Below are 54,570 nucleotides of genomic sequence, written 5' to 3'. Positions count from 1 at the left end.
GCCCGCACCGTGCGGTGCGGGCCCCTCGTCGCAGATCACACTGCCTCGGATCCCACTGTCGGGGTCTCATTCTCCGGCTGCGCGGGGGATGTAGTCGTCGGGTTCGTCGTACCCGTCGGCGTAGTAGTAGTCGTCGTAGCGGTCGAGGTGCTCGAACGCGGGGTCCTCGTCGTCGAGGTCGACGACCATCGCACCCGGGCGGTACAGCTCCACGCCGTCGCGGTACTCGTCGCGGCCCTCACGCCGCGACCGGTGCATCCGGGCGAGTCGGCGGCGGCGGATCTCCTGCTCGAGCCGCACCTGGCTGCGCAGGTAGAACAGATAGCCGACGAGGCCGACCGAGGCCAGTCCGCACAGCCACCACATGATCGGCGACACGATGAGCGCCAGCGCCGCGGTCATGATCGCGGCGATCAGCAGCCCGAGGACGGATCTCTGCCGGATCTCGTAGCGGGCGGCGCTCGCCTCGGCGTCCGCCTGCGGGTCGAATCCGCCGCGACCCCGGCGACGGGGCGGCAGCGCATCGGATTCGGGCGGGTACTCGTCGGATTCGATGCCGATGTCGGCTTCGGGATGATCGTCGATCTGTGTGCTCATACGGTCCTCCGCGTAGCGGTGCGTGCGTTCACGACTCGGACGCCAATGCGGGTCGGTACGGTGACCGGTCGCCGGCCCGCGCGGAGCGAGCGGCTCGTCGTCGCCGCGATGCAGAACCCTGGTGGCCAGCGCTGCGTCGGTCGTCTGCCGGATACGAGGGCGCTTCGTGACCAGCATCGGCACCAGGACGAACAGCCACACGGCTACGAGTCCGATCCACAGGAGTGAGTTCGGCATCCCGGTGGCCCTCCTCCCAGTTGTCGCCTACCAGTCGTCGACGCCACTGACCTTGTCAAGGCTAACGGCATCCACACTCTCATCACTACAGAAACGCCGACTCAGGCGATCACAACCGCCACACGAGTCACGCGAAACCATCTGACACATTCTTCACTTTAGTCACATCCATACGCAGGCGGCTGAGGATTGTTACTCAGATCCCCCAATGTTTCGGTAACTTTGGGTAACAGATACTAGCGGATGGTGTTCACGCCCAGGTCGCGCGGCCACTGCGGACCAGACGATCGGCCACCGACCCGGGCACCTCTTCGACCGTCATCGCGACCAGCAGATGGTCGCGGAACCGCCCGTCGACGTCGAGGTACCGCTCGAGCAGACCCTCGTCGCGGAAACCGACGTTGCGCAACACCGCGCGGCTCGCCTCGTTCTCGGGACGCACGGTGGCCTCCACCCGGTGCAACCCGACCGGGCCGAAACAGTGGTCGAGCCCCAGCGCGACCGCAGCGGTCGCGACGCCGCGACCGTTGACGTCCTTCTCCACCCAGTACCCGATCCACGCCGACCGCAGGGCACCGCGCACGATGTTGCCGACGGTCAACTGCCCGCAGAAACGCCCGTCCAGTTCGATGGCCATCGGGATCATCGCGCCGCGGTGGGCCTCCGCGCGCAGACTCCGATACAGGCCGGGCCACACGGAGATGTGGTGGCGCGCATCCCACGGCGACTCACCGGTGGGTTCCCACGGTTCGAGGTGCGCGCGGTCGCGGATCCGCAACCGGCTCCACGCCGCGGCATCACGCAGCTTCACCGACCGCACCGTCACCAGGCCCCCGGCGACGCGCAGCGGCCCCGCCGACACGGGCCATCCGGGGTGACGCGTCATCCACGCTGCCCGAGGAAGACGACGTCGACCCGGTCACCCGTCTGCACCTCCGACACCTCGGGATCGACGATGACCAGACAGTTCGCCTCGGCGAGCGTCGACAACAGGTGCGACGACGAACCGGTGCCGCCGAGCGCCTGCACGAGATAGTCACCGGACGTCTCGTCGCGCATCAACCGGCCGCGCAGGTACCCCTTGCGGCCGGGAACGGACGTGATCGCCGCGACGGTGCGCGCCGACACCACGCGGCGCATCGACTTGCGGCGACCGAGCGCGATGCGGATCAGCGGGCGCACCATGACCTCGAACACCACGAGCGCACTCACCGGGTTCGCGGGCAGCAGGAACGTCGGCACCTCGTCGCGACCGAGCCGACCGAAACCCTGCACGGACCCGGGGTGCATCGCGACCCGATCGACCTCGAGCTCCCCCAGGTCGGTGAGGGCTTCACGCACGTCGTCGAGGGCTCCACCGCCCACGGCACCGGCGATGACGACGATCTCGGAGCGGATGAGTTGCCCCTCGACGACCTCGCGGAGACGTCGCGGTTCGGTGTCGGCGATGCCCACACGGTTGACGTCGGCGCCGGCGTCGCGCGCCGCGGCGGCCAGGGCATAGGAGTTCACGTCGTACACCTGGCCGGGCCCGGGGGTGCGATCGACGTCGACGAGTTCGCCCCCGATGGAGATCACCGACAGGCGCGGTCGCGGGTGCACGAGCACCTTGTCGCGGCCGACCGCGGCGAGCAACCCGACCTGCGCGGCACCGATGATCGCGCCGGCCCGCACGGCGACGTCGCCGGGTTGCACGTCGTCGCCGGTGCGACGCACGTAGTCGCCCGAACGCACGGCTTCGAGGACCTTGATGCGGGCGGTGCCGCCGTCGGTGCATTCGAGCGGGAGCACCGCGTCGGCGAGTGTCGGCAGCGGCGCGCCGGTGTCGACGCGCACGGCCTGCCGCGGCTGGAGACGGATGGGCTGTCGCGACCCGGCGCGGACCTCCCCGACGACGGGCAGCGTCACATCGCCGGAGTCCTCGTCGCCCTCCGTGTCGTCGCCGTCGGTCTCGGCGCGACGGTTGTCCGCGCCCTGGACGTCGACGCTGCGCACCGCGTAGCCGTCGATGGCGGCCTGGTCGAATCCGGGCAACGGGCGTTCGGTGACCACTTCCTCGGCGCACAACAATCCCTGTGCCTCCGAGATCGCCACTCGGACGGGCCTGGGTGCGACGGCAGCCGCCGTCACCCTGGCCTGCTGCTCCTCAACCGACCGCATACCGCTTCTCGTCCTCCCGACCCGTTGTTCGTCGCATCACCGCGACCGAGGGTGTGTCTCTACTGCCCCAGGCGCTCGATCAGCCACTCGCGGAGCGAGGGGCCGTACTCCTCGGTGTTCAACGCAGAGTCAACCGCAGCGCGCAGGTAGCCACCGGGATTTCCGAGGTCGTGTCGAGTACCCCGGTGCACGACGACGTGGACGGGGTGGCCCTCGGCGATGAGCAGTGCGATCGCGTCGGTCAGCTGCAGTTCGCCGCCGGACCCCGGTTCGATGCGGCGCAGCGCGTCGAAGACTGCACGGTCGAGCAGGTAGCGACCGGCCGCCGCGAACGTCGACGGTGCGTCCTCGATGTCCGGCTTCTCGACCATGCCGACGACCTTGAGGACGTCCGGGTTGACGGCGTCGGGAACGATCTCGACGTCGAACACGCCGTACGCGCCCACCTGGTCCTTGGGGACGTCGATGGCGCACAGCACCGAGCCGCCACGCTTGGCGCGGACCCGCTGCATGGTCTCGAGCACCCCGACGGGCAGCACCAGATCGTCGGGCAACAGCACTGCGACGGCATCCTCGTCCGGGTCGAGCGCCACCTCGGCGCAGGCGACGGCGTGACCGAGCCCGAGGGGCTGCTCCTGCACGACGGACGACACCTCGAGCAGGCCGGGGGCCTTGCGGACCTTCTCCAGCAGCTCGTACTTACCCTTCGCCTCGAGCTTCGATTCGAGGACGAGATCTTCGACGAAGTGCGCGACGACGCCGTCCTTGCCGGGCGACGTGACGATCAGGAGACGCTCGGCTCCCGAGTCGGCCGCCTCCCCGGCGACCAGCTCGATACCGGGGGTGTCGACGACGGGCAGCAGTTCCTTGGGCACCGTCTTGGTGGCCGGCAGGAACCGCGTTCCCATTCCGGCCGCGGGGACGACCGCCGTCCTGAAATGGCGCGCGACCTCGGTCGGATTGTTCGTCATAAGCACTCACCCTAACTTTCGCCGTCCGGGAGCCGGAGAGGTGACCATAAGGTGACACCATGACCCCACCCGACAAGGCAGTGTGGCGCACGCGCATCCTGAATGCGAGACGCACCCTCCCCGGCGACGTGCGTCGCGTCCAGGATGCCGCTCTCGCGGCGTTCGCGGTGACGGTGACCCCACGGGGTGGGACGGTGTGCGCGTACGTTCCGGTGGGTTCCGAACCGGGCGCGGTGTCGCTGCTCGACGCGCTGGCCGAGGTGGCCGCGGAGGTGCTGGTGCCCGTCACCAGGCCCGGGGAACCGCTGTCGTGGGCCCGGTACACGGGCGCCCGAACGCTGGTGGCCGCGGGCTTCGGACTGCACGAACCGGACGGCGAGGTGCTGCCGCCCGAAACGGTGGCGCGCGCCGCGACCGTGCTGGTTCCGGCGTTGGCGGTGGATCGGCGCGGGGTGCGGCTGGGCCGCGGCGCCGGGTTCTACGACCGCACTCTGCCCCTGGCTTCGCCGGATGCGGCGCTGATGGCGGTGGTGCGCGACGACGAACTCGTCGACGAACTGCCCGAGGACCCGCACGACGTGCGCATGGGTTGGGCGTTGACACCCGGGCAGGGACCGGTCCGTCTGGGAGACCGCGGGGGTCGTGCGGAATAACACACTCCCTTCCCTTGTTGGCACTGTGGTCTGTAGAGTGCCAACTCTGACTCGATCGCGGAGGATTCACCGGTGCCCACTTACTCATATGCCTGCACGTCGTGCGACAACAGCTTCGACATCGTGCAGTCGTTCAGCGACGACTCCCTGACCGAATGCCCGCAGTGCCAGGGCAAGCTGCGCAAGCTCTTCAACTCGGTCGGCATCGTGTTCAAGGGCAGCGGCTTCTACCGCACCGACTCCCGCAGCGGCTCCACCGCCAGCGAATCCGCGAGCACGTCGAGTTCGTCGACGAGCACCAAGACCGAGTCGGCCCCTTCCGCATCGAGCTCATCGAGCACCGCCGCATCGAGCACCCCGGCCGCCGCCGCGAGCTGACCACCGCTCCCCCACCGTTCGCACACGAGTAGTCCACAACCCCCCGGTTCATCCACAGGGTGGGCGCAGACCCCGCGTGAAGGGCCGACGGGCCGTTCCGACCGCCTAGGTTCGGGACATGCCCGCCGGCCCTTCGCCACTGAACAGTCAGCCGTTCCGCCGTCAGCCGTTCCACCCTCCCCGGCCGCCCGCACCGGCACAACCGCCCCTGCGGCCCGCGTCCCTGCAGCCCGGCCCGCTCGACCGGTTCGGTGAGCTGCTGCGCCCCGGATGGTTCCGCACGCCCACCGCGCGCCGCGTCGCCGCGGGCCTCCTCGTCGTCGTCGCGGTACTGCTGATGTTCCGCGGCGATCCCGGCGCCGCCCGGACATCCGTGGTGGTCGCCGCGCGCGACCTGTCGCCCGGACACACCCTCACCCGCGACGACGTGACGGTCGCCGAGCGCGAGAGCAGCGCCGTCGTCGCCGGAACACTCACCGATGTCGCCGCCGCCGTCGGGCACACCGTCGCCGGGCCCGTCCCCACCGGGGAAGCCCTCGTCGACACCCGCGTGCTCGGCCCGCGGCTCGCGTCGGCCGCCGTCGGCCTCGACGACGCCCGGCTCGTCCCCATCCGGCTCGCCGATGCGGGCGTCGGCGAGCTGCTGCGGGAAGGCGATGTCGTGGACGTGCTGACGGTCGCGGCGGAGCCCGTCGGCGACGCCGCGGGACCACCCGGCGCCCACGTGCTCGCAACCGGCGCCGTCGTGGTGCTCGCGCGCCGCGACGCATCGTCGGGTACCGGCCGCGACCACGTGGTTCTCGTTGCGCTCGGCGCCGATCAGGCCACCGCGGTGGCCGCCGCATCGCTTGTGAGTGCGCTCACCGTCACCGTGCACTGACCACACGGACACCGGCGGGCGGTTTATCGTCCACCTGTCGGCATGTGACGCGGGACACCCCCGTCGACAGGCGATACGGGATTCCCCCGGTCGCGGGCGAGAGCCGACACCGCATCGCGCGGACCTGCCGAAAGGAACAGCAGCATGCTGAAGGGGTTCAAGGACTTCCTGCTCAGAGGAAACGTGCTCGACCTGGCGGTCGCGGTCGTCGTCGGCACCGCGTTCACCGCGATCGTCACGGCGTTCACCGAATACGTCATCAACCCGCTGATCGCCGCGCTGGGCGGCGACAACGAACTCGGCTGGGGTTTCCAGCTCGTCGCCGACAATCCGTCGACGTTCGTCAACATCGGCGCGGTGATCACCGCCGCGATCAACTTCGTCATCATCGCCGCGGTGGTGTACTTCGTGCTGATCGCGCCGGCGAACGCCGCGAAGAAGCGCTTCGCCACCGACCCGACCGACGACGAGGCCAGCGCGGAGGATCTGCTGATCCAGATCCGCGACATCCTCGAGGCACAGACCGGGCAGCCGGGGCAGGGTGGCGCGCACGCCAAGCCCGCTCCCGATCAGCTCTGAGTCTTCCCGCCACACGAAGAGACCCGACACGAAGAAACCGGTCCCGCTCGGAGGTTCCGAGCGGGACCGGTTCGTTCTACGACCGGGTCGGGCGTGCTACGCCGTCACCGTGCGTGGATCCGTATCAGACGGTCCAGGCCTGACCGTAGGTGGTGACGTTGTCGCCGTTCTCCGTGATGGCGCGCACGAACGGGCGGACCTGGATCGCGCCGACGACGCCGGACGCGGTGCCGTGGACGTTGGCGAACTGGACGGTCTTGAAGTCACCGTTGAATTCCTTCTCGGCAACGACGAGCTCCTCGATGCCCGGAGCCGGGGTCAGCTCGAGCTCGGCGTAGGCCTGGGGGAGGATGTCGGTGACAGCTGCGCCTACGCTCTGCTCAGCGCTCGGGCCGTCGCTATCCACGCCCACACTCGCACCTGCGCTGAGAGTGAGGTCCGGGGTCGAGTAGGTGACGCCGATGGCACCGTCGATGCTGGCGGCCCACGCGAACTGGTAGCCGAACTGGAACAGGGTGCCCTCAGCGTCGGCGGCGTCCTCACCGATCAGGTTGACGGTGCCGCGGCCGTTGTGGAAGAACTCGCGGTTGAACGGGCTGCCACCGAGAGCGGGAACACCGTGGATGTGGGTGTCCTCCTGGGTCACGACGACCTCGAGGCCGTCGGAGACGATGCGGTTCTGGTCGTTGACCTCGGCCGAAGCGGCACCCGAGGCGCCGACGACCATGCCGAGAACGGCGGCACCGGCCAGGACGCTGTTACGGGCGGCCTTGAAGCCACGCGACTTGATTCCCATGATTACTCCGTACTTGGTGGTGGGGATTTACTGCGGGATTGCTCGGTACCGGACTCAGAGAGTCCAGACCTGGCCGTAGGTGGTGACGTTGTCGCCGTTGTCGGTGATGACGCGGACGAACGGGCGGACCGAGACCGGGCCGATGACGCCGGTCGCGGCGCCGTGCACGTTGGCGATCTGCACTTCCTTGAAGTCGCCGTTGAACGCGCCTTCGGCGACGACGATCTCCTCGATTCCGGGGGCCGGCGTGAGCTCGACACCCGCGGTGACCTGGGGGAGAACGTTACTGACAGTCAGTGAGTCTTCGTCGACGACCTTGCTCAACGCGAAAGCCCGGATCGGCTGATCGTTGGCGTCGAGGATCGGGTTTCCTGCGTCGTCCTGGAGATACACGGGTTTGCCGTCGGCATCGACCGCAGGCAGGTACGTCTCGGTGCCCGCGGTGGTGGCCTCGAGCTGCGGGCTGGTCCAGCTGAACCCGATCGAACCGTCGATCGACGCCGACCACGCGACCTGGTAGCCGAACTGGAAGGTCGAGTTCTCGAAGTCGGCCGACTCGGGGCCGACGATGTGGGCGAGACCGCGGCCGTTGTGGAACCACTCGCGGCTCAGCGGGCTACCGCCGATCGGGGGCACACCGTTGATGAAGGTGTCCTCCTGGGTGACGATCACCTCGTGGCCATCGGACACGATCCGGTTCTGGTCGTTGACCTCGGCGCTCGCCGCGCCGGCCGATCCCAGAACCAGACCGGCCACGGCGGCGAACGCCACCGTGGCGTTGCGGGCGGTCCGGAAACCGCGTCGCGTCTGAATCTTCATGAATGCCTCATCCGTTCTTTATGTGCCGGGTCGCGCGCCCGCTCCGACAACGTGGTCGCCTCGCCCCCGCGACGCACATTCACACACACCGTCGCCGGGAGCTGCCGCCGATGGTGTTGTGATGAATCAACGTCCGCACGGTTGCGTAACCGATTCGTGATCAATTCCCAGCCTCGCGACCGTTCCTTGACCTGATCGAACCTGTGAGGAGATTAGACCGTGACCCAGAACCGGACAACACTTTGATCCACGTCGTGGAACAGCGACATTTCGGAGTTCACGGATCCGGCGGAGCGCAAGATTCCCGGTACCGAGATTCACACCACAGCGTGCTTCTCGGCCGCGACAGCGCCCGGCGCGCACCTCTCTACCCGAACATCTGCCCAGGTGACACACTGATTGTCCGGGAGCACAAGATCACCCGCCCGACCTGCGCTGTGACCAGAGACACGAGACCCCCCGGCGCGTCGTCCGCGCCGGGGGGAAAGGGAAGGTTAAGGGAAGGTTGCAGCACCGGCAATTCCGGGTCCCGTCGCGTCCGAAGTGACGCTAACCTAAGTGATCGATATCACAGTTTGCCGTGATGTGGGGGAACCTGCCGTCGCAACCAGTCGTCGGACTCGTCGGTTCGCGGCGCCTCGGACCCCCGTTCGTCGCGCGTCGTCTCGGGAAGGACGTCGCCGAAGATCCGATCGAGTCGCGCGCGCTCGGCCCGCGACAGCGATGTGCGTTCCCGCGCCGGCGGCGGGGCGTCGCCGGTGTCGTTGGTGTCCTTGCCGGAAATGGTGCTACTCCTCCACCCGAGACAACTCTTCGATGACGTACGACGCCAGCGGCAGCAGCGTCGCCATGCCGTCGCGGATCGCCGCGCGTGACGACGCCAGGTTGACGACCAGCGTCGACCCCGACACCCCGACCAGTCCGCGCGACACCCCGGCGTCGACGGCACCGGAGGCGAGCCCGGACGACCGCAGGGCCTCCGCGATCCCCAGGATCTCGTGGTCGAGGACTTCCGCGGTGGCCTCGGGAGCGACATCACGCGGGGTCACCCCGGTGGCGCCGACCGAGATGACCAGATCGACACCGCCGATGACGGCGGTGTTGAGAGCGTTGCGGATCTCCACCTCGTCGGCAGCGACCGACACGACCCCGTCGACCACGAATCCCGCTTCCGCGAGGAGCTCGGTGACCAGCGGACCCACCGAGTCGGGATTGTCGCCGTGCGACACGCGGTCGTCCACGACGACGACGAGGGCTCGGCCGATTCGGGGCGCTTCGAGTTCCATGAACTCCAAGGTAGTTCCCGGGGCGTCCGGACGCGCTGTATGTCCGGGAAACCGCAGTGTGAGTACGTTCTCGATCATCGTCCACCTGTCTGTGCGTCGGAACCTGTCTGTACGTCGACGGTCTGCGGGTTGCCGCCCCGCGCGTCGGTGTAGGTGATCTGCACGGTCGAGCCCGGAGCCTGGGAGCGGATCGCCGCGATCAGCGAATCGCCGTCCGTGATCACCCGATCGTCGACCTTCGTGATGACGGCGCCGCGCGGGATCCCGGCCGCCTCCGCGGGACCCCCCGCCACCACCTCGACGACCGTCGCCCCGTCCGCGTCGTCGCGGGTGGGTACCTGCACGCCGATGATCGCGTGGGTGGCGCTGCCGGTGTCGATGAGTTCCTGCGCGATGCGGCGGGCCTGCTCGACGGGGATCGCGAACCCGAGCCCGATCGACCCGGCCTCGCCGCCCGACGTGGCGATGGCGGTGTTGATGCCCACCAGCCTGCCGTCCATGTCGACGAGGGCTCCACCCGAGTTGCCGGGGTTGATGGCGGCGTCGGTCTGCACCGCGTCGATCACGGTGTTCTGGTTGCCGGTCTCGCCGCTGGTGGAGACCGGCCGGTTGAGCGCCGAGACGATGCCGGAGGTGACGGTGCTCTCGAGGCCGAGCGGCGACCCGACGGCGACGACGCTCTGCCCCACCTGCAGGGCATCGGAATCGCCGAGTTCGATGGGGGTCAGGTCGGTGCGTGCGTCGACCTTCACGACAGCGATGTCGGAGACGGGGTCGGTGCCGACGATGCTCGCGGGCGCGGAAGTGCCGTCGGAGAAATACACGGTCAGCTGTGCCGGCTGTCCGGCGCCGGACACGACGTGGTTGTTGGTGAGGATCAGGCCGTCCGACGACAGGACGACGCCCGAGCCCTCCCCCGACGCGGAACGCCCGACCACCTCGATGCGCACGACGCTCGGCACGACCTTCTGCGCGACGGCCTGCACCGATCCGGCCGGGGCGTTCGCGACGGTCGTGGTGTCGGCCTTCGGTGCGTCCAGCGCATTGGTCACCGCCGGGGTGTTCGCGTCGCGCACCGTCCACGCACCCACCGCACCGCCGATACCGCCGCTGACGAGGGCGAGCGCGACCGCACCGATCGCGAGCGCGGAACGCCCCGGCATCCGGCCCGCCGGCCGCGGCGCCGCCGGGTGCGGCTGCGGCACGTCCGGGTGCGGCTGCGGCACGTCCGGGTGCGGTGTGCCCGCGCCCGGGTACGGATGCTGCCCGGGTGCCTGCGGGTGGCCCTGCTGCGGTGTCGGCTGCGCCCCGTACGGGTGGGGCCGGTACGGGTTCGGGTTCGGCTGGTGCTCCGGTTGCCCGGCACCACGAGTGGAGTCGTCGGTCATCGGTGGATCGCCTTCCCAGCGGGTCGCGCGCTGTGCGCGGAGCACTGTCGCGCTCGCTCTGTCGTCTCGCTCTGTCCTCCAGGATGAACCGGGTAACTGAGAACCGCCTGAAAGTCGCCTCCCGGTTTTCCTGTCAAACACTCACGATTCCAGCTGCGACGTCCCCGGCAGGACGATCTTGATGAGTGCGCCGCCGCGTCGCGAACGCTCCACCCCGATCGTGCCGCCGTGCTTCATCACGATCTGCCGGACGATCGCGAGCCCCAACCCCGATCCGGGCATCGAGCGGGCAGTCGTCGCGCGGTAGAACCGTTCGAACACCAACTCCCGTTCCTCCTCGGGGATTCCCGGACCGGCGTCGTCGACGGTCAACTCCATCAGGCCCGCGTCGATCTGCCGCATCGCGACGATCACGTCCTGCCCGGCCGGGCTCCACTTCGCGGCGTTGTCGAGCACGTTGACGACCGCGCGGGTGAGGGTCGCGTGGTCGCCGAACACGAACCACGGTTCCGTCGTCGCGGTGAAATCGATGTCGGTGCGTCGGCGACGCGCCCGCTCCAGGCTGCGTTCCACGACGTCCGCGACGTCGACCGCCTCGAACACCGTCTCCGGGGCGTCCTCACGGGCCAGATCCACGAGGTCACCGACGAGCGTGGACAGTTCCTCGATCTGGCCGACGACGTCGGCGCGGAGCTCGGCCATGTCGTCGTCCGGCAGGCTCGGCGCACCCGGGCTGCTCGCGGCGATGAGCAGTTCCATGTTGGTTCGCAGCGACGTCAACGGGGTGCGCAGTTCGTGGCCGGCGTCCGCGACGAGACGCGACTGCCGCTCCCGGGACTCGGCGAGCGCCCGCAACATCATGTTGAAACTCTCGGTGAGCCGCGCGAGCTCGTCGTGCCCGGTGACGCTGATGGGTCGCAGGTCATCGGTCCGCGCGACACGTTCGGCGGCCGCCGTCAACCGCGCGACAGGTCGTAGACCGGTGCGGCCGACGGTCGCGCCCGTCGCACCGGCGAGGACGACACCGCACCCGCCGACGAGGAACAGCACGCTCGCGAGCCGGTTGAGCACCTCGACGGTGGGGCCGAGACGCTGCGCGATGACGACGGTGCTGCCGTCGGGAATGCGTTGGGCGAGCACCCGCTGCTGATCGACGGTCCGCAGCGACGAGTCGGCGGCGCCCGTCGCGACGGCGAGTTCGGGGTCGCCGATCGGCACCGACGATCCGGGGGGCACGTACTGCCCCAGATCCGGGTAGACGAGGGCGACGGAGATGTCGGAACTGTAGAGCTGGGCACCCCCGATGTAGCGCGGATCGTAGGTGATCAGGGTGCTGGACTCGACGAGCGCGTCGGCGCGGGCACGGAGCTGCTTGTCGACGTCGGCGTACAGGGCGCGGGCCACCACCATGTAGGCGGCGATGGACGTCACCGCGACCGCGATGGCCACGGCACCCGCCGCGAGCAACGTCACACGGACCCGCAGCGGCACCGAACTCGTCAACAGCATCGGTGGTCGCATCGGGCGGCTCACGGCGGGGTCTCGCGCAGAACGTAGCCGACGCCGCGCACCGTGTGGATCAGGCGCGATTCGCCGCCGGCCTCCGTCTTGCGCCGCAGATACCCCACATACACCTCGAGGGCGTTGCCGGACGTCGGGAAGTCGTAGCCCCACACCTCCTCGAGGATGCGGCTGCGGGTGAGCACTCGCCGCGGGTTCGCCATGAGCATCTCCATGAGGGAGAACTCGGTGCGGGTGAGGCTGATGGGCCGGTCGCCGCGGGTGACCTCGCGGGTCGCGGGGTCGAGGGTGAGATCTGCGAAGCGCAGGGTTTCCTCGGCGGCGCCGTCGGGGCCGATCGTCGTGCGCCGCAGCAGGGCCCGGAGTCGGGCGAGGAGTTCTTCGAGCGCGAACGGTTTCGGCAGGTAGTCGTCGGCACCGGCGTCGAGTCCGGCCACACGCTCGGACACCGAGTCGCGGGCGGTGAGCACGAGGATCGGCAGGTCGTCGCCGGTGCTGCGCAACCGGCGGCACACCTCCAGGCCGTCGACGCGCGGCATCATCACGTCCAGCACCATCGCGTCGGGACGGGCGGCCGCCACCTTCTCGAGCGCGTCCTGCCCGTCCGTCGCGAGTTCGACGGTGTACCCGTTGAAGCTGAGTGATCGGCGCAGGGATTCCCTCACCGCCCGGTCGTCGTCGACCACCAAGATGCGCATGGGCACCATTTTGGCCCCGGCCACTGAGAGTCGGCTGAGAACCGTCAGAGTGTGTCGGGGTCGATCACTCCGAGTTGGACGGCCTTCACCAGTCGGCGGGGAACGCGGTGCGTGACGCCGTGTACCGTCACCGGCACCAGATCAGGCGCCGCGGTGTTCCACTGCGCGCGGCGACTGCGCGTGTTCGAGCGGGACATGCGTCGTTTCGGAACTGCCATCGGTTTCTACCTCTCCTCTCCTGCGACCCGTGTGTACATCCGGTCACTCCGGCTACTGGGAGCGCACACGGCGGCCGTACTTGCGTTCGAACTTCTCGACGCGGCCGGCCGTGTCGAGGTTGCGGGCGGTACCCGTCCAGAACGGATGCGATTCGCTGGTGACATCGACGACCACCAGCGGGTAGGTGTTCCCGTCCGACCACTCGATCGTGCGGTCGGACACGACCGTCGAACGGGTCAGGAACGTCGACCCGGTGTTCGCGTCCTGAAAGACCACTGGATGGTAGTCGGGGTGGATATCTGATTTCACGTCGATCACCTCTCTGTATTCGGCTGTGCGTCGGCACGGGTGCCCGCATCGACGCCGTCGTCGGTGCAGGGGTCACGGTGGTGGTGGCCGAAGGGGTCGTCCCACATCGGCCACAACTCGGGATGGGCGAACTCGTCGTCGGTGAGCAATGCCTCACCCAACGCGCCGAGGATCGCCTCAGGGTCGGCATCGTGGACCAGCACGACGAGGGAGGTGTCGCGGTCGCCGTAGGTTTCGTCCCAGCGCAGCGCCGCCATCGCCAGCCGCGTGTCGGGCGCCTCGGCGAGCTGTTCGGGGGTCATCGACGCCAGCCACGGCCCGGCGTGCGCGACCCGCAGCCCGCCCCCGGCGGATTCGATGAGCAGCGCGGTATCGGGCTGGGTCGCCACCCACACGCGGCCGCGGGTGCGGATCACCCCGTCGAGCAGCACGTCGATTGCCTCGTGCAGCCGCTCCGGGTGGAAGGGACGCTGCGCGGCGAACTCGAGCAGTCGCACCCCGCAGTCGTCGTCGAGCGGTGGCTGGCCGCGCAGCAGCGGCGAATACGCGCCGCTGATCTCGCCGCGGCGCGCCGTCGGCGGGATGCGCAGCAGCAGGGCCTCGACATCGGGGGTCGCGGACCACACGACCGGCGCGTCGGGTGCCAGGCGGGTGAGCACGGCGTGCAGGCGGGCCTGCTGCCAGCCGTCGGCGCCCGGCCGGACGACGAGGGCGTCGGCGAACTCGACCTGCCCGACGACCACCTGCGCGACGGTGCGCTCGTCGTCGGGAGTGGTGGAGATCTCCTCGTCACCGCTCGCGTCGTCGAGCCAGGTGGCAGCGTCGAGACACGTGACCACGGCGTCGACCCGAACGTCACGGGCGGCGGGTCCGTCGATCTGCCCGACAACGTCGGCGACCACGACGTGCTCGATGGCCCAGCACACGGCTTCGGGTTCGAGTTGTGGGTCGAGGCGCAGCACGATCCGGTCGACGTTGCTACGCCGGTGCAGGCTCCGCAGCAGCGGCAGCAGGTCTTCACGCAGAGTGCAGGAGACGCAGCCGTGGGCAAGTTCGAGCGGTGTGTCGCGGCGGTCGTCGACGGTGGTCACGGTACGGCGCACGAGCCCTTGTGCGAGTTCCCGGAGGTCGTGGTGGACGACGATCGTGCCGGCCTTCAGTAGCGAGGCAGCGGCACCGGCGGTCCCCGGGTCGCGACCGGACACGACGATCAGCGGTGTCCTGGTGTCCACAGCACCCCTTTCGAAAATGGTTGTCATCAATGGTTCGAGAGCGTAACCTCATCGGAGCCGTTTGTCGAAAATGATTGTCGTTACGTGTTGTGCGTGCGACGAAGGAAGGACAACCCGTGTCTGCGCACTGCCAGCTCACCGGACGCTCCCCCGGATTCGGGAAATCCGTCTCCCACTCCCACGTCCGCACCAACCGCCGCTGGAACCCGAACATCCAGCGCAAGACGTACTACGTACCCTCGCTCGGGCGGCGCGTCACCCTGACGCTGTCCGCAAAGGGCATCAAGACCGTCGACCGCGACGGCATCGACGCTGTCGTCGCGCGTCTGCGTACCCGCGGGGAGAAGATCTGATGGCCCGCAACGAACTGCGCCCCATCGTCAAGCTGCGGTCGACCGCCGGAACCGGCCACACGTACGTCACCCGCAAGAACCGTCGCAACGACCCCGACCGGCTCGTCCTGCGCAAATACGATCCGACGCTGCGCCGACACGTCGACTTCCGCGAGGAGAAGTAGCCGTGGCCAAAAAATCGAAGATCGCCCGCAACCGGCAGCGAGAGGAGATCGTCGCCCGGTACGCCGAGCGTCGCGCGGAGCTGAAGGCGATCATCCGACGGCCGTCGAGCACACCCACCGACCGAGCCGCAGCTCAGGCCACCCTCCAGCGCCTGCCCCGTGACGCGAGTCCGGTACGATTGCGCAATCGAGATGCCGTGGACGGCCGCCCTCGCGGCCACCTGCGCAAGTTCGGCCTGTCGCGCGTGCGTGTGCGTGAGCTGGCCCACCGCGGGGAGCTCCCCGGCGTCCACAAGTCGAGCTGGTGAGGAGCGAGGTATGGCAGTCAAACGAGGATCGTCGAAGAAGTCACGCGCTGTCGAGGGCCGCAAGCCGAAGAAGAATCCGCTCTTCGCGGCGAAGATCGACCACGTCGACTACAAGGACGTGAACCTGCTCCGCACGTTCATCTCCGACCGCGGCAAGATCCGCAGCCGTCGCGTCACCGGTCTGACCCCGCAGCAGCAGCGTCAGGTGGCCATCGCCGTCAAGAACGCGCGCGAGATGGCTCTGCTGCCCTACGTCAGCGGCAAGTAACCTCTCTGCCCGAACGGCACCCGTTGGTGAGTGTGCAGTTGTCGGCGCCTCGAGGCCCGAAAACCACCGATAACTGCACACTCACACCGGCGCACCCGCGTCACGCAGATGTCTCCGGACCCGCTCGACGACCGTGCGCGGCGTGCGACGCAGCAACTCGGAGTTCACCCGGATCACCGCCCATCCGAGAGCCGCGAACTCCTCGTACCGTTCGATGTCGACGGTCCGCTGTCGCGGATCGGTCCAGTGGTGGGCACCCTCGTACTCGACGGCGACACGCCACCGCGGCCAGCCCAGGTCGGCGTGACCGATCACCCGGTGTCCGTCGACGATCGGCACCTGGGTCTGCGGCACCGGGAGTCCGGAACGGACGAAGAGCAGTCGGACGCGGGACTCCTGCGGCGACTCCGCACCCGGATCGACGAGCGCGAGCACATCGGTGAGCTTCGCCAGCCCCCGTTCTCCGGAGTGCCGCTCGGCCAGCGCAGCGATCTCGGCCGGTTGGAGCCGCGTGACGCGACACAGTTCGTCGAGCCTGGCGACCGCGTCGTCACGGGCCAGCCACCGGCCCAGGTCGAACCCGGTGCGGGCGGGTGTCGTCACGGGAAGTCCTCGCACGTCGCACACCTCGTCGCTGAGCAAGGTATCGCCGTGGACGAGCACACCCGTACAACCCCGACGGCTTCCGTGCCGGACGAGTTCGGCGGGTTCTCGCACATCGATCCACCTACTCCCGTGCATCGCTGCCGCGGACAGACCTGCCACGACGCCGACACGCCCCGACCACAACCATGCCGCGTGCGCACGATGCGCCGCGTCGAGCGGGACGGAAGCGTCGATGTACACGTTGCGGTACAGCCGCGTGAAGCGCCGCAACTGCCCCTGCCCGACCTTGCCCTGTGCTACCGCCTCCGACCCGAGGAAGGGCCTGTCGAATTCCCCCATTTCCGACACGATGCCGGACGGCACCCCGATCGGGAACCCCCTTGTCGCGCACCTGTGGACAACTCCGCCGAGTGTGCACATATCGACGTGTTCCACCCGGTGAACGGCCCGTAGCTGCACACTCGACAACCCACCCCGCTCAGATCGTTAGACTGGGCAATCGTGTCTGGCGTGATCTCGGGATTCACTGTGATCTTCGTGATCATCGCAATCGGGTTCGTACTCGGACGCCGAGGCACGCTCGGCGCCGACGCGCAGACGGTGCTCAGCAAGATCGTGTTCGTCGTCGCGACGCCCGCGTTGCTGTTCGATGCACTCGCGACCTCCGACCTGTCGTCGATCTTCTCCGAACACCTGTACGTCGGTGCCGCGACCGCGCTGGTCGTCGCGGCGGTCTACCTCCTCGTCGCGCGACTGTGGTTGCGCCGCGCCGTTCCCGAACTGGTGGTCGGTGCGCTCGCCTCGTCGTACGTGAACTCCGCGAACCTCGGAATCCCCATCGCCGTGTTCGTCCTCGGCGACGCCTCGTTCGTGGCGCCCCTGATGCTGTTCCAGATCATCGTGCTCTCCACCCTCGCGCTCACCGCACTCGACGTGTCGACCATGCGGGAGGGTGCGTCGCGGTGGGACACGGTCACCGCGCCGTTCAAGAACCCCATCGTCCTTGCGGGCGCCGCCGGGCTGATCGTCGCCGGCACCGGATGGACGGTACCGACTGCGCTGATGCAACCGATCCAACTGCTCGGCGGGGCGTCCGTTCCCGGCGCCCTCCTCGCATTCGGGCTGTCGCTGCAGGGCGTGCGGGTACTGCAACGCGGCACCAGCCCGCGCCGCGACGTCGCCGTCGCCTCGTTCCTCAAGATCGTCGTGCAACCGGTGCTGGCGTACGCGATGGGCCGCTACCTGCTGCACCTCGACGACGAAGGCCTGTTCGCGGTGGTCGTCGTGGCGATGCTCCCGACCGCGCAGAGCGTGTTCGTGTACGCCGCCGCGTACGGGCGGGGCACCGTCCTGGCCCGCGACGCCGCGCTCGTCACGACGCTCGCCGCGGTCCCCGCCATCGCCCTCGCGACCGTGCTCCTCACCTGATCTACGAACGCCCCCGACTCCACGCCGCCCACAACGTCGCGTACCGGCCGCCGCGCGCGACCAACTCGTCGTGTGACCCCTCCTCGACGATGCGACCGCCGTCCATGAGCACCACCCGGTCGGCGCGCGCCGCCTGACTGAGCCGGTGCGCGACGATCAGCGCGGATCGTCCCTTCAACGCCTCCTCCGCCGACGACTCGAGGCGGTCGGCGCCGGCCGATCCGGCGTCGGCGGTGGCCTCGTCGAGGATCACCAGCGCCGGATCCAGCAGGATCAGGCGGGCCAACGCGAGTTGCTGTTCCTGCATCGGTGTCAGGACGTGCCCGCCGGCACCGACCTCGGAGTCCAGGCCCGCCGGCAGCCGCGACACCCAGCCGTGCGCTCCGACCCGTTCGAGCACCCCGACGAGACGTTCGTCGGACGCGTCCGGGGCGGCCATCCGCAGATCGTCGCGGACCGAGCCGGAGAACACGTGCACCTCCTGGGTGACCAGAGCGATGTCCTTCGTGCGCCGGGCGTCGCCGAGATCACCGATGGGCACACCCCCGAACGTGACGGCACCGACGGTCGGCGGGTGCACCCCGGCGAGCACCGCCGCGAACGTCGTCTTCCCCGCCCCGGACGCCCCGACCAACGCGACGTGTTCGCCGTCGCGGATGGTCAGGTCGACGCCGTGCAGGATCTCGGGGCCGCCGTCGTACCCGAACCGCACACCGTGGGCGACGAGTTCACGTCCCGCCGGTGCCGGTGCGTCCCGCGGCGCGTCGCCGCCGATGTGCTCTTCGCATTCCTCGATCAGACCCGCGATGCGCGACAGCGACGACAGTCCGCTCTGCAGTTCGTCCATGACGACCAGCAGTTGCCCCATCGGACCGAACAGTCGGAGGAAGAACAGCATCGCGGTGGTGGTGACACCGACGGAGATCTCCCCGCTGTCCACCAACGCGAATCCGACGAGCAGGATCGACGACATGCCGAGGAACTCGGCGAGGTTGACCCGCCCGAACAGCCGGTTGACGACGATCCGCGCCCGCAGCTCCCACCGCGCGACCCACCACGAATGATGGTCGATGGGCCCGGCGAGCCGCGACCCCAGGTCGAAGGCGTGCACCGTCGGGAGGCCGCGGATGCCGCCGAGCACATGGTGGGCGCGTTCGCCCATCGCGATCCGCGACTCCCGGTAGATCGGTGGTGCGTCCCGCGTGTACATGCGGGCACCGAGATAGTGGATCGGCAGCACCACGACGAGCACGATCAGGAACCGCCAGTCGAGGGCGGCCAACCCGAACATGGTGAGCACGACGGTGAACAACGACCCGGACACGACGGGTGCGGTCGAACGGATGGCGTCGCTGACCTGCGCGACGTCGTCGGTTGCCCGCGACACCAGATCGCCGCTGCCCGCCGATTCGATGCGGGCGAGCGGCAGACGCATCGCGGCGTCGAGCATGCGTTCGCGCACCCGCGCCAGCGCCGTCTCGAACAGTCGCGAGGTCAGGACGAGTCCGAGCCCACCGAGCCCCGCGTACACGGCGGTGCCGACGACCATCGCCAGTCCCAGCCACGCGATGTCACCGAGGTCACCGCCGTCGAGGGCGACGTCCACCGACCGGCCCATCGCCCACGGGGTGACCAGCCCCGCCGTCGCCGCAGCGACGAGCACGACGAACACACCCACCACCGCGGCGCCACGACCGGAGAACGCGGCGATCGCCACACGGAGCGTGCCGCGCGCATCGGCGGTGCGGAACCGTTCACCGGCGTGCGCCGGAATGGGGGTGCTCATGCGTTTTCCTCGAGTCGTTCGGTGACGGACGGCACGACGATCACGTCGTCGGCCGCGGCCGTCAGCGCCGGGGATCGGGTGAACACGATCGTGGTGCGACCGCGACGCAGTTCCGGGAGCCGATCGGCGATGACCGCCTCGGTGACGGAGTCGACCGCCGTCGTCGGATCGACGAGGACCAGCGCCTCGCTGCCGGCGGCGAGCGCGCGGGCCAGCGACACTCGTTGACGCTGCCCTCCCGAGAGCATGCGTCCCGCTTCCCCGACGGGCGTGTCGAGGCCGGCGGGCAGAACGCGGGCGACGTCGTCGCAGGCCGCGGCGAACACGGCGCGGGTGACGCGGGCGTCGGCGTCGGGGGCTCCGTCGGGGATACCGGCGGCGATGTTGTCGAGGACGCTGCCCTCGAACAGGTGCGATGCGTGCGGCGCCACCCGAAGGTTGCGGCGCGCGGCGGCGTGGTCGAGGTCGAACAGGTCGACGTCGCCGATCAGGATCCGGCCCGCATCGGGGGTGCGCGACCGCGACAGCACGTCGACGAGATCGGCGACGGTCTCGGTGTCGGCGTGGACCACCGAGAACGTGCCGCGGCGCACCGTCAGGTCGAGGTCGCGGACGTCACCGACCGTCAGGGACTCGACGACGAGGTCGCCGCCGGTGGTGTCGGCGTCGCCCGTGGGGGCGGCGGGCGGGGCCTGCAGGATCCCGAGGACCCGCTCGGACGATGCGACGGCCGCAGCCCACACCGCACCGGCGTTGCTGCCGAGCGCGGCGAGCGGCGCCATGATGACCTGGGTGACACCGACGACGGTGATCAGTTGCCCCACGGTCAGGTGGCCGGTGACGGCCATCGCGCCGGCCGCGACCGCGACGCCCACGATGAGCAGGCCCGACACGAATTCCATGGTCGCGGTGTAGGCGCCCTCGGCCTTCGCCGAACCGAGCACCGCGTCGAGGGCGCGGCGACTCGCCGACCGGTAACGGCGGGACGCCTCGGCGTCGGCACCGATTCCCTTGACGACGCGGATGCCGGTGACGAGGTCGGTGGCGGTGCCCGCGGCGGCACCGGCGACCCGTTGCTCCTCGAAGCTGCGGCGACGCAGCGGACCGGAGCCCTTGTCGAGCAGCCACAGGATCAGTGGCGCCCCGACGAGGATCGCGACACCGAGCACCCAGGACGTGCCGAGCAGCACGATCGCGCCGAACAGCACGGCCACCATGTTCCCGATCGGGTAGACGGTGACGGCGATGCCGCGGGCGAGTTGCTCGACGTCGGACGTCGCGATGTTCAGGGCGACACCGGGCGCCCGCTGTTCACCGCCGAGTCCGCGGACGTCGAGGATGCGGTCGGTGACGCGGGTGCGCAGCCGATGCTGGACGGCGAGCATCCCGGCCTGCCCGATCCGGCCACCGAACCGCGCGGCGATCGTGAGCACGAGGAACAGCGCAGCCAGAACGAGCACCCACGTCCACAACGCCCCGATGTCGCGGGTGGCGACGGCCCGGTCGATGGCCTGACCCATGACGACGGGCACCAGCGTCTCGCACACCTGGTGCACCGTGACGAGCAGCGCCGCGGGGATCGTCCACCGGCGTGCGGCGACCATCGTGCGCACCGCGAATCGTCGCGGCGTGGTGTCGTCGTCCACGACGATCTCGGGTGTCGGCATCGCCTGCGGTGGCGGGTCGAAGAAGACGGGCAGTTTCATGTTCCTCCGGTATTCGGTCGCGGCGTACAGAGTGCCACGTCGAGCACCTACGGTGGGATCCGTGCGTCTCCTCACATTCGTGGCCTGTGCCCTGCTCGCGGTGGCGTGCGGATCGAGCGGTCCGGACGTCGAACCGCTGCCGGAGGTTCCTCATCCCGCCGACGCCGTGCCGTTCACCGCGCGTCCCGACATCGTCGACGCCGCGCCGTTGACGGTGCGGTCGTATTCGCGGGTGGCCGACGACCGCATCTCGCTGCAGTTCGAAACGGGCACACCCGAGTGCTTCGGGGTGGCACCGGCCGTCACCGAGAGCGACGACGTCGTCACCGTCGAACTGCTCGGTGGGCGCCTGCCGGAGACCCGGGACCGGATGTGCATCATGATCGCGGTGTCGGGGACGGTCGAGGTTCCGCTCGACGCACCGCTCGGCGAACGGGCGGTGACGGCCGCACCCTAGGGTTGACCCCATGCGTTCGCGGTCCACCCTGTCGCCGGTCACAACCCGCTCGGATCGGCTGCGGCCGGCATGAGTGAGGCGCCGCGCCACTGGCTGCTGTACCTGTGCACCGCGACCGCGCTGCTGCACGCCGCGTTCCAGTCGGTGCGCGTACTCGTCTCCTACCGGGTGCTCGCCCTCGGCGGCGACGCCGTCGTCATCGGTGTGATGACCGCGCTGTACGCGCTGGTGCCGCTGCTCGCGGCCGTGCGATTCGGGCGGGCCGTCGACCGCGGGCACGCCACCGCGATCCTGCGCGGCGGGGTGGTCGTGTCCACGGCCGGGGCGGCGCTCATCGCGTTCGGCGCCAACCTGCCGATCCTCGCGGTCGGCAACATCGTGCTGGGTCTCGGGCAACTGCTCGTCACCGTGTCCGGGCAGGCGTTCGTGTCGATCCTGTCGCCGCCGGGCGGCCTCGACCGCGGCTTCGCCGGGATCACCCTCGGCGTGTCGATCGGGCAGGCCGTCGGTGTGCCCGTCGCCGGACTCATCGCCGCCACCCACAGCGACGGCGGCACCGTCGAAACCACCGGCGCGCTGATCGTCATGACGGTGGTGACGGCGCTCGCGTTCCCGCTCGTCGTCGGCATCCGTGAACCAGCCGGGACCGGTCGCGGTGACGACGGACCACCACCGCAGTCGGTGCTGTCGATGCTGGGCACCCGCGGCATGAAACCGGCCATGTTGTCGTCGCTGGTGGTGCTCGCGTCCGTCGACATCGTCGTCGCGTACCTGCCGTTGCTCGGTGAACACTTCGGGTTCGGGGTGCTGCTGGTGTCGTTGCTGCTCACGGCGCGCACGGTCGCGTCGATCGTGTCGCGGGCGCTGCTGCCGTGGGCATTGCGCCGGATCCCGCGGCGGTGGCTGCTGCTGTCGGCGACCGCGGGCACCGTCGTGCCGGTCGCGCTGATCCCGCTGATCCCGAACCCCTGGGTGATCGCGCTGCTGCTCGCCGTGTGCGGCACGTTCTGGGGTGTCGGGCAGCCGCTGACGATGACGTGGGTGGTGGAACTGGTGTCGGTTTCCGACCGGGCATCCGCGCTCGCGGTGCGCCTCACCGGCAACCGGCTCGGCCAGGTGTCGGTGCCGCTGGTCGCGGGTGCGGTCGCGGGCGCAGCCGGTGTCGCGTCGGTGTTCTGGGTGACGGCGGCGCTGCTGACGGCGGCGGCGGTCACCACGGCCCGCGCACTCCGCCCCTGACCCGTGCGCACTTTTGGTAGTTGGAGCCACCAGAAAGGCGCACGGGTCAGGGGCGGCGCATCCGCACGTAGTCGCTCACGACCGCCGCACCCAGACCGTCGAGGTCGGGTGCCACGACCCGCCCGCCGACACGGTGCGCCATCCGGTCCACCACCCGCGCCAGACCCGGATCGTCGCCGAGCCGGAAGATCGTCACCTGCGCACCGAGCCGTGCCAGATGGTCGAGTTCGCGGACCGTCAACCCCAGGGTGCGGGCGCTCGGCGGGTAATCGAACGCCGCGAACCCGTCCGCTTCCAGATGCGCGGTCGGTTCACCGTCGGTGACGACCAACACCACCGGTTGGGCGTTCGGGTGCCGACGCAGATGACGGCCGGCGAGCAGCAGCGCGTGATGCAGGTTGGTGCCCTGCTCGTACACCCCGTCCAGACCGGCGAGTTCACTCGCCGTGACGACCCGCGCGTGCCGGCCGAACGCGATCAGCTGCAGCGCATCGCCGCGGAAGCGGGTGGACACCAGATGGTTCAATGCCAGCGCCGTGCGCTTCATCGGCACCCAGCGACCGTCCATCACCATCGAGAACGACGTGTCGACGAGCAACGCGACCGCCGCCTGCGCCCGCTGCTCCGTCTCCACCACCTCCACGTCCGACACCGCCATCCGCACCGGCACACCCGGATCCCGCAGCGTCGCGTTCGTCAGAGTGCGCACCACATCCCACGGTTCGGTGTCGCCGAACTCCCACGGACGTGACGCACCGGTCGGCTCCCCCATCGCCCCGGCGCGCCGCGTCTCCCGCTGCCCCGACCGCGAAGAGATCCGGTTCATCACGTCCCGCAGCGCCGTCTGCCCGAGTTGACGCATCGCTTTCGGCGACAACCGCCACTGCCCGTCGGCGCCCCGATCGAAGAACCCCTGCCGCTGCAGCTCCCGTTCCAGAGCGGCGAGGGTCCGCGCATCGGCGACCGCCTCCGGCCCGAGATGCTTCTCCAGTGCGTCGAGATCGATGTCGTCGAGGGCGGCCCCCGCGTACTGCTGCGACAGTTGCTCGGCGAGCCGGTCGAGTTCCGCGATCTCCTGCAGCGCCGACGTGGCCTCACCGAGCCCCGTGCCGTTCTCGCCGCGGAACCGTTCGGAACCCGCCCAGTCCTCCCCCGGACGCGCCGACCGCAGATGCCCGTCCAGCCGGTCCAGCTGCTGCATCAGCGACGGCGACCCGAACGCCTGCTGCGCCAGCGCATCCAGCTCGTCACGCTGCTCCTGGCTCAGCGAGTTGCGCAGTCGCTGCGCGGCCGCCGCCCGCTGCGCGAGGGAATCGAGCAGTTCCTCGACGGTGCGCGGGTTCTCCGGGAAGAAATCCCCGTGGTCGTCCATGAACCGCTCGAAATCGGCGGCGGTGTCGTCACCGCGCGCATGCTTGTCGAGCAGATCGTTCAGGTCCGACAACATGTCGGAGATGCGTTGCCGGTCCTCGTCGGTCGCCCCTTCGAGCGCCTGTTTCATGCCCGCGAAACGTTGGTCGAGCATCTCCCGCCCCAACAGATCGCGGATCTTCTCGTAGTCGGCGCGCGCCTGCGGGCTGCGCCAGTCGTAGTCGGCGAGTTCCTGCACGGCCTGCGCCGTGGACGCGGGCAGTTCCTCGATGCGCATCTCCGAGAAGCGGGCGTCGTCGTCGAGTGCACGGGCCAGCGCCTTGCGTTCCTCGAGCACCGCCCGGTCGAGGAGTTCGCGCACCTCCCGCAGCGTGCCGTCGAGATCGGTGCGGTCCAACAGTTCCCGCTTGCGCCGGTTCGCCCGCGCCGCCAACCTGTCCAGACCGCGCATCCCGTCGTGCCCGCGACGCAGCAGTTCGCGTAGCGCGCGTTGCGGGGAGGTGCCGGCGAGGACGTCGTCGCCGATCGCGGCGAGCGCGTCCCGCAGGTCCACCGGCGGCGCCAGCGGATCACCCCCGGTGTACGGCCCGTACCGCGCGGCGCGGCTCATGACGAATACACCGCCGCGCCCGTCGAATCGGTGTCCTTCGAGATCCGCCGCGCCAGATACAGTCCCTCGAGCGCCAGTTCGATCGCCGACGCCCGCGTCCCCGCGTCGTCCGCACCGAGCCGCTCGGCGACCGCGTCGAGCACCGGCAGTTCGGGCAGCTCGTCGAGAAGTCCCTTCGCCGTGATGCGTTCACCGGTGACCACCGGATCGCCGTGTTCGACGGCGGCGACGAGCGGCGCCAGGTCGACACCCGCGAGCCGCGACCGTGCGGTCTCCGCCGTCGCGCGACGCAGCAGATGATCGAGGATCTCGAATTCACGCCCCTCCTCACCGGACTCGAACTCGACCTTGCCTCGCAGCACCTCGACGACGGTCCCCAGATCGACGGGCCGCGCGACCGGGTCGTCCTCCCCGAGCACCGCGCCGCGGTGCAGGGCCGCGGCCGCGACGGTCTCGGCCCCGGCCACCGCGAACCGCGCCGACACCCCCGACCGCTGATCCACCGACGTGGACTCGCGCAGCAGCCGCGTGAACCGGGCCAGGATCTCGAGCAGATGCGCCGGCACCCGCGCCTGCAGTTCGGCTTCCTGCTCGACGACCGCGATCTCGGCGTCCAACTCGAGCGGGTAGTGGGTGCGGATCTCCGCGCCGAAACGGTCCTTGAGCGGGGTGATGATCCGTCCGCGGTTGGTGTAGTCCTCCGGGTTCGCGCTCGCGACCAGCAGCACGTCCAGCGGCAACCGCAGCGTGTAGCCGCGCACCTGGATGTCGCGTTCCTCCATCACGTTGAGCAGCGACACCTGGATGCGTTCGGCGAGATCGGGCAGTTCGTTGACGGCGACGATGCCGCGGTGCGCGCGCGGCACCAGACCGAAGTGGATGGTCTCGGGGTCGCCGAGGCTGCGTCCCTCGGCGACCTTCACCGGGTCGACGTCACCGACCAGATCGGCGACGGACGTGTCGGGGGTGGCGAGCTTCTCCGCGTACCGCTCGGACCGGTGCCGCCACTGCACGGGCAGATCGTCGCCGAGTTCGGCGGCGCGCCGAATGGATGCGGGGGTGATCGGTTCGTACGGATGCTCGGCGAGTTCGGATCCGGCGATCACCGGTGTCCACTCGTCGAGCAGCAGCGGCAGGGTGCGCAGCAGCCGGGTCTTGCCCTGGCCGCGTTCGCCGAGCAGCACCACGTCGTGGCCCGCGAGCAGAGCACGCTCGAACTGCGGGACGACCGTCTCGTCGAACCCGACGATGCCCGGCCACGGATCGGTGCCCTCACGCAGCGCGGTGAGCAGGTTCCGGCGGAGCTCGTCCTTGACGGACCGGTGCACGTGGCCGGACGCGCGCAGCTCGCCGACGGTGGACGGCCTGGATGTGGGAGACGTCACCTCACCCAAGGTACGACCGCCGGGACGATTCGGCATCTCCTCGTTCCGCCGTCGCACACCTGCACTTCCGGCACGGACACGTGGATCCTGGGTCGCGCTGGTCCTGCCGCTGCTCGTGCCGTTCCGGTGGCTGGGATCCGACGTCGGATCCAACGTCGGATCGGAGGTCGGATCCGAAGGGATACGGCGGTTGCGGGGATCACGGCGGGCAGGTACCGCCTGATGAACCGGGTCGACTGTGAAATCTGATAGACAATGGGGCATGTCGGACACCGAGATCACCTTTTCCAGCGGCGATGTGAGCCTGCACGGCAGCCTCCGCGTCCCCGTCTCGATCAAAGGCCCGGTGCCCGCCGTGCTGCTGCTCGCCGGGAGCGGTCCCACCGACCGCAACGGCGACAGCGCCCTCCTCCCCGGCCCGATCGGCACGCTACGTCACCTCGCCGACGTCCTCGAGGACAACGGTTTCGCGAGCCTGCGCTACGACAAGCTCGGTAGCGGCGTCACCGGGCTCGGTCCCTACGACGTCGAGGACGTCGCCGGCCTCGGGTTCTCCACGTTCATCGACGCCGCCACCGAAGCCGTCACCGTCCTCGCGGGTCAGCGGGGTGTCGATGCCGAACGCGTGTACGTCGTCGGGCACAGTGAAGGCGCCCTGATCGCGTTGGCGCTCGCGCAGAACGACGAGCGCATCAAGGGATTGGCCCTGCTCGAACCCCTCGCGGTGCGACTCCTCGATCTGCTCACCGCCCAGATCGACGCGCAACTCGACGCGGTGGTCGCCGCGAAACAACTGCCCGTGCAGATCGCCGACGAACTGCGTCTCGCGCTCACCGGGGCCGTCGAATCACTGCGCGCCGACGGCACCCTCCCCGGTGATCTGCCCGAACCCCTCCGCAACGCCGGCCTCGTCCCCGCCAACGCCAAGGCGCTCGCGGAGGAGGACGACCTCGACCCGCGGATGCTCGCCGCGCAGATCCGCGGCGGTATGCCCGTGCTCACCAGCGTGTCCGCGAAGGACATCCAGGTGCGGATCGAGGACGTCGACGCGCTCGATTCCGCGCTCGTGCACACAGCCCTGACCTCCCTGCGCATGTCGCGCACCAACCACGTCCTCAAGGACGTCGGCGACCAGCAGTCCACCGGCGCCGACTACGTCGCGGACCTGCCGTATTCCGACGAGTTCACCGACGGATTCGTCGCCTGGTTGAAGTCCCTGTGAGCGCGCCCGGCGGGTCGTGTCGCGGCCCGCCGGGGAATACGAAATGTCAGATTCGCGTCGTTGGTGTATGGTTTTCCGTTAACCCGCAGGTGCACACGAGAAAGGTACGGTCCGATGCATCGTCACATGCACGACAAGCCCTGTTCCGTACCGTTCGCGTACTTCCACTTCCACGCGGCCCTGTGGCATCCCCGAGACTAGAGTCGACCGACTCCACCTCTCGGGCACCCGGGCACAACGCCCCGGGTGCCTTTTCTTTTACCCCCGCTCCACACACCGACAGGAGACACCACATGAAACTACGACTCGGATCCACCGGCACACTGCCGAAGGAACTCCCGCACGATCTGACCGGGCACGCCATCACGATCGACCTGAGCCACGTCGACGCGGAGAAGGGTGCGGCCGCCGCCGTGCTGATCCGCGAACTGCTCGATCGCGGAGCCGCGAAACTCGTCATCGCCGACGACCGGCGCGTCCCCGCCGATCACATCTCCGTGCAGCACAGCGCCCACCCGTACGCCGCCTGAATCGGGCGACGTCCGGGCGGGCGCAAACCGCTCGACGACTCGGCGTCAGTGCGCGAAGTGGCGGGCCCCCGTCAGATACAGGGTGACACCGGCCTCGCGTGCCGCCTCGATCACCTCGTTGTCACGCACCGAACCACCCGGCTGCACGACCGCCTTGACCCCCGCCTCGGTGAGCACCTGCAGACCGTCCGCGAACGGGAAGAACGCGTCGGACGCGGCCACCGAACCGGCCACCCGGTCGCCGGCGCGCGCCACCGCGAGCCGCGACGAATCGACGCGATTGACCTGACCCATGCCCACGCCGACGGTCGCGCCACCGGACACCAGCAGGATCGCGTTGGACTTGACGGCACGCACCGTGCGCCACGCGAACTCGAGGTCGCGGAGGGTCGCCGCGTCGGCCGGCTCACCGCACGCGAGCTGCCAGTTCGCCGGTGAATCGCCGTCGGCGTCGAGCGCGTCACGTTCCTGCAGCAACAGCCCACCGGAGATCTGCTTCATCTCGATCTGCGCGGCCTCCGGCGAATCCGCGCGCAGGATGCGGATGTTCTTCTTGCGGGAGAGCACCTCGACGGCGCCGTCCGCGTACGCCGGGGCGATGATCACCTCGGTGAAGATGTCCGCGACCTGCTCGGCCATCTTGACGCTGACCTCACGGTTCGACGCGATCACACCACCGAACGCGGAGACCGGGTCGCACTCGTGTGCCAGCCGGTGCGCGTCCGCGATGTCGTCGGCGATCGCGATGCCGCACGGGTTGGCGTGCTTGATGATCGCGACGCACGGCTCCGCGTGGTCGTGTGCGGCCCGCCAGGCCGCGTCGGCGTCCTGGTAGTTGTTGTACGACATCTCCTTGCCGTGGAACTGCTCGGCCTGCGCCAGCCCCGGCTCGCCGTCCTCGCTGACGTACAGCGCGGCGGCCTGGTGCGGGTTCTCGCCGTACCGGAGGACGTTCGCGCGGGTCCACGTCGCTCCGGTCCACGCCGGGAACTGCGTGTCCTCGGTCTCGGGAACGGCGTAGCCACTGTTCATCCAGCTCGCGACCGCGACGTCGTAGGCGGCGGTGTGCTGGAACGCCTGAGCGGCGAGGGCCTTGCGCTCGGGCAGCGTGAACCCGCCGGCCCGCACCGATTCGATGACCGTGCCGTAGCGAGCGGGGTCGACGACCACCGCGACGGACGGGTGGTTCTTCGCGGCGGCACGCACCATCGACGGACCGCCGATGTCGATCTGCTCGACGCACTCGTCCGGGGTCGCACCCGACGCGACGGTCTGCGTGAACGGGTACAGGTTCACGACGACCAGTTCGAACGCCTCGATGCCGAGTTCCTCGAGTTGGTCGAGGTGATCCTGCTTGCGGGTGTCGGCGAGGATGCCGGCGTGCACGCGCGGATGCAGCGTCTTCACGCGGCCCTCGAGGCATTCGGGGAACCCGGTGAGCTCCTCGACCTTCGTCACCGGCACACCCGCACCGGCGATCGTCGCGGCCGTCGAACCGGTCGACACCAGTTCGACACCCGCCTCGTGGAGTCCGGTCGCCAGCTCCACCAGGCCACTCTTGTCGTACACGCTGACCAGTGCGCGGCGCACAGCCCTACGTTCGGTCACTGGGGATCACGGCCTTTCGTCCATCGGAAACAACTCCACGGGTGGCGACGGCCGCGACAACCTCGGCCAGCAGACGTCGCTCCACAACTTTGATGCGCTCGTGCAGGGTCGCCTCGTCGTCACCGTCCCGGACGGTCACGGCCTCCTGCGCGAGCACCGGCCCGGTGTCGACGCCCCCGTCGACCAGATGCACCGTCGACCCGGTGACCCTCACCCCGTACGCGAGCGCATCGGCGACGGCGTGCGCACCCGGGAACGACGGCAGCAACGCGGGGTGGGTGTTGATGATCCGGCCGCCGAAGCGGTCGAGGAACTCCGAACCCAGGATCTTCATGAAACCCGCACTGACCACCAGATCGGGTTCGTGTGCGGCGACGGCATCGGTGAGTGCCCGATCCCACTCCGCTCGATCGGTGTGGTCGCGCAGCGACACCCGGAACCGGGGGATCCCCGCGTCGTCGGCGTGTTGTTCGGCCGCACAGTTGCGGTCGACGCCGACCGCGACGACCCGGGCGGGATAGCCGTCCGCGCGGGTCGCGTCGATCAGCGACCGCAGCAGGCTTCCCGTGCCGGAGGCCAGTACGACGAGCCGCGCCGGTGCAGTCGGCGGCAGGTGGTCACGCGAGGCAGTCAGCGCTCTACTCCTGAGAACTCGTGGGGGCGGGCCGGACGACCGGCCATCCGAATCCTAGTCGCCGCGTCTCGTGCCCTTGCCCTCGACCTCCTCGTCGGCATCCGCACCCGCATCATCGTCGGAGTCGTCGTCGGCGACGTCCGCACGTGCCGGTGGGGTTGCCCGGTCGGTACCGGCGTCACGGTCCTCGTCCTCGACCTCGACGATCTCCGCGTCGATCACCTCTGTCTCGATCGCGTCGTCGTCGGGGTCGGGGTCGGCGTCGTCGGGGTCGGGGTCGTCGTCGGGGTCGCCGTCGTCGGGGTCGGCGGGGTCGGCGGGGTCGGCGGGGTCGGCGTCGTCCCCGTGTTCGTCCGACGCTCCGGGCCCGAGTGCCTTCTGCTCGTCGGGATCGGTGTGGTCGTCGGGATCAGCGACATCATCCGGGTCCGCGCCGTCGTCCGGATCGTCCACGGCGTCGGCCGCGGTCGCAGCCCGCGCGGCCGCAGCACCGAGACGTCCCTCCCGCCACATGAGCAGTTGCGCAGTGATCAGCCCGAGCAGTCCCGTCCACGCGAACATCAGGATCCCGGCGAGCCACCAGTTGGCGCCGACCGTCCCGAACCGGCCGAGGGACCCGCTCGCGACCCACGTCAGCACGGCGGTACCGACGCCCACCTGCGCGGCAGCGGCGAGCACGGTCAGCGCCGTGTCGGTGCGGGCGACCGGGACCCCGTCGGCGAGCGCCTGCAACGTGCGATGCGCGGCGAATCGTCCCAGCAGCGCGCCGACGGTCGCGGGCACCGCCAACGCCACCACCCAGGACGCACCGGCCGGCCCCTCCGGGATCGCCCCGAGCACGGGCAACGCCGGAACGTCACCTCCGGTCGCCTCGAACAGGCTCAGCGTCATGTCACCGAACTGCACGGCACTGCCGGCGAGGATCGCGGACGCGGCGACGACGACGTTCGGCAGGTACAGGATCGACATGACCGTCAGTCCGAGCAGACCGGACACGTCGTCGCCACGCGCGAGGAGATCACCGACGGTTCCCCAGGACAGCGCGAGTCCGACCGCGGTGAGCAGAGCGCCCATCGCGAGCATGCCCAGCAGGGCCCGCACCGCCGGTCGCACCGAGATCACCGCCCATTCCGGCACGCCGTGGCGGAGGCACAGCCCCCGCCACGAACGCAGACCGATGCCGATCAGCGCGGACAGCAGATACACGCCCGTCACCCACGCGAGCGCGGCCGCCTCGTTCGGCGGTGACACCGGCAGGACACCGGACGCGTCCTGCACCACCACCAGCGCGATCACGGTGATCGTCAGGGGACCCACGATCGTCGCCGCGGCGAGACGCGCGGCATCGACGAGCGACAGGTCGCGTTCGGTGTGTTCGACGAGCGAATCCGTGGCGTGCGCGCACACGCGCACCGAACGCCACACCACGATCGCGGTGGGTAGCAACGGGAGCGCCCCGAGGGTCGCGTCGTCGATCGTCAACGGAACCTGATGCAACGCCAGCCACGTCCCGGCGATGGCCGCGTAGATCCCCGTCAGGTCGCTGTCGGCGGTCACCATGGTCAGCGTCACGAACGTCGCCACGAACGCGACGACCACGGCGGGCACGCGGGTCGCGGCGCCGAGGAGGATCCGGAAGCGTTCCGGATCGAGCTGATCACCTGCGGGTGGTGGGTGCCGAACTGACCGGCCGAGCGTCGAAGTCATCGCGTCGATGGTGGCACCGCACCGATGCCGACCGCGTCAGGCGCGCCGATCAACGCGGATCGTCCGGCGCACGGAACACCTGGGTCGCCGTGTCGTCGGGGTTCTCCCCACTCGCCGGTCCGGCGGGCGCGTCCGGTTCGTCGGCGCCCGGGGCACCGGGCCCGGACTGTGCGGTCGCGCTCCGCTGCTCCGGCTCCGCCTGCGACCCCACCTGCGACTCCGCCCCGGCCTGCGCTTCGGCGTACGGCTGGGTGTAGGGGCTGTGCGGTTCCGGTGGCACCGGAGACTGCGGCTGAGGGTGCTGCTGCGAGGTGTACGCCGTGGCGTACCCGCCGGAGGGTTGGGCGGGGTACGCCGGGTACTGGGTGCCCGGGTACGGCTGCTGCGCCGGATTCGGGAACTGTGTGCCCTCCTCGGGTTGCTGTGCGGCACCGTACCGGCCTGGTCCCGTCGGCTGCGCCCCGGCGGCGAACTGCTGCGTCGGCGCACCGTACCCGCCCTGGTACTGCTGCTGGGTCGGGTACTGCGGCTGGACCGGATACTGCTGGCCCGGGTACTGCTGGCCCGGGTACTGCGGCTGGCCCGGGTACTGCGGCTGGGCCGGCCCCTGGGGCACCCCCGATCCGTCGGGTGCGTCGAACGCCCGCCCCGGCGCGAGCACCCCGATACCGAACAGCAGGGCCATCACCGCGGCCACGGTCTGCACGAAGCCCAGGATGAGGATGAGCACACCACCCCACGCGATGCTGGTCTCGTCCGGCAGGTGGAACAGCTGGAACACCGACATGACGAAGCCGACACCGGATGCCGCCACCGCAGTGGCCCGCAGGTCCTGCCCCGGCAGCAGCGACAGTGCCGCACAGCCACCGCCGAACAGCAGGAATCCCAGCGCCACGGTCGCGAACCCGTAGTCGAACGACGACAGCCACACGTGCGAACGCAGTTCGATGGTCACGTACGGTGCGAGACCCAGCAGGGTGTTGACGACGCCGAGCACGGCGACCACCAGAGGCAGCAGCAGCGGCACCATCCTGGTCGGGGCCGGCCGGCCGGTCGGCGCAATGCCGGTCGGTGAAGTCATGTGCGCTCCTCCTCGTGCGGTCGATCGCTGTGCACCAGCCTAGGCACCCGACGGGAGCGGCGGGCGATCGCTGGGAGAATGGGGCGATGCCCCGCACCCTCGCTCCCGGCCCGGATGTCCTCGTCGAAACCGAAGTCAAGCATTCGCGGTTCCTCGCCGCGGTGCGCCGCGTCGGATCCTCGGAGGAGGCCGCCGCGTTCGTCGACGAGCGGCGACAGCTGCATCCGGATGCGCGGCACCACTGCTGGGCGTTCGCGGTGGGAGCCGATCCCGCGTCGCGGGCGGAACGGTCGAGCGACGACGGTGAGCCCGGCGGGACGGCGGGGGTGCCGATGCTGCAGGTGCTGCACCACCGCGATCTCGTCGACGTCGCGGTCGTGGTGACGCGCTGGTTCGGCGGCATCAAGCTGGGCGCGGGCGGGCTGGTGCGCGCCTATTCGGGTGCCGTTGCGGTCGCGTTGGATTCCGCGACCCTCGTGGAGCGGCGCAGGCAGGAGAAGTACACGTTCACCGTCGGTCATGCCGAGGCGGGCCGGGTGGAGGCGGAGTTGCGGTCGCGGGGTGTCGCGGTGCTCGACGTCGCGTACACGGCTCTGGTGACGATCACGGTGGCGGCACGTGACCGGGACGAACTGGAGGGGATGGTGGCGTCGCTGACCTCGGGCGCAGCCGAGCTCGAGCCGGCCGGGTCGGAGTGGGTGGACGCCTGAGACCCCTGCTACGACCTGAGCGAATGTATCGCTCGATCGATTGAATCGATCGAGCGATACATTCGCTCGATGCTCGCGGAGCGAGATGCTCGCGCAGCGGATTGCGCGGTGCTCAGCGGAGCGACGAAGCCGGGATCAGAGCGACTTCAGGATCTCGCGGGCGAGAGCAGCGGTCTCGGACGGCGTCTTGCCGACCTTGACGCCCGCGGCCTCGAGCGCATCCTTCTTGGCCTGCGCGGTGCCCGAGGAACCGGAGACGATGGCGCCGGCGTGGCCCATGGTCTTGCCCTCCGGCGCGGTGAAGCCGGCGACGTAGCCGACGACCGGCTTGGTCACGTTCGCCTTGATGTAGTCGGCGGCACGCTCCTCGGCGTCGCCACCGATCTCGCCGATCATGACGATGACCTTGGTCTCCGGGTCCTTCTCGAACGCCTCGATGGCGTCGATGTGGGTGGTGCCGATGACCGGGTCGCCGCCGATGCCGATGGCGGTCGAGAAGCCGAACTCGCGCAGCTCGAACATCATCTGGTAGGTCAGGGTGCCGGACTTCGACACGAGGCCGACCGGGCCCTTGCCCGCGATGTTCGCCGGGGTGATGCCGACGAGCGCCTCACCGGGGGTGATGATGCCGGGGCAGTTGGGGCCGATGATCCGGGTCTTGCTGCCCTTCTCGACGTTGTAGGCCCACGCGTACGCGGAGTCCTGCACCGGGATGCCCTCGGTGATGACCACGAGCAGCGGGATCTCCGCGTCGATGGCCTCGACGATGGCGTCCTTCGAGAAGGCCGGGGGAACGAACGCGATCGAGACGTCCGCGCCGGTTTCCTTCATGGCCTCCGCGACGGTGCCGAAGACGGGCAGTTCGACGGCGTTGCCGTCCTTGTCCGTGTGCGAGACCGTGGTGCCGGCCTTGCGGGCGTTGACACCGCCGACGACCTGCGTGCCGGCCTTGAGCATCAGCGCGGTGTGCTTGGTGCCCTCGCCACCGGTGATGCCCTGGACGATGACCTTGGAATCCTTGGTAAGGAAGATTGCCATTGTTCTGTATCCCTTACTTCGCTGCGAACGCGAGCTCGGCAGCCTTGTCGGCAGCCTCGTCCATGGTGGCGACGACCGTGACCAGCGGGTGAGCGGCCTCGGCGAGGATGCGGCGACCCTCCTCGACGTTGTTGCCGTCCAGACGCACGACGAGCGGCTTGTTGGCCTCGTCGCCCAGGGTCTGCAGCGCGCCGACGATGCCGTTGGCGACCGCGTCACAGGCGGTGATGCCACCGAAGACGTTCACGAAGACGCTCTTGACCTGCGCATCGTTGAGGATGACGTCGAGACCGGCGGCCATGACCGCGGCGGACGCGCCGCCACCGATGTCGAGGAAGTTGGCGGGCTTGACGTTGCCGTGCTTCTCGCCCGCGTAGGCGACGACGTCCAGGGTCGACATGACCAGGCCGGCGCCGTTACCGATGATGCCGACCTCGCCGTCGAGCTTGACGTAGTTGAGGTCGTTCTCCTTGGCCTTGAGCTCGAGCGGATCCGTGGCGTCCTTGTCCTCGAACTCGGCGTGGCCGGGCTGCCGGAAGTCGGCGTTGGCATCCAGGGTGACCTTGCCGTCGAGGGCGAGGATCTGGTCGTCCGGGGTGCGGACGAGGGGGTTGACCTCGACGAGGAGAGCGTCTTCCTTGACGAAGACCTCCCACAGCTTCTGGATCGTGACGGCCGCGGCGTCGAGGACCTCGGCGGGCAGGTGGCCCTTCTCCGCGATCTCACGGGCGAACGCGAGGTCGACACCCTTGACGGCGTCGACAGCGATCTTGGCCAGACGCTCGGGCTTGGTGGCGGCGACCTCTTCGATCTCCATGCCACCCTCGACCGAGCACATCGCCAGGTAGGTGCGGTTGGTGCGGTCGAGCAGGAAGGAGATGTAGTACTCCTCCGCGATCTCGCTCGCCTCGGCGACCAGCAGCTTCTTGACGATGTGACCCTTGATGTCGAGGCCGAGGATGTTCTCGGCGTGGGTCTGCGCATCGTCCGCGGTGGCCGCGTACTTCACGCCGCCGGCCTTGCCGCGGCCACCGACCTTGACCTGAGCCTTGACCATCACGGGCTTGCCGATTTCCTCGGCGATCTCGCGGGCACCGGCGACAGTGTCGGTAACACGGCCGGCCGAGGTCGGCACGTCATGCTTGGCGAAGAGTTCCTTCGCCTGGTATTCGAAGAGATCCATCTGCTCACCGTCTCGTCTGCGTTCACGCCCGCTCGGGGGTATTGAGCGGGCCGATGTCGGACTCTAGTTACTCGGACGACCCACGATTCGACCGCGTGCACCTCATGTGGCGCATGTCACGGGCATCGGGAGCCGTCGGGCTACCTCACGCGTTCCCCCCGGGATGCGAACGGGCCGCGAACGAGGGAAGCACCGCGGTCCAGAATGACAGGTGGCCCGATCCACACGACGACCGGTCTCCGCCGCGCGTCACCGTGATGCAGAATGCAGCATCCGAATCACGCCCGAAACGAAACCGCGATGCCCGGCGACACCTTTGTGACCCCGCCCGCGCGCGAGCGCGAGCACTGCATTCACCTCGAATCCGGCTGTGATGACCGTCACATCGACGTCGTTGTCGGGCTTACGGCTTGCCACCGACGCGATCGTTTCGTTACCGTCGCTCCAGTCGAAGTAACGATGAGGTCACGAAAGCGAGGATGGGGATGCGCCCAGGCAGTTCGGACACCGGCAGCCACGGCCGCCGCACCGACCCCGAGCCCTGGGACCACCGGTACGCCGACACCTGGAACAACGCCGACACCTGGAACAACTCGGCGACGATGGACTTCCGCCGCGGCCTCGCCCCGGAACCCACCTACGACGGCACCACCCCGGTTGCAGGCACCGCCTCCCGGAACACGGCAACCCCCGTGCAGAACGTCGACTCCCCCGTCACCCGCACCGGAGCGCACCGCATCCCGACGCCCCCCACCGCCCTCAAGGGCCGCGCCGCCGTCTTCGCGGTCGCCGCAGGCGCCGTCGTCGCCGCGGGCCAGGCCGCCACCAGCGCGCACGGCGTCGCCACCGAGCGTTCCGACATCGCGCTGGCCGCCGACACGTCCGACACCGACTCGAACGTCATCGCTGCCACCGCCGTTCCGCAGGCCGCACAGTTCGCCGCCGCGAGCAACGGATCCGCGCCGTCCCAGGCACCGCAGGTGCTCAACGTCGCCGACCCCAACGACCTGTCGCAGTTCTCCAACCTCCTCGCCAAGGGCGAGCGGTTCAGCGAAGAACGCGCCGCCCGCGAGGCCGCCGCCCGCCGCCCTCTGTTCGTCCTTCCCGCCGTCGGCAGCTTCACCTCGCACTTCGGAGCACGCTGGGGCACGCTGCACGCCGGCGTCGACATCGCCAACGCCATCGGCACCCCCATCTACGCGGTCGCCGACGGCGTGGTCATCGACTCGGGCCCCGCATCCGGCTTCGGCATGTGGGTGCGCCTGCTCCATGCCGACGGAACCGTCACCGTGTACGGCCACATCGACCAGAGCCTCGTCAGCGTCGGACAGCAGGTGATGGCCGGCGATCAGATCGCGACGATGGGCAATCGAGGCTTCTCCACCGGCCCGCATCTGCACTTCGAGGTACACCTCAACGGCGTCGACAAGATCGACCCCGTTCCGTGGCTCGCGACCCGCGGAATCGCACTCGGACAGCGCGCCGACTAGAGCGTGCTTCGGATTCCACGATCCGGGGCGAGCGCTGTGTGATGCGCACCGGTCGCGGGAGCACACCGCCACCGAATCCCCATCTCACAGCTTGATCATCGGCACACCGCCGACGAGCATCAGCCGCACCTTCCCCGCCGAACCGAAGTCCACGACGACCGTCGCCGTCGGACCGGACCCCTTGGTCTCGAGCACCGTCCCCAGACCGTACTTGTCATGACTGACCCGGTCCCCCACCGCCAGCACCAACTGATTGTTCCTCCCCCGCGCCGCACCGAAACCGGAAGCGGCGGACGCCCGCCCCTCCGCACCGAGACGCGAACCGACCCCGGAACCGATCGCGCGACCGCGCGCAGGCGTCGGCCCGGTGCGACGCCACTCGACCAGATCTTGCGGAACCTCTTGCAGGAAACGTGATTCCGGATTGGTGACGGGTTGTCCCCAGGACGACCTCAGCACCGCGCGACTGAGGTAGAGCCGATGCCGCGCACGGGTGATCCCCACATACGCGAGCCGCCTCTCCTCCGAGAGTTCGGCAGGATCACCCAGTGCCCGCATGTGCGGGAATTGCCCGTCCTCCCAACCGGTCACGAACACGACGGGGAACTCGAGCCCCTTCGCGGTGTGCAACGTCATCAACGTGACGACGCCGTCCTCGTTGTCGGGGACCTGATCGGCGTCGGCGACCAGAGACACCTTCTCCAGGAACGCGGCGAGCGACCCGGGTTCCGGCTCACCCTCCTCGCGGTCGTCGTCGACGATTCCCGCCGCATTGCGGGCATCAGAACTGAATTCACGTGCCACACTGACGAGTTCGTGAAGGTTGTCGAGGCGGGCGCCGTCCTGCGGGTCGTCGCTCCCGGCGAGTTCGGCGCGGTACCCGGACCGTTCGAGCACCGCCTCGGCGACGTCGCCGATGTCGGTGACGACGTTGCCGTCACCGTCGGTGGCGACGAGCATCTCCCGGAGTTCGTCGAGCATGTTCACGAACTGTGCGATCGCCTTCTGTGCGCGCGTGTTGAGCAAGGCCACCTTGCCGTCGGCGGCATCGCGCAACGCCTGCCCGAAACTCACGTCGTACCGTTCGGCGTGCACCGCGACACACGCTTCCGCGCGATCGCCGATACCGCGGCGGGGTGTGTTGAGGATGCGGCGCAACCCCACGGTGTCGTCCGGATTGTCGAGTACCTTCAGGTAGGCGACGATGTCGCGCACCTCTTTGCGCTCGTAGAAGCGGACGCCACCGACCACCTTGTAGGGCACCCCGTGCCGGATGAAGACGTCCTCGAAGGGACGGGACGCGTTGTTGGTGCGGTAGAACACCGCGATGTCCGAGTAGCGGACATCACCGCTGTCGACGAGCCGATCGATCTCCGACGCCACGAACTGCGCCTCGTCGTGCTCGTTGTCGGCGACGAAGCCGACGATCTTCTCGCCCGCGCCCGCATCGGTCCACAGGCGCTTCTCGCGACGCCCCGTGTTGCGGGCGATGACGGAGTTCGCGGCCGTCAGGATGTTCTGCGTCGACCGATAGTTCTGTTCGAGGAGAATGGTGTCGGCCTGCGGGTAGTCGCGCTCGAACTCCTCGATGTTGCGGATGGTCGCGCCGCGGAACGCGTAGATCGACTGGTCGGCGTCGCCGACGACGCACAGTTCGGACGGCGGAACGTCGCCCGGCTCGTCGTCGTCGCCGACGAGGGTGCGCACGAGGACGTACTGGGCGTGGTTGGTGTCCTGGTACTCGTCGACCAGGACGTGCCGGAACCGCCGCCGGTAGTACTCGGCGACCTGCGGATGGGCCTGCAGCAACGCGACCGTCTCACCGATGAGGTCGTCGAAATCGAAGGCGTTCGCGGCGCGCAGCCGCCGCTGGTACTCGGCGTAGACCGTCGCGACGATCCGCGGGAGGTCGGCCGGGTCGCCGCTCGCGTCGGCGGCTGCCTCCGCGGGGTCGACCAGTTCGTTCTTGAGGTTGGAGATCTGCGTCGCAAGGAGTCGCGCCGAGTACTTCTTGCTGTCGAGCCCCTGATCCTTCGCGATCATCGTCAGGAGCCGACGCGAATCGTCGGAGTCGTAGATCGTGAAGTTGGAGTTCATGCCCGGCAGCAACGCCGCCTGGGCGCGCAGGATCCGTACGCAGCTGGAGTGGAACGTCGACACCCACATCGCGTGTGCTCGGGGGCCCACGAGGGCGGCGACACGCTCGCGCATCTCGGCGGCAGCCTTGTTGGTGAACGTGATCGCCAGGATCTGCCCGGGTGCGACACCCCGCTCTGCCAGCAGATATGCGATCCGCCGGGTGAGCACCGCGGTCTTGCCGGAACCGGCCCCGGCCACGATGAGCAACGGCCCCCCCTCGTGCAGGACCGCCTCGCGCTGTTGCGGATTGAGCCCGTCGAGCAGCGAATCGGCGGTGGGGAGCGAGGAGGCGAGCGCGGCGGGAGTGTTCATCGTGTTCCAAAACTACCGGACGGCTCCGACAGCGAACCCGACTTGGCGGGGCGGTGACGCAGTGGCAAACTGAACGTTATGTCGTGTTCCCTTCGTCGTGGCGAGATGCGGATTCGAGGCCGTCTCCGCAGGCAGGCCATCCATGCCGGCAGGTCCCGGTAACAGCACACACCTGTTAGACGATCCCAGAGCTGACGCGAGGAGATGACATGAGCACGAACATCGACGCTTCCATGCCCGGCGACACCACCCCCGACACGGTGCCCACCAGCGAGGCCGAGATCGACGACCTCCGCAAGGAGATCGACCGCCTCGACTCCGAGATCCTCGCGGCCGTCAAGCGACGCACCGAGGTGTCCCGGATCATCGGGCGTACGCGGATGGCGTCCGGAGGTACCCGGCTCGTCCACAGCCGCGAGATGAAGGTGCTCGAACGCTTCAGCGAACTCGGCCAGGAGGGGCACACCCTCGCGATGCTGCTGCTGCGGCTCGGCCGCGGTCGTCTGGGTCACTGAGGCCACGGCCCTAGCCGCCCACCGCTCTACCCGCCACCACCGCCGCCGCCGCCGCCGCCACCGCCACCGCCACCGCCACCGCCGAGCGAATGTATCGCTCGATCGATTCGATCGAGCAAGCGATACATTCGCTCAACGAGGCCGGAGGCCGACGAGGCCGGAGGCCGACGGGGATCGTGGGGTCAGGCAGCGCGAGGGTCCGACCACGCGACCGTCGTGTGGATCCGTCCCCGTTCATCGATCAACCGCGCCGGAAGCTCGTACTGCTCGAGCCAGGAGACTGCACCGATCCCCCGGTGCAGGGCGGCGTTGGCCGCGGCATCAGCCCACACCGCGTCGGGGGCGATGACGGTGACGGTGTGCCACATTCCCGTGGGTTCCGGCCCGGACCGTTGCGACGACATGGCGGTGCCGGCGGGGAGCTCGACGGTGCCGTGGTCGGGCAGCGACACCTGCCACCCACCGGCGGGGCAGTGTCCACCGGTGGCGACGGTGTCGCCGACGCGGACGAGGACGCCGCATTCGAGCATCCGGGCGACGAGCGCGGCGGACCGGTCGGCGATGTCGGCGCGCGCGGTCGCGGTGATGTCGAGGATCACTCCCCACGGGGCCAGCACGGTGTCGCCGTCGAGGTGCACGTCGAGGTAGCCGGGCACGGGATGGACCCGCGGCACCGACGGGTCGTCGCCGGGCCGGTCGTCGCCGGCGACCGGGTCGACGGCACCGTCGGTCATCCGCGCCGCCCACAGCGCGGACCGCAGCAACGCCGACAACCGGGCACCGACTCGGATGGGGGTGCCCTGGGCGAGGTTGACGGTGTGGATCTCGGCGTCGCCCCGGTTCGGGTCGCAGGCCGCCGCGGTTTCCTCCACGACGGTTCGCACGAGTCGCTCCGCGTCGCTCAGCGCCGCGTACTCGGTGACCGCGAGTGCGATCTCCTCCCCCCACCCCCGCCAGTGACTGCTGCTGATCATGGAAGCTCACCCGGTCTCGACAAGGTCGGTGAAACTCCAGTATGCCCTCGTGCGCGGCGGAGGTCAGCCTCCGATTCTCGCCAGGACGGCTGCGGTGTCGACGCCGACCGGCAGGGTGCCGAGCGCGATACCCCAGTCGCGGTCGAGCCGGCTCGCGCAGAACGCGTCGGCGACCGCGGGATGCCCGTGCCGCACGAGCTGAGCTCCCTGCAGGACCAGAGCCATGAGTTCGACGACCCGCCGCGCCCGGTACTCGACGTTCTCCAGGTCGGCGAGTTCCTTGCCGACGCGGGCGATCGCGTCGTCGAGCCGGGAGTCGGTGCCACGCGCGAGCTCGAGTTCGCCGAAGAACGCCTCGACGGTGTCGGGTTGCCGGACCATGGCGCGCAGCGCATCGAGGGCGGCGACGTTGCCGGAGCCCTCCCAGACGGACATCAGCGGAGCCTCCCGGTACAGGCGGGGCATTCCGGAGTCCTCGACGTACCCGTTGCCGCCGAGGCATTCGAGGGCTTCGGCGCTGTGGGCGGGTGCCCGCTTGCACACCCAGTACTTGGTGACGGCGAGCGCGATGCGTCGCAGCGCCGCCTCCTGCGGGTCGCCTGCGGAACGGTCGGTGGCGCCGGCGAGCCGCATCATCATCGTGGTGGCCGCCTCGGTTTCGACGACGAGGTCGGCGAGGACGTTGCGCATGAGTGGCTGGTCGACGAGCAGCGCACCGAACGCGGAGCGGTGCCGGGCGTGGTGCACCGCGCGGAGGGTGGCTGCGCGCATACCGGTGGCGGACCCGATCACGCAGTCGAGGCGGGTCATGTTGACCATCTCGATGATGGTGCCGACACCGCGTCCCTCCTCACCGACGAGCCAGCCGGTGGCACCCTCGTACTCGATCTCGGACGACGCGTTGGACTTGTTGCCGAGCTTGTTCTTGAGCCGCTGGAGGTGGATGCGGTTGCGCGTGCCGTCGGGCAGCACGCGCGGCAGCAGGAAGCAGGTGGGTCCGGCGGCGGTGTTCGCGAGGGTCAGGAACAGGTCGGACATCGGTGCGGACGTGAACCACTTGTGCCCGACGATCGTGTAGGTGCCGTCGGCGTTGCGGGTGGCGGCGGTGGTGTTGGCGCGGACGTCGGAACCGCCCTGCTTCTCGGTCATCGACATGCCGGCGATCAGACCCCGCTTCGTCGACGGTTCACGCAGCCCGAAGTCGTAGTGGGGTGCCGCGAGCAGCGGTTCGTACACGGCGGCGAGGTCGGGGGCGTGACGCAGCGCGGGGACGGCCGCGTACGTCATGGAGATCGGGCACATGTGCCCGGCGTCGGCCTGACCCCACACGTAGAACTTGGCGGCGCGGGCCACGTGGGCGCCGGGGCGGTCGTCGCGCCACGGTGCGGCGTGCAACCCGTTCTCGACGGCGACGCGCATGAGGTCGTGCCAGGCCGGGTGGAACTCGACCTCGTCGATGCGGTTGCCGTAGCGGTCGTGGGTGTGCAGGACGGGCGGGTACTCGTCGGCGAGACGACCCCGATCCTGTGCATCGACGCCGCCTGCGCGGACCCCGAGGGCGCGGACGTCGTCCTCGGCCCAGGCCGCACCCTCGCGACGCAGGCCCTCGAGCAGCGCGAGGTCGTCGCCCGCGGGGTACGGGACGAGGTCGGGAACCTGGTTGAACACCTCGTGGGTGGCGGGGAAGGTCATGGCGATACTCCTGACGTGCGGAGGGCGAGTGTGACGAGGGCGGGGACGGTGTCCTCGGCGGTGTGGTCGCCGGCGCGCAACGGGCCGGTGAGCACCTCCCCGACAGCACCGACGAGCGCGGCCGCGGTGAAACCGGTGTTCTGGGTGGGGAACTCGCCGGTGTCGATGCCGTGCCGGACGGCCTGTTCGAAGGCTGCGGCGAAGGAGCGGCGGAACACGAGTCGTTCCTCGTCGACGGCAGCGTCGACGGGTTCGGCGAGCAGGGTGTACGCGAGGGTGGGGTTGCGCAGTGCCCGGCGGGCGAAGGTCTCGACGATGCGGGTCACCCGGTCGACACCGGTGCCGACGGCGCCCGCCTGCGTGACGGCGTCGACCTCGCGTCCGCACTGGTCCCGGAACACGCGGACCATGAGGTCGGACTTGTCGTCGTAGTGGCGGTACACGGTGCCGGTGGCGACGCCGGCGCGGTCGGCGACGGCGGCGATGGACAGACCCCGGTAGCCGTGTTCGCCGAGCAGTGCGACGGCGGCCGCGGCGATCGACTCGCGTTGCGCATCGAGTCGTTCCTGGACGGCGGGAGTGCGACGGTAGGCCACATCAAGAATTGAACCCGAGTTCATAACTTCAGTCAACGGTCACGGCGCGGCACGCGCGATACCGTCGGAACGATGGACGACCTCGGCGACACCACCCGCGACCCCACCGGCACCGGCGACCGGCTCACCGTCGTCGACGAACTGTTCCTGTACCGGCACCGCGGAGCGGGCCTGCCGTCGGTGATGCAGGGACTGTGGCGCACCGACGACACGATCGGCGCGCCCCTGCTGATCTCGCTGCACGACGCGCTCTCGCAGGGACCTCTGGGACGCCGCGTCGTGCTACCGCGCATTCCGGGGGCCCGCCCCCGCTTCGAACCGACCGTGGCGTCCTACCCGCTGCGGTACGGAACCGAACCGGTCGCCACCGGAGACCTGCTCACCTGGGCGGACGAACAGGCCGACGTGGACGTCGACCCCTCCCGGCGTCCCGGCTGGGCACTCGTCGCCGCACCACTCGACGACGGCGGAACGGTCGTGTCCCTCGTCTGCTCGCACGTGCTCAGCGACGCGCGCGGGCTCATCACCGCGGTCGCCGACGCCCTCGCCGGGCGCCTCGACACCCCCGTGTCCACACCGCACGCCCGCGGCGCCGATCTGAAGGACGCCGCACGTGTCGTCCGGCGGGTGGCCGCCGGTCTCCGGCACGTACGGATCCGACGCACCGCCAGGACACCGCGGCACACACCACTGCCGGTGCACTCGGCGGCACGCACCGCGATCGTCGACGTCGACGCCGCCGCGTGGGACGGCCGTGTCGCCGGCGGCACCGCGAACTCGCTGTTCCTCGCCGTCACCGCGGGTGTCGCGCGCCGAGCCGGGGTCCCCGACCCCATCGACATCTCCGTTCCCGTCGACGCCCGCGACACCGGGACCGTCGCGAACGGTGTGACGATGGCGGCGGTCGCCGCGACGGCCGCCGACACCCCCGCGTCGCTGCGGATCAAGGCATCCACGGCGTATCGGCAGCCCCGAGAGGGCGCCCCGCACGGCATTCCGGAGGAGATCCTGCAACTGATGCCGGACCGGCTCGCGGCCCGGCTCGCGCGGGGAGCCGGTGAACGTGACCTGCTCTGCTCGAACATCGGCCGTACACCCGAACTGCTGGACACGTTCGGGCCGCACCGGTGCGTCGGGCTCGCGTTACGCGCCGTGCATCCGGGCCTCGCCGACGTGCAGGTCGCGACGGCAACGCGACTGTCCGCCTACCTGTGCCGTCACCGCGACGTGTACACGATCGCGTTCGTGGCTCTCGACGAGCATGCCTTCCCGGACCGCGCGGCGCTACGCGCCCACGTCGACGCCGAATTGGCCGCGCGGAGCCTACCGGCGCATCACTGGTGACCGGCGGCGCGCAACGACGCCCGGGTCGGCCCGGGGGTCACTCGGCGGGGGCGAGCGCCTCGACGAGCCGGGTCCGTGCCCGGTTGATGCGGCTCTTGACGGTCTGTACGGGGATGCCGAGGTGCTCCGCGATCTCCGCGTAGCTCAACTGCGCGTACTCGCGCAGCACCACCGCGGCACGGTATTCGTCGGGAAGGTCGGCCAGGGCCCGCCGCACCGCGTCGACGTCGACCACCCGATCGGCGACCGGCGAATCGGTGTGGGCACCGAGGTCGATCTCGTCGACGACCACGTCGCGTCGCCGCCGCACCGTCGCGAGAGACGCATTCGCGGCGATCCGGTGCAGCCACGTGCTGAACTTCGCCGATCCGCGGAACTTGCCGATGTTCTGCCAGGCCGCGGTCAACGCGTCCTGCAGCGCGTCCTCGGCGTCGTGCGTGTTTCCGGTGATCTGCACGCACACCGCCCACGTCCGGGGGCGGTACCGTCCCACCAACTCGCCGAACGCGGCGGCGTCGCCCGCCTTGCAGCGCTCGATGAGTTCCTCGTCGCCGTTCATCCGCACACCCCCATGGTCGAGGCGTACGTTACCTTCACCCGGTGATGTAGTGCTCACCATCCCTCGTCGAACGACCCGAACCCGGCCTGACCGGGATCGCCGTCCGCGACGTCGGCCCCGAAGGGATCGGGTTCCGTGTCACCGGACCCGAGCCGACCGTCGGGGTCCGACAACGTGAGGCCGTCGGGGTCCGACAACGTGAGGCCGTCGGGGTCCGACTCGTCGAACAGGTCGACGTCCGCTCCGGGATCGTCGACACCGAGTTCGTCGACACCGAGTTCGTCGACACCGGGGGCATCGCCCGGCACGAGGTCGGTGTCCACGGCGGGGGTGTCCGGGTCGGTCGCAGTCGTCACCGCCACCGACCACACGTCGTCGGGTACTGCCGGGACGGTGTCGTCCGGCGACACCCCCAGTGCCTCCCACAGGGAGACGTCCTGCTGGCTCATCTCCTCACCTTCCCGCGTGGATCACATCAGGTCGAGCGTGTCGGCCGCCCCCGCGGTGTCGTCGCCCGATTCGTACACGACCGTCTCGTCGGCGTAGCCGTCCTGGTCGTAGTCGACCTGTGCGACATCGGCGACGCCGTCACCGTCGAGATCGAGCATCACGGTGTCGACGATACCGTCGCCGTCGGTGTCGAAATCGCCCTCGTCGATCAGACCGTCCTGATCGTGATCGAACAGGGCACCGTCGATGCGTCCGTCACCGTCGAGGTCGACGTACAGGGTGTCGGCGATACCGTCACCGTCGAGGTCGACCGCGCCGTCCCCGAGGCCGGGGTTGGGGACGATACCGCCGGGGGTGCTCTCACTCATGATCATCTCGATTCTGGTCGGTGCCGGTGCTGTCCTCGATCTGATGCACCGGCACCGCCGAATGTTCCCGATCCGCCGGAATCGATGCGAACCCCGCCGTCTGCGGCGCCCCCACCGCACCGCCGAACGGCTGCGCGACCACGGCGGACCCCGAGACGTGCACGACCACCGGTTCGTGCGTCAGCCCCCGTGACACGGCGACGGCGATGCCCGCGGCGACGAGGACCGCGGCCACCGCGATACCCACCGGACGCAACCAGCCGAGGGTGCGGGCCCGCGACGAGCGTCGTCGGTTCTCCACCGCCACGAGGGCCCCCTCGGCGACGACCGTCGACGTCTCCCCCGCCGCCCGGACCGGACACAGCCCGCCCAGCGTCGACCGCACCGACGGGATCCGCGCCGAACCGCCGGTGAGGTACAGGACGTCGGGCACCGTACCCGACGGCAGTCCGGCGTCGGCGAGGGCCGCCCGCAGGCCCGTCACGGCCCGGTCGATCACCGGCACGATCGCCGCGTCGAACTCGTCGCGCCCCAATGTGAGGGTGTGACTGCACTCCTCCAACCGGACCGTGACGGTCGCGGTGTCCTCCCGCGACAGGCGTTCCTTCGCGCGCCGCACCTGGGCGTCGAGATCACGGTGCACGTGCACCGGCGCGACCCGCAGCTGCGCGGCGGCGTCCGGGTCGCGCACCACGAGCGCGCGCTCGACCATGCGACGGACCACCGCGTCGAGGTTCCGGCCACCGAGCGCCCGGTCGCTGCCGACCGCGGCGAGCCGCATCGCACCGCCACCACCCACCGTGAACACCGCGGCGTCCGCGGTCTCGTACCCGAGGTCCAGGACCGCGACGACCGACCCGCGCTGCAACCGCTCGGATCGGGTGAAGAAGTCGACCGCAGCCCAGCCCTTGGACACCGTCACCAGCGAGCGCGAGTCCACGCCCGCCCGGACCGCGGAATCGATCAGCGACCTGATCTGCTGGGCCGTCCACGTGTCCGGGTGGGTGAGCACGACGGTGCGGGGGCGACGCCCCCCGTGTTCGGCGACGGCCCGCCCGTACACGACGGACACGGGTCGGACGGCATCGGACTCGACGAACGTCTCGACGGTTCCTCGCACCGGATCAGTATGTGCAGCAACCGTATCGGACGTTCCGAAGTCGATCGAGAGCATCCAGCCGGTCAACAATCCCCCTCGACGACACCACAGGTTCGGGGCACATCATGCCGCATGAGCTCAGGCGTGGGTCCTCCAGATGGTCGTGTACGCCCGCGCGAGCACCGTCAGCGCCGCGTCCTCGGCCGCACTCGACACCCCGGCGGTGCGCTGCTGCACCACCGTCAACCGGGCTGCCGCGGTGTCGCGCACCACCGCCGGGGGCACCGACGCGGGCAACCGCAGCCGCTCGGCGAAGCTCCGGCCGCGCAGCAGATCGACCAGTTCGGGTACCAACGGTGACACCGGATCGGACCGCAACAGCGACCGCAGCGACCGCAGCAACAACACGGGCATGAGCCCCGGATCGTTCTCGAGCCCGTACGCGATCGACCGGATCGCCTCGCGCGCGGGATGCCCGTACGCGAGTGCGTCGATCTCCCGCAGGATCCGGGCCGCACGTTGCAGCACCGCGTACTCGCGCAGCGACGAGTGCAGCAGGTCGCGGAGCACCGCGATCCCCGACCGCGCGACCAGCCACTCGTTGAGGGCGTGCGCACCCCGCGCCGCGACGGCACGCCCGTGGACGAGCCCGTACTCACCGACGAGGTCCACGAGCCTCCCCACGGTCGCCGGATCCACCGGCATGGGGTCGCCGACGTCGATGATGTCGAACAGTTCCACCGGTCCCGGTCCCGCCAGTGCTGCCAGCGCCCGCGCGTCGGCCTCCGTGATCCGGCCGGTGTGGCTCGATTCGGCGAGCAGACCCGCGACCGGGACGACCGACCCCACCAGTCCCGTCAACTGCGACGCGAGGACGCCGGCATGATCCGCGGAGTGCGCGAGCGGATCGCGGGCGCCGAGCGCGCCCTCGCCGAAACCGTCCGCGCGTGAGAGCACCCCGAGGGTGGTCAGGGGCGTGAACCCCAGCTGGTGGAGGAACTCGACCTCGTCGGCGCGGGGCGCCGAATCGAACAGGAACACCGCCGCGTCGGCGTCGACCGATGCGCTGCGGGTCTGCTCGAACCCGTCGATGAGCGCACGGCGGGTGGTCGCGGCGTTGTCGACCGTCAGTGTGGCGAGACCCGGTGTGTCGATGAGCGTGATGTCGCGCAGCGCCTGCGACGGCAGGTGGCGCTGCACGTACGCGATCTCCGTGGGCGGGCACACCAGGTCGACGCCGCCGGTGAACGTGAGCGGTTGCGGCGTGACCGTGCCGTCGAGGCGCACGAGTTCGGCGCGCGACGGCGAGCCGTCGCTGTAGACGGTCACGACGTTGGTGGCCTCGAGCGCCGCGGTCTCGGCGAGGGGCGCACCGATCAGCGCGTTGACGAGCGTCGACTTGCCGGCCTTGAGCCGGCCCACCACCACGATGCGCGGGGGTGAGAACAGGATCTGCCCGATGCGCGAGGCGTGGGAGGGCAGATCACCGCCCAGATTCGCGAGGGCGTGCAGGGCGGCCTCGAGGCGCGCGTGCACCGGATCGCCGACGGTGGGATGCATCAGTGTCCCGCTCCTGTGTGGTCGGCGAGCAGCGCCTCGATCGCACCGATCCGTTTGTGCACGATCGCGCGGTTCCGGTTCAGTCGCTCGAGGTTCTTCGCGCGGGTCTGCGCGTCGAGCCGCGCCGACTCCTGCGCTTCCTTCAACTGTTTCTGCAGCTCCTCGATGCGGGCACGCAGGTCCTCGCGGTGACCGAGCACGATCTCGGGGCGCCCCACCGACAGGGCCGCCTCCAACATCCGGGACGTGCTCGTGCGCGTCGCCGCGAGCGTCTCCCGCAGCCACGTGAGCAGATTGGTCTTGCCGGTGCGCATCGCCCGGTAGCCGAGGTTCAGCCCCACCCACACCACACCGGCGACAGCGCCCACACCGATCACGGCGCCGAGCATCGACGTACCGATCATGCCCATCGTCAGCACACTCGGATCGAGCAGACCCTGCCGTTTCGATCCGACCTCACCGACGGTGACGGTGCCGGTCTGCATCGCCTCGAACACCCGGTCGCGGATCTGCGCCCACTGCGGTGAATCGGATCCGAACAGCTCACCGACGATCTCCTCGAGCCGTTCGACGAACACGTGCGCCGCCGACTCCATCGCCGCGAGCAGATCGACCTGCATGTCGGCGGTGAAACTCTGCGCGCTGCGGCGCATCACCTCGAGCGACGACCTGTTGATCCGGGCGGTCCAGTTCTGCCGCACCTCTTCGAGGCGCTCGTCGAGGTGTGTGAGCGCCGCCTGTCGCGCCAGGGTCAGATCCCGGGCCAGGTACTGCTCCCACTGACCCGAGCGGTTCTTCAGGTCGGTGAGGCGGTCGCGTTCAGCGGTGAGGTCGGCGGTCGCGGCCTCCGCATCGGCGATCACCGCCAGATCGGATCCGATCTTCCGGTCGACCCGACGCAACCCCTCGAGGAGGGTGCGCAGCGCTGCGGCCTCCGGAAGCGCGGCCCGTGAATCGAGCAGCTCGGTGATCGTCGCCGTGAGCGCGTCGATACCCGAGGCGCGGAAAGCGCGGTCGCGGGCGGGGCCGGGCGGCATCTGCGCGGCGAGCACCGCCCGCAGGCTCGACACCCCGAGCACCGGGATGCGGCGCTGCAGGTGACGTTCGATCAGCGCGCGGTTCTCCTCGACGATCGGACGCCACCGCCGCAGATTCTTGTCGGTCTTCGTCACCGCCACGACGACGGCCTCCACCGACGACGAGGCGTGCCGCAGGAAGTCCATCTCCGGTTCGGTCAGGGGCGCCCCGGCGTCGCACACCATCACCAGCACCGAGGCCTGTCGCGCCGACTGCGCGGCGAGAGCGGTGTGGGAGGCGACGAGACCACCGGAACCGGGGGTGTCGACGACGACCGCACCGCCGAGCACCGGACGGGTGGTCGCGACCACCGCACCGGTGGGCAGATCGTCGCGGTCCGGGTCGGTGACGTGCCTGCCCGCGCTGGTGACCCACTCGGCGAGCGCCGCACGATCGACCTGTTCGCTGCGGTCGGTGAAGAGCAGTTCGGCGGTGCCCGGTGGGCGTTGCGCGTCCGGTGGTACGAACCGCACGGCTGCGGACGTGGTGATCTCCACCGCGGACGGTGACGCATCACGTTCACCGATGAGCGCGTTGACGAGGGCGCTCTTGCCGCGCTGCACCTCACCGACCACGACGACGGTGCGCTGCTGGGTGACCGCGGTGTTCTTCGCGAGGGCCAGCTCGGCCGTGGCGTCGAACCCGTAGGCGCGCAGCACCTTGACCGTGCCGTCGACGAGTGCCGCGGCATCGGGCTGTGCGGATGCGCCGTCCGGCTGTGCAGATGCGCTGTCCAGCTGTGCGGATGCGCCGTCGGATGGCGCAGCCTCCTTCTGCTGCGCCGCCTGCTCCACCCGCGGTCCGGTCACCGGCACTCCTCTCACGCCGCCTGCGACCATAGCGAATCCGGACGAAGCGGGCTGGGGTCGACATCACGGGAGAACCGCGCCAGATGGTGATGACAGCGGTGAATTTCGCGCGGGAATCACCATTCGGCGTCGTGATCGTCGGCGCTCCCACCACGACGGTCACCGCGGGCGCCCACGACACGACCGCAGCGGGTGTGACACCGCGTCACGTACAGTTCGGGACATGACCTCCGAGACCCTCGTCACATTCGCGGACGGTACCGTTCGCGGTGTCCGCACCGGAGATCTGATCACCTGGCGGGGCATCCCCTTCGCCGCGCCCCCGGTCGGCGCACTCCGATTCCGCGCACCGCACCCCGTCGAACCGTGGTCGGGTGAACGCGACGCCACCCGTTTCGGCAACGCCGCACCCCAACATCCGCGCATGCTGGTGACGAGCCGCGACAACCGGGTCGTCGCGGACGAGGACTGCCTCACCCTCAACGTCGTCGCTCCCGCCGGCCACTCCCACGCGGCGCGACCGGTGCTGGTGTTCATCCACGGCGGCGCCTACACGATGGGCACGACGGCGATGTCCGTGTACGGCGGCGGATCCCTGGTCCGCCGCGGCGACGTGGTGTACGTGTCGGTGAACTATCGGCTCGGGGCGCTCGGCTTCCTCGACGCCACCGAATTCTCCACCCCGGAACGGCCGTTCGACACGAACCTGGGTCTGCGCGATCAGGTGGCGGCGCTGCAGTGGGTGCAGCGCAACATCGCCGCGTTCGGCGGCGACCCGTCGAACGTGACGGTCTTCGGCGAATCGGCGGGCGGCACGTCCGTCACCACACTGATGACGACGCCGGCCGCGGCGGGGTTGTTCGCGCGCGGCATCGCGCAGAGCCCGGCACCGGGGCTGGTCGGTGACGCCGACCGCGCGCGCCGGGCCGCGCGGACCTTCGTGGAGTTGCTCGGCGGTGCGGACGCCGACGCGGCCGCGGCGTTGTCGGCGGCGAGCCCCGCCGATCTCGGTCGCGTCGGTGCCCGTCTCCCGCGTGTCACGCCCGGCGGATACGCGTTCGGGCCGGTCGTCGACGGTGATTTCCTTCCCGTCGACCCGGCCGCGGCGTTCGGTGGCGGTTCCGCGCACCGGGTGCCGTTGATCATCGGTACCAATCTCCGCGAAGGCGAGTTGTTCACCCGAGTCCTGGACGCGTTGCCGACGAACGAACGCCGGATCGAGCGGATGTTCGCCGCTGTCGACCCCGGGGCCCGCGACCGCGTCGTCGCCGCCTACCCCGGATACCCGGCCGGACGCGCCGCCGTCGATCTCGGTGGCGACGTCACCTTCTGGTATCCGTCGGTGCAGATCGCGCAGGCCCACGCACGGTACGCACCGACCTACGCGTATCGGCTCGACTACGCGCCGCGGCTGCTGCACTGGTTGGGGGTCGGCGCGACCCACGCCGTCGACCTGCTCACGGTGTTCGCGCAGGCCGACGAACCGATGGGAAAGGTGTTCACCGCCGCAGGGGGTCGTCGCGGGCTGCGGACGGTGTCCGAGTCGATGCAGCGGCATTGGCTCGGGTTCGCGCGCGGAGGCGAGCCGCTCCCCTCGTGGCCCCGCTACGACGACGTGGACCGCGCAACGATGATCTTCGACGTACCGTCCCGCGTCGAACACGATCCGGGACGGGACCGGCGTCTGGCGTGGGAGGGCTACCGCGGGTTCGCGACCACCCCGGCGCTCACATCGACACCGTGAGCAGGAAGGCGACGTCCTCGATCGCTTCGACGCTGTGCCGCTCCGGCGGGATGATCAGCAGATCACCCGCCGACCCCTTCCACGAGTTGTCTCCCGCGACCAGAAGCAGTTGACCGCTGAGCACCTGCAGTGTCGCCTCACCGGGGCTGTCGTGCTCGCCGAGTTCCTTGCCGCCCAGCAATGCCACGACGGTCTGCCGCAGATGCTTGGTGTGCCCACCGAACACGGTCTGCGAGCTGCGTCCACTGGTCGATGCGGCCGCCAGTTTCAGTTGCTGTCGGGCCTGTGCTGTCAGCGAGAGCTTGTCCATGGGGAAAGTATCGCGCACTCGTCGACGTGGCCTAGCGGCTTCGGGTGTAGCGGATCCACCGGAACGGCGTTCCGCTGGCCGAGATCGTCCGGTCGCCGACGTCGACGGCGGACCACTCGGGGCCGATCGGTGGCGCGGTCGCGTCACCGGCGACGTCCAGGTCCACTTCGGTCACGAGCAGGGTCGTCGCGTGCGGCATGGCGGCCGCGTAGATCTGGGCGCCCCCCATGACCACCACCTCACCGTCACCGGCGAGGCGCAGCGCCTCCTCGATACCGGGCGCGGTGTCGGCGCCGTCCGCCGACCACGCATCGTTGCGGGTGACGACGATGTTGCGGCGGCCCGGCAGCGGCCGGAACCGTTCCGGCAGCGAATCCCAGGTGAGCCGGCCCATCACCACCGGTTTGCCCATCGTCGCGTTCTTGAAGAACTTCATGTCCTCCGGGATGTGCCAGGGGATGATGCCGTCGCGGCCGATGACACCGCCGCGCGACTGCGCCCAGATGAGGGTGACGTCGCTGCTCATACCGCCACCGGTGCCTTGATCGCGGGGTGATGGCGGTAGTCGACGATCTCGACGTCGTCGAATTCGTAGTCGAAGATCGACCCACGCGGGCGCAGCCGCAGCGTCGGATACGGGTGGGCGTCCCGGGCGAGTTGTTCGGTGACCTGTTCGACGTGGTTGTCGTAGATGTGGCAGTCGCCGCCTGTCCAGACGAACTCGCCCGGTTCGAGCCCGGTCTGCTGCGCCACCATGTGGGTGAGCAGCGCGTAGCTCGCGATGTTGAACGGCACCCCGAGGAACAGGTCGGCGCTGCGCTGGTACAGCTGGCAGCTGAGCCTGCCGTCGGCGACGTAGAACTGGAAGAGCGCGTGACACGGCATCAGCGCCATGTCGTCGAGGTCCGCGACGTTCCACGCCGAGACGATCATGCGCCGCGAGTCGGGATCGGTGCGGATCGTGTCGATCACCTGACCGATCTGGTCGATGTGCCGACCGTCGGGGGTGGGCCACGACCGCCACTGCACTCCGTAGACGGGGCCGAGGTCACCGTCCTCGGCGGCCCATTCGTCCCAGATCGTGACGCCGCGCTCCTGCAGCCACCGCACGTTGGAGTCGCCGCGCAGGAACCACAGCAACTCGTACACGACGGACCTGTGGTGCACCTTCTTGGTGGTGATCAGCGGGAACCCCTGTGCGAGATCGAACCGCATCTGGTGACCGAACAGACTGCGGGTACCGGTGCCCGTGCGGTCCGATTTCGGAGTCCCGGTCTCGAGCACGAGACGCAGAAGGTCTTCGTACGGGGTCGGCACGGTGGACGGGGTCGGCGCAGTCACGCCTCGCAGTCTAGGCGCCCGGGCGCGCGCCCCGACCCGTGCGCCTTTGTGGTCGTTCCCACTACCACAAAGGC

55 protein-coding genes are annotated in these 54,570 nt (G+C 69.8%); 18 read left to right on the top strand and 37 right to left on the bottom strand.

What is annotated here, in order from left to right:
- Nucleotides 1–66 precede the first annotated feature (66 nt).
- The 4 genes from sepX to LDQ05_RS08620 all read right to left on the bottom strand — a co-directional run bounded on the left by sepX (nucleotide 67) and on the right by LDQ05_RS08620 (nucleotide 3,965).
- Nucleotides 67–834, bottom strand: a complete 768-nt coding sequence (sepX, locus tag LDQ05_RS08635; RefSeq protein WP_226436493.1) for a divisome protein SepX/GlpR — start codon at nucleotides 832–834, stop codon at nucleotides 67–69.
- Between the two features lie 250 nt (nucleotides 835–1,084).
- The gene (locus LDQ05_RS08630) at nucleotides 1,085–1,720 is read right to left on the bottom strand and encodes a GNAT family N-acetyltransferase (protein ID WP_226436491.1); all 636 of its coding nucleotides are present in this window, start codon (nucleotides 1,718–1,720) and stop codon (nucleotides 1,085–1,087) included.
- Entirely contained in the window at nucleotides 1,717–2,994 is a 1,278-nt protein-coding gene (gene glp / locus LDQ05_RS08625; RefSeq protein ID WP_226436489.1) for a molybdotransferase-like divisome protein Glp, read from the bottom strand. The genes LDQ05_RS08630 and glp overlap by 4 nt, the downstream gene beginning before the upstream one ends.
- 59 nt (nucleotides 2,995–3,053) lie before the next feature.
- On the bottom strand, nucleotides 3,054–3,965 hold the full coding sequence (locus LDQ05_RS08620; RefSeq protein WP_226436488.1) for a UTP--glucose-1-phosphate uridylyltransferase: 912 nt from the start codon (nucleotides 3,963–3,965) through the stop codon (nucleotides 3,054–3,056).
- Between the two features lie 59 nt (nucleotides 3,966–4,024).
- Between LDQ05_RS08620 and LDQ05_RS08615 the strand changes: the two genes are divergently transcribed.
- The 4 genes from LDQ05_RS08615 (at nucleotide 4,025) to mscL (ending at nucleotide 6,455) form a co-directional block, all read left to right on the top strand.
- Complete coding sequence (locus tag LDQ05_RS08615; protein WP_226436487.1) at nucleotides 4,025–4,618, top strand: 5-formyltetrahydrofolate cyclo-ligase; 594 nt, start codon at nucleotides 4,025–4,027, stop codon at nucleotides 4,616–4,618.
- 72 nt (nucleotides 4,619–4,690) lie between these two features.
- Nucleotides 4,691–4,996, top strand: coding sequence for an FmdB family zinc ribbon protein (locus LDQ05_RS08610; protein ID WP_226436486.1), 306 nt, complete (start codon nucleotides 4,691–4,693; stop codon nucleotides 4,994–4,996).
- Between the two features lie 208 nt (nucleotides 4,997–5,204).
- Nucleotides 5,205–5,876, top strand: coding sequence for an SAF domain-containing protein (locus LDQ05_RS08605; RefSeq protein ID WP_287219787.1), 672 nt, complete (start codon nucleotides 5,205–5,207; stop codon nucleotides 5,874–5,876).
- Nucleotides 5,877–6,020: 144 nt separating this feature from the next.
- Nucleotides 6,021–6,455, top strand: a complete 435-nt coding sequence (gene mscL, locus LDQ05_RS08600) for a large conductance mechanosensitive channel protein MscL (RefSeq protein ID WP_226436483.1) — start codon at nucleotides 6,021–6,023, stop codon at nucleotides 6,453–6,455.
- A gap of 124 nt (nucleotides 6,456–6,579) precedes the next feature.
- Here the strand turns inward: mscL and LDQ05_RS08595 are convergent, their stop codons facing one another.
- The 9 genes from LDQ05_RS08595 to mrf form a co-directional block, all read right to left on the bottom strand.
- Complete coding sequence (locus LDQ05_RS08595; protein WP_226436482.1) at nucleotides 6,580–7,251, bottom strand: MspA family porin; 672 nt, start codon at nucleotides 7,249–7,251, stop codon at nucleotides 6,580–6,582.
- Nucleotides 7,252–7,305: 54 nt separating this feature from the next.
- Nucleotides 7,306–8,070 carry an MspA family porin gene (locus LDQ05_RS08590; RefSeq protein WP_226436481.1) on the bottom strand — a complete coding sequence of 255 codons (765 nt, stop codon included), beginning with the start codon at nucleotides 8,068–8,070 and terminating at the stop codon, nucleotides 7,306–7,308.
- A gap of 788 nt (nucleotides 8,071–8,858) precedes the next feature.
- Nucleotides 8,859–9,356 carry a MogA/MoaB family molybdenum cofactor biosynthesis protein gene (locus LDQ05_RS08585; protein ID WP_226436480.1) on the bottom strand — a complete coding sequence of 166 codons (498 nt, stop codon included), beginning with the start codon at nucleotides 9,354–9,356 and terminating at the stop codon, nucleotides 8,859–8,861.
- 74 nt (nucleotides 9,357–9,430) lie between these two features.
- Complete coding sequence (locus LDQ05_RS08580; protein WP_226436479.1) at nucleotides 9,431–10,744, bottom strand: trypsin-like peptidase domain-containing protein; 1,314 nt, start codon at nucleotides 10,742–10,744, stop codon at nucleotides 9,431–9,433.
- Between the two features lie 141 nt (nucleotides 10,745–10,885).
- A complete protein-coding gene (locus LDQ05_RS08575) occupies nucleotides 10,886–12,265 on the bottom strand; it encodes a HAMP domain-containing sensor histidine kinase (RefSeq protein ID WP_226436500.1) in 1,380 nt (459 codons plus the stop codon).
- 8 nt (nucleotides 12,266–12,273) lie between these two features.
- Nucleotides 12,274–12,963, bottom strand: coding sequence for a response regulator transcription factor (locus LDQ05_RS08570; protein WP_264184641.1), 690 nt, complete (start codon nucleotides 12,961–12,963; stop codon nucleotides 12,274–12,276).
- A gap of 44 nt (nucleotides 12,964–13,007) precedes the next feature.
- Entirely contained in the window at nucleotides 13,008–13,181 is a 174-nt protein-coding gene (gene rpmF, locus LDQ05_RS08565; protein WP_226436478.1) for a 50S ribosomal protein L32, read from the bottom strand.
- 52 nt (nucleotides 13,182–13,233) lie between these two features.
- A complete protein-coding gene (locus LDQ05_RS08560) occupies nucleotides 13,234–13,491 on the bottom strand; it encodes a type B 50S ribosomal protein L31 (RefSeq protein ID WP_226436477.1) in 258 nt (85 codons plus the stop codon).
- A 5-nt stretch (nucleotides 13,492–13,496) separates the two neighbouring features.
- Nucleotides 13,497–14,723 carry a ribosome hibernation factor-recruiting GTPase MRF gene (gene mrf / locus LDQ05_RS08555; protein ID WP_226436476.1) on the bottom strand — a complete coding sequence of 409 codons (1,227 nt, stop codon included), beginning with the start codon at nucleotides 14,721–14,723 and terminating at the stop codon, nucleotides 13,497–13,499.
- Nucleotides 14,724–14,839: 116 nt separating this feature from the next.
- On the opposite strand from mrf, the gene rpmB reads away from it, so the two are divergent.
- Genes rpmB through rpsR form a run of 4 tightly spaced genes read left to right on the top strand, consistent with a single transcriptional unit; the run spans nucleotide 14,840 to nucleotide 15,816 of the window.
- Nucleotides 14,840–15,076: a 50S ribosomal protein L28 gene (rpmB, locus tag LDQ05_RS08550; protein WP_226436475.1), complete on the top strand. Its 237-nt coding sequence runs from the start codon at nucleotides 14,840–14,842 to the stop codon at nucleotides 15,074–15,076.
- Nucleotides 15,076–15,240, top strand: a complete 165-nt coding sequence (gene rpmG / locus LDQ05_RS08545; RefSeq protein ID WP_226436474.1) for a 50S ribosomal protein L33 — start codon at nucleotides 15,076–15,078, stop codon at nucleotides 15,238–15,240. Before rpmB ends, rpmG begins: the two co-directional genes overlap by 1 nt.
- A gap of 2 nt (nucleotides 15,241–15,242) precedes the next feature.
- Nucleotides 15,243–15,548 (top strand): 30S ribosomal protein S14, encoded by a 306-nt coding sequence (gene rpsN / locus LDQ05_RS08540; protein ID WP_226436473.1) that lies wholly within the window; start codon nucleotides 15,243–15,245, stop codon nucleotides 15,546–15,548.
- Between the two features lie 10 nt (nucleotides 15,549–15,558).
- Nucleotides 15,559–15,816, top strand: a complete 258-nt coding sequence (rpsR, locus tag LDQ05_RS08535; RefSeq protein ID WP_226436472.1) for a 30S ribosomal protein S18 — start codon at nucleotides 15,559–15,561, stop codon at nucleotides 15,814–15,816.
- 81 nt (nucleotides 15,817–15,897) lie between these two features.
- On the opposite strand, the gene LDQ05_RS08530 is transcribed toward rpsR, so the two are convergent.
- Entirely contained in the window at nucleotides 15,898–16,761 is an 864-nt protein-coding gene (locus tag LDQ05_RS08530; RefSeq protein WP_226436471.1) for a type IV toxin-antitoxin system AbiEi family antitoxin, read from the bottom strand.
- 162 nt (nucleotides 16,762–16,923) lie between these two features.
- Between LDQ05_RS08530 and LDQ05_RS08525 the strand changes: the two genes are divergently transcribed.
- The gene (locus LDQ05_RS08525; protein WP_226436470.1) at nucleotides 16,924–17,850 is read left to right on the top strand and encodes an AEC family transporter; all 927 of its coding nucleotides are present in this window, start codon (nucleotides 16,924–16,926) and stop codon (nucleotides 17,848–17,850) included.
- Between the two features lies 1 nt (nucleotide 17,851).
- On the opposite strand, the gene LDQ05_RS08520 is transcribed toward LDQ05_RS08525, so the two are convergent.
- A complete protein-coding gene (locus LDQ05_RS08520; RefSeq protein ID WP_226436469.1) occupies nucleotides 17,852–19,636 on the bottom strand; it encodes an ABC transporter ATP-binding protein in 1,785 nt (594 codons plus the stop codon).
- Nucleotides 19,633–21,342: an ABC transporter transmembrane domain-containing protein gene (locus LDQ05_RS08515; RefSeq protein WP_226436468.1), complete on the bottom strand. Its 1,710-nt coding sequence runs from the start codon at nucleotides 21,340–21,342 to the stop codon at nucleotides 19,633–19,635. The genes LDQ05_RS08520 and LDQ05_RS08515 overlap by 4 nt, the downstream gene beginning before the upstream one ends.
- Before the next feature lie 61 nt (nucleotides 21,343–21,403).
- Here LDQ05_RS08515 and LDQ05_RS08510 point away from each other — a divergent pair, with 61 nt between their 5' ends.
- Together LDQ05_RS08510 and LDQ05_RS08505 are read left to right on the top strand one after the other, a co-directional pair.
- Nucleotides 21,404–21,799: a hypothetical protein gene (locus tag LDQ05_RS08510; protein WP_226436467.1), complete on the top strand. Its 396-nt coding sequence runs from the start codon at nucleotides 21,404–21,406 to the stop codon at nucleotides 21,797–21,799.
- 69 nt (nucleotides 21,800–21,868) lie between these two features.
- Nucleotides 21,869–23,038, top strand: coding sequence for an MFS transporter (locus tag LDQ05_RS08505; RefSeq protein WP_226436466.1), 1,170 nt, complete (start codon nucleotides 21,869–21,871; stop codon nucleotides 23,036–23,038).
- Between the two features lie 46 nt (nucleotides 23,039–23,084).
- Here LDQ05_RS08505 and LDQ05_RS08500 read toward each other — a convergent pair whose 3' ends face one another.
- Together LDQ05_RS08500 and LDQ05_RS08495 are read right to left on the bottom strand one after the other, a co-directional pair.
- Entirely contained in the window at nucleotides 23,085–25,019 is a 1,935-nt protein-coding gene (locus LDQ05_RS08500) for a vWA domain-containing protein (protein WP_226436465.1), read from the bottom strand.
- Nucleotides 25,016–26,404, bottom strand: a complete 1,389-nt coding sequence (locus LDQ05_RS08495; RefSeq protein WP_226436464.1) for a sigma 54-interacting transcriptional regulator — start codon at nucleotides 26,402–26,404, stop codon at nucleotides 25,016–25,018. The genes LDQ05_RS08500 and LDQ05_RS08495 overlap by 4 nt, the downstream gene beginning before the upstream one ends.
- Before the next feature lie 262 nt (nucleotides 26,405–26,666).
- Here LDQ05_RS08495 and LDQ05_RS08490 point away from each other — a divergent pair, with 262 nt between their 5' ends.
- Together LDQ05_RS08490 and LDQ05_RS08485 are read left to right on the top strand one after the other, a co-directional pair.
- On the top strand, nucleotides 26,667–27,626 hold the full coding sequence (locus LDQ05_RS08490) for an alpha/beta hydrolase (protein ID WP_226436463.1): 960 nt from the start codon (nucleotides 26,667–26,669) through the stop codon (nucleotides 27,624–27,626).
- A gap of 293 nt (nucleotides 27,627–27,919) precedes the next feature.
- Nucleotides 27,920–28,156 (top strand): hypothetical protein, encoded by a 237-nt coding sequence (locus LDQ05_RS08485; protein WP_226436462.1) that lies wholly within the window; start codon nucleotides 27,920–27,922, stop codon nucleotides 28,154–28,156.
- Nucleotides 28,157–28,201: 45 nt separating this feature from the next.
- Here LDQ05_RS08485 and purH read toward each other — a convergent pair whose 3' ends face one another.
- The 4 genes from purH to LDQ05_RS08465 are packed head-to-tail and all read right to left on the bottom strand — an operon-like array spanning nucleotide 28,202 to nucleotide 33,186.
- Nucleotides 28,202–29,764 carry a bifunctional phosphoribosylaminoimidazolecarboxamide formyltransferase/IMP cyclohydrolase gene (gene purH, locus LDQ05_RS08480; protein ID WP_226436461.1) on the bottom strand — a complete coding sequence of 521 codons (1,563 nt, stop codon included), beginning with the start codon at nucleotides 29,762–29,764 and terminating at the stop codon, nucleotides 28,202–28,204.
- On the bottom strand, nucleotides 29,751–30,398 hold the full coding sequence (gene purN / locus LDQ05_RS08475; RefSeq protein WP_226436497.1) for a phosphoribosylglycinamide formyltransferase: 648 nt from the start codon (nucleotides 30,396–30,398) through the stop codon (nucleotides 29,751–29,753). The genes purH and purN overlap by 14 nt, the downstream gene beginning before the upstream one ends.
- A gap of 54 nt (nucleotides 30,399–30,452) precedes the next feature.
- A complete protein-coding gene (locus LDQ05_RS08470; RefSeq protein ID WP_226436460.1) occupies nucleotides 30,453–32,105 on the bottom strand; it encodes a cell division protein PerM in 1,653 nt (550 codons plus the stop codon).
- 49 nt (nucleotides 32,106–32,154) lie between these two features.
- Nucleotides 32,155–33,186, bottom strand: a complete 1,032-nt coding sequence (locus tag LDQ05_RS08465) for a DUF5336 domain-containing protein (protein WP_226436459.1) — start codon at nucleotides 33,184–33,186, stop codon at nucleotides 32,155–32,157.
- An 86-nt stretch (nucleotides 33,187–33,272) separates the two neighbouring features.
- Between LDQ05_RS08465 and LDQ05_RS08460 the strand changes: the two genes are divergently transcribed.
- Nucleotides 33,273–33,896 (top strand): IMPACT family protein, encoded by a 624-nt coding sequence (locus LDQ05_RS08460; protein ID WP_226436458.1) that lies wholly within the window; start codon nucleotides 33,273–33,275, stop codon nucleotides 33,894–33,896.
- 135 nt (nucleotides 33,897–34,031) lie between these two features.
- Here LDQ05_RS08460 and sucD read toward each other — a convergent pair whose 3' ends face one another.
- Both sucD and sucC read right to left on the bottom strand, forming a co-directional pair.
- A complete protein-coding gene (gene sucD, locus LDQ05_RS08455; protein WP_226436457.1) occupies nucleotides 34,032–34,934 on the bottom strand; it encodes a succinate--CoA ligase subunit alpha in 903 nt (300 codons plus the stop codon).
- Between the two features lie 13 nt (nucleotides 34,935–34,947).
- Entirely contained in the window at nucleotides 34,948–36,117 is a 1,170-nt protein-coding gene (sucC, locus tag LDQ05_RS08450) for an ADP-forming succinate--CoA ligase subunit beta (RefSeq protein ID WP_226436456.1), read from the bottom strand.
- Between the two features lie 479 nt (nucleotides 36,118–36,596).
- On the opposite strand from sucC, the gene LDQ05_RS08445 reads away from it, so the two are divergent.
- Complete coding sequence (locus LDQ05_RS08445) at nucleotides 36,597–37,607, top strand: M23 family metallopeptidase (RefSeq protein WP_372461061.1); 1,011 nt, start codon at nucleotides 36,597–36,599, stop codon at nucleotides 37,605–37,607.
- Nucleotides 37,608–37,691: 84 nt separating this feature from the next.
- Here the strand turns inward: LDQ05_RS08445 and pcrA are convergent, their stop codons facing one another.
- On the bottom strand, nucleotides 37,692–40,058 hold the full coding sequence (gene pcrA, locus LDQ05_RS08440; RefSeq protein ID WP_226436455.1) for a DNA helicase PcrA: 2,367 nt from the start codon (nucleotides 40,056–40,058) through the stop codon (nucleotides 37,692–37,694).
- A 209-nt stretch (nucleotides 40,059–40,267) separates the two neighbouring features.
- Between pcrA and LDQ05_RS08435 the strand changes: the two genes are divergently transcribed.
- Complete coding sequence (locus LDQ05_RS08435; RefSeq protein WP_226436454.1) at nucleotides 40,268–40,573, top strand: chorismate mutase; 306 nt, start codon at nucleotides 40,268–40,270, stop codon at nucleotides 40,571–40,573.
- 182 nt (nucleotides 40,574–40,755) lie between these two features.
- Here the strand turns inward: LDQ05_RS08435 and LDQ05_RS08430 are convergent, their stop codons facing one another.
- The 3 genes from LDQ05_RS08430 to LDQ05_RS08420 all read right to left on the bottom strand — a co-directional run bounded on the left by LDQ05_RS08430 (nucleotide 40,756) and on the right by LDQ05_RS08420 (nucleotide 43,835).
- Nucleotides 40,756–41,547, bottom strand: coding sequence for an FAD:protein FMN transferase (locus LDQ05_RS08430; RefSeq protein WP_226436453.1), 792 nt, complete (start codon nucleotides 41,545–41,547; stop codon nucleotides 40,756–40,758).
- Between the two features lie 63 nt (nucleotides 41,548–41,610).
- Nucleotides 41,611–43,239 carry an acyl-CoA dehydrogenase family protein gene (locus tag LDQ05_RS08425; protein ID WP_226436452.1) on the bottom strand — a complete coding sequence of 543 codons (1,629 nt, stop codon included), beginning with the start codon at nucleotides 43,237–43,239 and terminating at the stop codon, nucleotides 41,611–41,613.
- On the bottom strand, nucleotides 43,236–43,835 hold the full coding sequence (locus LDQ05_RS08420) for a TetR/AcrR family transcriptional regulator (RefSeq protein ID WP_226436451.1): 600 nt from the start codon (nucleotides 43,833–43,835) through the stop codon (nucleotides 43,236–43,238). The genes LDQ05_RS08425 and LDQ05_RS08420 overlap by 4 nt, the downstream gene beginning before the upstream one ends.
- A 72-nt stretch (nucleotides 43,836–43,907) precedes the next feature.
- On the opposite strand from LDQ05_RS08420, the gene LDQ05_RS08415 reads away from it, so the two are divergent.
- Complete coding sequence (locus LDQ05_RS08415) at nucleotides 43,908–45,179, top strand: hypothetical protein (RefSeq protein ID WP_226436450.1); 1,272 nt, start codon at nucleotides 43,908–43,910, stop codon at nucleotides 45,177–45,179.
- 37 nt (nucleotides 45,180–45,216) lie between these two features.
- Here the strand turns inward: LDQ05_RS08415 and LDQ05_RS08410 are convergent, their stop codons facing one another.
- From LDQ05_RS08410 to LDQ05_RS08385, 6 genes are all read right to left on the bottom strand, one after another.
- On the bottom strand, nucleotides 45,217–45,738 hold the full coding sequence (locus LDQ05_RS08410; protein WP_226436449.1) for an RNA polymerase sigma factor: 522 nt from the start codon (nucleotides 45,736–45,738) through the stop codon (nucleotides 45,217–45,219).
- 53 nt (nucleotides 45,739–45,791) lie between these two features.
- Nucleotides 45,792–46,187 carry a hypothetical protein gene (locus LDQ05_RS08405; protein WP_226436448.1) on the bottom strand — a complete coding sequence of 132 codons (396 nt, stop codon included), beginning with the start codon at nucleotides 46,185–46,187 and terminating at the stop codon, nucleotides 45,792–45,794.
- Nucleotides 46,188–46,208: 21 nt separating this feature from the next.
- The gene (locus tag LDQ05_RS08400) at nucleotides 46,209–46,556 is read right to left on the bottom strand and encodes a hypothetical protein (RefSeq protein WP_226436447.1); all 348 of its coding nucleotides are present in this window, start codon (nucleotides 46,554–46,556) and stop codon (nucleotides 46,209–46,211) included.
- Nucleotides 46,549–47,676: an Hsp70 family protein gene (locus LDQ05_RS08395; RefSeq protein ID WP_308013174.1), complete on the bottom strand. Its 1,128-nt coding sequence runs from the start codon at nucleotides 47,674–47,676 to the stop codon at nucleotides 46,549–46,551. The genes LDQ05_RS08400 and LDQ05_RS08395 overlap by 8 nt, the downstream gene beginning before the upstream one ends.
- 117 nt (nucleotides 47,677–47,793) lie before the next feature.
- Entirely contained in the window at nucleotides 47,794–49,215 is a 1,422-nt protein-coding gene (locus tag LDQ05_RS08390; protein ID WP_226436446.1) for a GTPase, read from the bottom strand.
- A complete protein-coding gene (locus tag LDQ05_RS08385) occupies nucleotides 49,215–51,101 on the bottom strand; it encodes a dynamin family protein (RefSeq protein WP_226436445.1) in 1,887 nt (628 codons plus the stop codon). Before LDQ05_RS08385 ends, LDQ05_RS08390 begins: the two co-directional genes overlap by 1 nt.
- A 223-nt stretch (nucleotides 51,102–51,324) precedes the next feature.
- Between LDQ05_RS08385 and LDQ05_RS08380 the strand changes: the two genes are divergently transcribed.
- Complete coding sequence (locus LDQ05_RS08380) at nucleotides 51,325–52,845, top strand: carboxylesterase/lipase family protein (protein ID WP_226436444.1); 1,521 nt, start codon at nucleotides 51,325–51,327, stop codon at nucleotides 52,843–52,845.
- Here LDQ05_RS08380 and LDQ05_RS08375 read toward each other — a convergent pair.
- From LDQ05_RS08375 to LDQ05_RS08365, 3 genes are read right to left on the bottom strand one after another with little or no spacing between them, the layout of a single operon-like run.
- Nucleotides 52,829–53,155, bottom strand: coding sequence for a cupin domain-containing protein (locus tag LDQ05_RS08375; RefSeq protein ID WP_226436443.1), 327 nt, complete (start codon nucleotides 53,153–53,155; stop codon nucleotides 52,829–52,831). The two genes, LDQ05_RS08380 and LDQ05_RS08375, sit on opposite strands and share 17 nt — an antisense overlap.
- A gap of 31 nt (nucleotides 53,156–53,186) precedes the next feature.
- On the bottom strand, nucleotides 53,187–53,681 hold the full coding sequence (locus LDQ05_RS08370; protein ID WP_226436442.1) for a dihydrofolate reductase: 495 nt from the start codon (nucleotides 53,679–53,681) through the stop codon (nucleotides 53,187–53,189).
- Nucleotides 53,678–54,472: a thymidylate synthase gene (locus tag LDQ05_RS08365; RefSeq protein WP_226436494.1), complete on the bottom strand. Its 795-nt coding sequence runs from the start codon at nucleotides 54,470–54,472 to the stop codon at nucleotides 53,678–53,680. The genes LDQ05_RS08370 and LDQ05_RS08365 overlap by 4 nt, the downstream gene beginning before the upstream one ends.
- Nucleotides 54,473–54,570 lie beyond the last annotated feature (98 nt).

It is taken from the genome of Rhodococcus yananensis (genome assembly GCF_020515525.1).
In the GTDB taxonomy this organism is placed as follows: Bacteria; Actinomycetota; Actinomycetes; order Mycobacteriales; family Mycobacteriaceae; genus Rhodococcus; species Rhodococcus yananensis.
Note: the sequence above shows the minus strand (reverse complement) of the source record. Positions and strands in the feature narration are given on the sequence as shown.

What these genes read in the sequence shown, in the direction of transcription:
- LDQ05_RS08380 (WP_226436444.1), top strand. Translation starts at nt 51,325, where the DNA reads ATGACCTCCGAGACCCTCGTCACATTCGCGGACGGTACCGTTCGCGGT.
- LDQ05_RS08445 (WP_372461061.1), top strand. Translation starts at nt 36,597, where the DNA reads ATGGGGATGCGCCCAGGCAGTTCGGACACCGGCAGCCACGGCCGCCGC.
- LDQ05_RS08620 (WP_226436488.1), bottom strand. Translation starts at nt 3,965, where the DNA reads ATGACGAACAATCCGACCGAGGTCGCGCGCCATTTCAGGACGGCGGTC.
- LDQ05_RS08615 (WP_226436487.1), top strand. Translation starts at nt 4,025, where the DNA reads ATGACCCCACCCGACAAGGCAGTGTGGCGCACGCGCATCCTGAATGCG.
- LDQ05_RS08375 (WP_226436443.1), bottom strand. Translation starts at nt 53,155, where the DNA reads ATGGACAAGCTCTCGCTGACAGCACAGGCCCGACAGCAACTGAAACTG.
- rpmF (WP_226436478.1), bottom strand. Translation starts at nt 13,181, where the DNA reads ATGGCAGTTCCGAAACGACGCATGTCCCGCTCGAACACGCGCAGTCGC.
- LDQ05_RS08400 (WP_226436447.1), bottom strand. Translation starts at nt 46,556, where the DNA reads ATGAGTGAGAGCACCCCCGGCGGTATCGTCCCCAACCCCGGCCTCGGG.
- mscL (WP_226436483.1), top strand. Translation starts at nt 6,021, where the DNA reads ATGCTGAAGGGGTTCAAGGACTTCCTGCTCAGAGGAAACGTGCTCGAC.
- LDQ05_RS08485 (WP_226436462.1), top strand. Translation starts at nt 27,920, where the DNA reads ATGAAACTACGACTCGGATCCACCGGCACACTGCCGAAGGAACTCCCG.
- sucC (WP_226436456.1), bottom strand. Translation starts at nt 36,117, where the DNA reads ATGGATCTCTTCGAATACCAGGCGAAGGAACTCTTCGCCAAGCATGAC.
- LDQ05_RS08405 (WP_226436448.1), bottom strand. Translation starts at nt 46,187, where the DNA reads ATGAGCCAGCAGGACGTCTCCCTGTGGGAGGCACTGGGGGTGTCGCCG.
- LDQ05_RS08575 (WP_226436500.1), bottom strand. Translation starts at nt 12,265, where the DNA reads ATGCGACCACCGATGCTGTTGACGAGTTCGGTGCCGCTGCGGGTCCGT.
- LDQ05_RS08570 (WP_264184641.1), bottom strand. Translation starts at nt 12,963, where the DNA reads ATGCGCATCTTGGTGGTCGACGACGACCGGGCGGTGAGGGAATCCCTG.
- sepX (WP_226436493.1), bottom strand. Translation starts at nt 834, where the DNA reads ATGCCGAACTCACTCCTGTGGATCGGACTCGTAGCCGTGTGGCTGTTC.
- rpsR (WP_226436472.1), top strand. Translation starts at nt 15,559, where the DNA reads ATGGCAGTCAAACGAGGATCGTCGAAGAAGTCACGCGCTGTCGAGGGC.
- LDQ05_RS08435 (WP_226436454.1), top strand. Translation starts at nt 40,268, where the DNA reads ATGAGCACGAACATCGACGCTTCCATGCCCGGCGACACCACCCCCGAC.
- LDQ05_RS08410 (WP_226436449.1), bottom strand. Translation starts at nt 45,738, where the DNA reads ATGAACGGCGACGAGGAACTCATCGAGCGCTGCAAGGCGGGCGACGCC.
- LDQ05_RS08520 (WP_226436469.1), bottom strand. Translation starts at nt 19,636, where the DNA reads ATGAGCACCCCCATTCCGGCGCACGCCGGTGAACGGTTCCGCACCGCC.
- LDQ05_RS08425 (WP_226436452.1), bottom strand. Translation starts at nt 43,239, where the DNA reads ATGACCTTCCCCGCCACCCACGAGGTGTTCAACCAGGTTCCCGACCTC.
- pcrA (WP_226436455.1), bottom strand. Translation starts at nt 40,058, where the DNA reads ATGAACACTCCCGCCGCGCTCGCCTCCTCGCTCCCCACCGCCGATTCG.
- LDQ05_RS08470 (WP_226436460.1), bottom strand. Translation starts at nt 32,105, where the DNA reads ATGACTTCGACGCTCGGCCGGTCAGTTCGGCACCCACCACCCGCAGGT.
- glp (WP_226436489.1), bottom strand. Translation starts at nt 2,994, where the DNA reads ATGCGGTCGGTTGAGGAGCAGCAGGCCAGGGTGACGGCGGCTGCCGTC.
- LDQ05_RS08390 (WP_226436446.1), bottom strand. Translation starts at nt 49,215, where the DNA reads ATGCATCCCACCGTCGGCGATCCGGTGCACGCGCGCCTCGAGGCCGCC.
- LDQ05_RS08370 (WP_226436442.1), bottom strand. Translation starts at nt 53,681, where the DNA reads ATGAGCAGCGACGTCACCCTCATCTGGGCGCAGTCGCGCGGCGGTGTC.
- LDQ05_RS08430 (WP_226436453.1), bottom strand. Translation starts at nt 41,547, where the DNA reads ATGATCAGCAGCAGTCACTGGCGGGGGTGGGGGGAGGAGATCGCACTC.
- LDQ05_RS08415 (WP_226436450.1), top strand. Translation starts at nt 43,908, where the DNA reads ATGGACGACCTCGGCGACACCACCCGCGACCCCACCGGCACCGGCGAC.
- LDQ05_RS08505 (WP_226436466.1), top strand. Translation starts at nt 21,869, where the DNA reads ATGAGTGAGGCGCCGCGCCACTGGCTGCTGTACCTGTGCACCGCGACC.
- LDQ05_RS08585 (WP_226436480.1), bottom strand. Translation starts at nt 9,356, where the DNA reads ATGGAACTCGAAGCGCCCCGAATCGGCCGAGCCCTCGTCGTCGTCGTG.
- LDQ05_RS08465 (WP_226436459.1), bottom strand. Translation starts at nt 33,186, where the DNA reads ATGACTTCACCGACCGGCATTGCGCCGACCGGCCGGCCGGCCCCGACC.
- LDQ05_RS08530 (WP_226436471.1), bottom strand. Translation starts at nt 16,761, where the DNA reads ATGGGGGAATTCGACAGGCCCTTCCTCGGGTCGGAGGCGGTAGCACAG.
- sucD (WP_226436457.1), bottom strand. Translation starts at nt 34,934, where the DNA reads ATGGCAATCTTCCTTACCAAGGATTCCAAGGTCATCGTCCAGGGCATC.
- LDQ05_RS08460 (WP_226436458.1), top strand. Translation starts at nt 33,273, where the DNA reads ATGCCCCGCACCCTCGCTCCCGGCCCGGATGTCCTCGTCGAAACCGAA.
- LDQ05_RS08580 (WP_226436479.1), bottom strand. Translation starts at nt 10,744, where the DNA reads ATGACCGACGACTCCACTCGTGGTGCCGGGCAACCGGAGCACCAGCCG.
- rpmG (WP_226436474.1), top strand. Translation starts at nt 15,076, where the DNA reads ATGGCCCGCAACGAACTGCGCCCCATCGTCAAGCTGCGGTCGACCGCC.
- LDQ05_RS08630 (WP_226436491.1), bottom strand. Translation starts at nt 1,720, where the DNA reads ATGACGCGTCACCCCGGATGGCCCGTGTCGGCGGGGCCGCTGCGCGTC.
- LDQ05_RS08490 (WP_226436463.1), top strand. Translation starts at nt 26,667, where the DNA reads ATGTCGGACACCGAGATCACCTTTTCCAGCGGCGATGTGAGCCTGCAC.
- LDQ05_RS08590 (WP_226436481.1), bottom strand. Translation starts at nt 8,070, where the DNA reads ATGAAGATTCAGACGCGACGCGGTTTCCGGACCGCCCGCAACGCCACG.
- LDQ05_RS08515 (WP_226436468.1), bottom strand. Translation starts at nt 21,342, where the DNA reads ATGAAACTGCCCGTCTTCTTCGACCCGCCACCGCAGGCGATGCCGACA.
- LDQ05_RS08500 (WP_226436465.1), bottom strand. Translation starts at nt 25,019, where the DNA reads ATGAGCCGCGCCGCGCGGTACGGGCCGTACACCGGGGGTGATCCGCTG.
- LDQ05_RS08595 (WP_226436482.1), bottom strand. Translation starts at nt 7,251, where the DNA reads ATGGGAATCAAGTCGCGTGGCTTCAAGGCCGCCCGTAACAGCGTCCTG.